The organism is Rahnella sp. ChDrAdgB13 (assembly GCF_017655185.1).
GTDB classification, from domain to species: domain Bacteria; phylum Pseudomonadota; class Gammaproteobacteria; order Enterobacterales; family Enterobacteriaceae; genus Rahnella; species Rahnella contaminans.
This window is the reverse complement of the sequence record NZ_JAEMGT010000031.1, coordinates 171793-229463: the sequence shown is the minus strand read 5'-3', so window position 1 is coordinate 229463 and position 57671 is coordinate 171793. Positions and strand designations below refer to the sequence as shown.

32 protein-coding genes and 1 other RNA gene (2 of these 33 only partly in view) are annotated in these 57671 nt (G+C 54.9%); 20 read left to right on the top strand and 13 right to left on the bottom strand.

The annotated features are described in order from the left end of the window. Positions 1-156 carry the end of a GMC family oxidoreductase gene (locus tag J8X26_RS11255; RefSeq protein ID WP_152324322.1) on the top strand. 1500 nt of this gene lie to the left of the window's left edge, so 156 of the gene's 1656 nt are visible here — the last part of the coding sequence; its start codon lies off the left edge, out of view; the stop codon is at positions 154-156. After that, positions 153-1556 (top strand): cytochrome c, encoded by a 1404-nt coding sequence (locus J8X26_RS11250; RefSeq protein WP_208950920.1) that lies wholly within the window; start codon positions 153-155, stop codon positions 1554-1556. Before J8X26_RS11255 ends, J8X26_RS11250 begins: the two co-directional genes overlap by 4 nt. 62 nt (positions 1557-1618) lie before the next feature. On the opposite strand, the gene J8X26_RS11245 is transcribed toward J8X26_RS11250, so the two are convergent. Then, positions 1619-2368 (bottom strand): SDR family oxidoreductase, encoded by a 750-nt coding sequence (locus tag J8X26_RS11245; RefSeq protein ID WP_208950919.1) that lies wholly within the window; start codon positions 2366-2368, stop codon positions 1619-1621. 12 nt (positions 2369-2380) lie between these two features. Next, a complete protein-coding gene (gene idnO / locus J8X26_RS11240; protein ID WP_152324325.1) occupies positions 2381-3145 on the bottom strand; it encodes a gluconate 5-dehydrogenase in 765 nt (254 codons plus the stop codon). A gap of 206 nt (positions 3146-3351) precedes the next feature. Here idnO and J8X26_RS11235 point away from each other — a divergent pair, with 206 nt between their 5' ends. Together J8X26_RS11235 and J8X26_RS11230 are read left to right on the top strand one after the other, a co-directional pair. Further along, the gene (locus tag J8X26_RS11235) at positions 3352-4335 is read left to right on the top strand and encodes a LacI family DNA-binding transcriptional regulator (protein ID WP_208950918.1); all 984 of its coding nucleotides are present in this window, start codon (positions 3352-3354) and stop codon (positions 4333-4335) included. A 175-nt stretch (positions 4336-4510) separates the two neighbouring features. Then, positions 4511-5866: an MFS transporter gene (locus J8X26_RS11230; protein ID WP_165058233.1), complete on the top strand. Its 1356-nt coding sequence runs from the start codon at positions 4511-4513 to the stop codon at positions 5864-5866. 57 nt (positions 5867-5923) lie between these two features. Here the strand turns inward: J8X26_RS11230 and J8X26_RS11225 are convergent, their stop codons facing one another. Then, a complete protein-coding gene (locus J8X26_RS11225) occupies positions 5924-6577 on the bottom strand; it encodes an L-fuculose-phosphate aldolase (protein ID WP_208950917.1) in 654 nt (217 codons plus the stop codon). Positions 6578-6805: 228 nt separating this feature from the next. Between J8X26_RS11225 and fucR the strand changes: the two genes are divergently transcribed. Continuing rightward, positions 6806-7537, top strand: coding sequence for an L-fucose operon activator (gene fucR, locus J8X26_RS11220; RefSeq protein WP_208950916.1), 732 nt, complete (start codon positions 6806-6808; stop codon positions 7535-7537). On the opposite strand, the gene J8X26_RS11215 is transcribed toward fucR, so the two are convergent. Together J8X26_RS11215 and rsuA are read right to left on the bottom strand one after the other, a co-directional pair. Continuing rightward, positions 7534-8745: a Bcr/CflA family multidrug efflux MFS transporter gene (locus J8X26_RS11215; RefSeq protein WP_208950915.1), complete on the bottom strand. Its 1212-nt coding sequence runs from the start codon at positions 8743-8745 to the stop codon at positions 7534-7536. The two genes, fucR and J8X26_RS11215, sit on opposite strands and share 4 nt — an antisense overlap. A 28-nt stretch (positions 8746-8773) precedes the next feature. Then, positions 8774-9481 carry a 16S rRNA pseudouridine(516) synthase RsuA gene (gene rsuA / locus J8X26_RS11210; protein WP_152324331.1) on the bottom strand — a complete coding sequence of 236 codons (708 nt, stop codon included), beginning with the start codon at positions 9479-9481 and terminating at the stop codon, positions 8774-8776. 374 nt (positions 9482-9855) lie between these two features. Between rsuA and J8X26_RS11205 the strand changes: the two genes are divergently transcribed. Together J8X26_RS11205 and rplY are read left to right on the top strand one after the other, a co-directional pair. Then, positions 9856-11619 (top strand): DEAD/DEAH box helicase, encoded by a 1764-nt coding sequence (locus J8X26_RS11205; RefSeq protein WP_165058247.1) that lies wholly within the window; start codon positions 9856-9858, stop codon positions 11617-11619. 154 nt (positions 11620-11773) lie between these two features. Next, positions 11774-12064: a 50S ribosomal protein L25 gene (gene rplY / locus J8X26_RS11200; RefSeq protein WP_095922802.1), complete on the top strand. Its 291-nt coding sequence runs from the start codon at positions 11774-11776 to the stop codon at positions 12062-12064. A gap of 93 nt (positions 12065-12157) precedes the next feature. Here rplY and yejK read toward each other — a convergent pair whose 3' ends face one another. Beyond that, positions 12158-13159: a nucleoid-associated protein YejK gene (gene yejK, locus J8X26_RS11195; protein WP_208950914.1), complete on the bottom strand. Its 1002-nt coding sequence runs from the start codon at positions 13157-13159 to the stop codon at positions 12158-12160. 222 nt (positions 13160-13381) lie between these two features. Here yejK and J8X26_RS11190 point away from each other — a divergent pair, with 222 nt between their 5' ends. From J8X26_RS11190 to J8X26_RS11165, 6 genes are all read left to right on the top strand, one after another. Next, complete coding sequence (locus J8X26_RS11190) at positions 13382-13609, top strand: YejL family protein (protein WP_104921319.1); 228 nt, start codon at positions 13382-13384, stop codon at positions 13607-13609. A gap of 24 nt (positions 13610-13633) precedes the next feature. Beyond that, entirely contained in the window at positions 13634-15415 is a 1782-nt protein-coding gene (gene yejM / locus J8X26_RS11185) for an LPS biosynthesis-modulating metalloenzyme YejM (RefSeq protein WP_208950913.1), read from the top strand. A gap of 192 nt (positions 15416-15607) precedes the next feature. After that, positions 15608-16573, top strand: coding sequence for a glutathione S-transferase family protein (locus tag J8X26_RS11180; RefSeq protein WP_208950912.1), 966 nt, complete (start codon positions 15608-15610; stop codon positions 16571-16573). A 79-nt stretch (positions 16574-16652) separates the two neighbouring features. Continuing rightward, a complete protein-coding gene (locus J8X26_RS11175; protein ID WP_152324336.1) occupies positions 16653-16895 on the top strand; it encodes a DinI family protein in 243 nt (80 codons plus the stop codon). Between the two features lie 219 nt (positions 16896-17114). Further along, entirely contained in the window at positions 17115-18887 is a 1773-nt protein-coding gene (locus J8X26_RS11170; RefSeq protein ID WP_152324337.1) for a penicillin-binding transpeptidase domain-containing protein, read from the top strand. A 501-nt stretch (positions 18888-19388) separates the two neighbouring features. Then, a complete protein-coding gene (locus J8X26_RS11165) occupies positions 19389-19775 on the top strand; it encodes a helix-turn-helix domain-containing protein (RefSeq protein ID WP_104921314.1) in 387 nt (128 codons plus the stop codon). Positions 19776-19901: 126 nt separating this feature from the next. On the opposite strand, the gene ompC is transcribed toward J8X26_RS11165, so the two are convergent. Further along, on the bottom strand, positions 19902-21029 hold the full coding sequence (ompC, locus tag J8X26_RS11160) for a porin OmpC (RefSeq protein ID WP_152324338.1): 1128 nt from the start codon (positions 21027-21029) through the stop codon (positions 19902-19904). Between the two features lie 769 nt (positions 21030-21798). On the opposite strand from ompC, the gene J8X26_RS11155 reads away from it, so the two are divergent. Together J8X26_RS11155 and J8X26_RS11150 are read left to right on the top strand one after the other, a co-directional pair. Next, the gene (locus tag J8X26_RS11155) at positions 21799-23787 is read left to right on the top strand and encodes a DUF4034 domain-containing protein (protein ID WP_208950911.1); all 1989 of its coding nucleotides are present in this window, start codon (positions 21799-21801) and stop codon (positions 23785-23787) included. Positions 23788-23898: 111 nt separating this feature from the next. Then, positions 23899-23980, top strand: a non-coding RNA gene (locus tag J8X26_RS11150) — RtT sRNA. Between the two features lie 208 nt (positions 23981-24188). Here J8X26_RS11150 and J8X26_RS11145 read toward each other — a convergent pair. From J8X26_RS11145 to J8X26_RS11130, 4 genes are all read right to left on the bottom strand, one after another. After that, a complete protein-coding gene (locus tag J8X26_RS11145; RefSeq protein ID WP_152324340.1) occupies positions 24189-25358 on the bottom strand; it encodes an HlyD family efflux transporter periplasmic adaptor subunit in 1170 nt (389 codons plus the stop codon). A 17-nt stretch (positions 25359-25375) separates the two neighbouring features. After that, the gene (locus tag J8X26_RS11140; protein ID WP_208950910.1) at positions 25376-27553 is read right to left on the bottom strand and encodes a type I secretion system permease/ATPase; all 2178 of its coding nucleotides are present in this window, start codon (positions 27551-27553) and stop codon (positions 25376-25378) included. 48 nt (positions 27554-27601) lie between these two features. Beyond that, complete coding sequence (locus J8X26_RS11135; RefSeq protein ID WP_165058259.1) at positions 27602-28981, bottom strand: TolC family outer membrane protein; 1380 nt, start codon at positions 28979-28981, stop codon at positions 27602-27604. Positions 28982-29056: 75 nt separating this feature from the next. Continuing rightward, entirely contained in the window at positions 29057-42901 is a 13845-nt protein-coding gene (locus J8X26_RS11130) for an Ig-like domain-containing protein (RefSeq protein WP_208950909.1), read from the bottom strand. Positions 42902-43652: 751 nt separating this feature from the next. Here J8X26_RS11130 and J8X26_RS11125 point away from each other — a divergent pair. From J8X26_RS11125 to rcsB, 3 genes are read left to right on the top strand one after another with little or no spacing between them, the layout of a single operon-like run. Then, the gene (locus J8X26_RS11125) at positions 43653-44873 is read left to right on the top strand and encodes an MFS transporter (RefSeq protein WP_244370483.1); all 1221 of its coding nucleotides are present in this window, start codon (positions 43653-43655) and stop codon (positions 44871-44873) included. A gap of 38 nt (positions 44874-44911) precedes the next feature. Next, the gene (rcsD, locus tag J8X26_RS11120) at positions 44912-47602 is read left to right on the top strand and encodes a phosphotransferase RcsD (RefSeq protein WP_208950908.1); all 2691 of its coding nucleotides are present in this window, start codon (positions 44912-44914) and stop codon (positions 47600-47602) included. A gap of 4 nt (positions 47603-47606) precedes the next feature. Further along, entirely contained in the window at positions 47607-48257 is a 651-nt protein-coding gene (gene rcsB, locus J8X26_RS11115; RefSeq protein ID WP_013574620.1) for a response regulator transcription factor RcsB, read from the top strand. A gap of 75 nt (positions 48258-48332) precedes the next feature. Here rcsB and rcsC read toward each other — a convergent pair whose 3' ends face one another. Next, positions 48333-51200, bottom strand: a complete 2868-nt coding sequence (gene rcsC / locus J8X26_RS11110) for a two-component system sensor histidine kinase RcsC (RefSeq protein ID WP_208950907.1) — start codon at positions 51198-51200, stop codon at positions 48333-48335. Between the two features lie 149 nt (positions 51201-51349). Next, a complete protein-coding gene (gyrA, locus tag J8X26_RS11105; RefSeq protein ID WP_208950906.1) occupies positions 51350-54001 on the bottom strand; it encodes a DNA topoisomerase (ATP-hydrolyzing) subunit A in 2652 nt (883 codons plus the stop codon). A gap of 260 nt (positions 54002-54261) precedes the next feature. Between gyrA and ubiG the strand changes: the two genes are divergently transcribed. Both ubiG and nrdA read left to right on the top strand, forming a co-directional pair. Beyond that, positions 54262-54999 carry a bifunctional 2-polyprenyl-6-hydroxyphenol methylase/3-demethylubiquinol 3-O-methyltransferase UbiG gene (gene ubiG / locus J8X26_RS11100; RefSeq protein ID WP_152324347.1) on the top strand — a complete coding sequence of 246 codons (738 nt, stop codon included), beginning with the start codon at positions 54262-54264 and terminating at the stop codon, positions 54997-54999. 503 nt (positions 55000-55502) lie between these two features. After that, on the top strand, positions 55503-57671 hold the 5' portion of the coding sequence (nrdA, locus tag J8X26_RS11095) for a class 1a ribonucleoside-diphosphate reductase subunit alpha (protein ID WP_165058269.1). Its footprint extends 114 nt past the window's final position; only the first 2169 of its 2283 coding nucleotides appear in the window; it begins with the start codon at positions 55503-55505; the stop codon falls past the right edge of the window.

Here is a 57671-nt window from a genome sequence, read left to right as displayed (position 1 = left end):
AACGGCGATTGCCGGACTCACGATCATGCCAACCTGTGGTTACCGGGTGGCGGCGCAATCCCGTCGTCCAGCGTAGTGAACAGTACGCTAACCATGGCTGCGCTGGCGCTGAAAGCCGCAGACGACATGTCGAAAAAACTGGCAGGTGCAGCATGAAAAAACTTCTCACCGCCTGCCTGTTAACTGCATCCCTGAGCGGTTTTGCCGTTGCACAGGACAATGAGGCAGAACTCGTCCGCCAGGGCCAGCAAGTCGCGACGGCCGCAGACTGTCAGGCTTGTCATACGGCACCTGAGGGTGGAAAGCCGTTCGCGGGCGGATATGAAATCCATTCGCCGATGGGCACGATTTACACCACCAACATCACGCCGTCGAAGCAGTTTGGTATCGGGAATTACACCGAAGAACAGTTCACCCGCGCTGTGCGCGAAGGTGTGCGTCCGGACGGTGCAAATCTGTATCCGGCCATGCCGTACACCTCTTACAGCCATATGAGCGATGCCGATATGCACGCGCTGTATGTCTATTTCCAGCAAGGTGTGAAACCGGTCGAACAGCCGAATACTGAAACTGCCCTGCCGTTCCCGTTTAACATGCGTATTGCGATGGCGGGCTGGAATCTGATGTATCTCGACAGCACGCCGTTTAAGCCGGATCCGACCAAAAGTGAGCAATGGAACCGGGGTGCGTATCTGGTGAACGGTGCCGGACACTGCGACACGTGCCATACGCCGCGTAATCTGATGATGGGTTCGGTGACGGATAAACCGCTGGCGGGCGGCATGGTCGGCCCGTGGTACGCGCCGAACATCAGTTCTGATCCGGTCAGCGGCATTGGCAACTGGTCGCAGGCTCAGCTGGTGGAATACCTGAAAACAGGCCGGACCGCCGGGAAAAATCAGGCCGCGGGCGGTATGGCGGAGGCGGTGCAAAACAGTCTGCAATACATGTCTGACACCGATCTGAACGCAATTGCCTACTACCTGAAAAACAGCACGCCGGTTCGCGATCCGCGCGATACACAGGCGGCAGACACCTTCGGTAAGCCGGTGAATGTGGAAGACGGCCTGCGCGGCGCACATCCGTTTAACGCGAATAAAACCATCGACAACGGCGCGGCATTGTTCAGCGGATATTGCGCCAGCTGCCACCAGCCGGACGGTTCAGGCAGCAAAAATCAGGCGTATCCGTCGCTGTTTAACAACACCGCAACCGGCCTCGGAAATGCGTCTAACCTGATTTCCGCCATTCTTTACGGCGTCGATCGCCAGGTGGGCGACCATCATGTTCTGATGCCAAAATTTGGCGTGGGTTCGTACGTCGGTCAGCTCGACGATCAGCAGATTGCGGATATCTCCAACTATGTGTTGAAAAACTACGGCAACGCAGGCGTTCAGGTCAGCGCGCAGGATGTGGCGGTATTACGCGCAGGCGGCCCGGTGACACTTCTGGCAAAACTGCAACCTTTCATGGCGCCGGCGATGATCATCGGCGTGATCATTCTGCTGGTGCTGATTTTCTGGCTCGGCAGAAAGCGTAAAGTCAGAAAAGCATAATCACGAAAGATGAAATGCAAAACGGCCCGATTCGGGCCGTTTTTTTTTGAATGCGAAAAGCGTTACCCCCGTCCGACCAGCGGCATCGCGCTGGCCATCACCGTCATGGTCATGGTCAGAACGTTGGTGCCCGGCGGCAATCCGGCCATAAAAGCCACGGCTTCACCGACGCGCTCCACCGCAATGACCGGCTCTTCGGCAATATGCCCGTCGGCCTGCATCCTGCCTGCCAGCGCTTTATTGCCCATATCCGTTGCGGCGTTGCCGACGTCAATCTGTCCGCACGCAATATTGAATGCGCGGCCATCAAGTGCCGTGGATTTGGTCAGGCCGGTAATGGCGTGTTTGCTGGCGGTATAAGGCGCGGAATTCGGACGCGGCGACAGCGCCGAAACAGAGCCGTTATTGATAATGCGGCCACCCTGCGGAGACTGCTGTTTCATCAGTTTGACCGCCGCCTGCGTACACAAAAATGCGCCGGTCAGATTGGTGTTGATCACCGAAAGCCAGTCTTCCACCGCAAGCTCATCAATGGGCACATCTTTCACGTTATTCCCGGCGTTATTAAACAATAAATCCAGCCGCCCGAAGGTTTCCTGAATATCTGCAAACAGCGCGGCGACCGACTGCGGGCTGGTGACATCCAGCTGACGCGCCACCGCTTGTCCCGGTGCAAACTGTGCCACGGCCTGCGCCAGTTTTTCCGTATTGCGCCCCGCCAGAATGACCGTAAACCCAATACCCGCCAGCGATTTCGCGGCGCTCAGCCCGATACCGCTGCCACCGCCGGTGACCAGTGCGATTTTGCTCATAATTTTCCTATACTAAACGGCGGCCAGCATGCCGCCATCGATAAAGAGTAAATGACCATTCACGAAATCTGACGCCCTGGAGGACAGATAAACCGCACCGCCGACCAGCTCTTCCGGGTTGCCCCAGCGCGCGGCTGGCGTGCGTTTGCACAGCCATTCGGAAAACTCTTTGTTATCGACCAGCGCCTGCGTCATGTCGGTTTTGAAATAGCCCGGCGCAATGCCGTTCACCTGAATATTGTAGCGCGCCAGTTCAACGCACATCCCTCGCGTCAGCATTTTCACCGCACCTTTAGAGGCAGCGTACGGCGTAATGGTGTCGCGGCCCAGCTCACTTTGCATCGAACCGATATTGATGATCTTGCCGCGCTCACGCTGGATCATGTAACGCGCAACTGCCTGCGACACCAGGAAAACAGACTTCTGATTCACCGCAATCACGTCGTCCCAGTCTTTTTCCGGGAAATCGGTAAATTTGTGGCGACGCTGGATCCCCGCGTTATTCACCAGCACATCAATCGGGCCAATGGCCTTTTCGATATGGTCTATCGCCTGATTCACTGCCTGGCTGTTCGTGACATCAAATGACACGGCGTGTGCGATAAACCCTTCCGCACGCAGCGCTTCAGCGGCCTTTTGTGTCGATTCCTGCTGCGTGCCGTTGACGATAATTTCCGCCCCGTGCTGCGCCAGCCCTTTCGCCAGCAGGAAACCCAGACCGCGCGTAGAACCGGTGACCAGAATCTTTTTATTATCCAGGGAGAAGAGATTTGTCATGACGTTGGCCTTATTAAAAAGCTGCTTATGAAAAGTTAGCCCCACTACAACGGTTTACCGGCGGCCAAACTGTGATGCAGATCACCTTGGAGGATGTTAAAAAACCCTGTTACTCCCGATGTGATCATCATCATTTTGATAACAATCTCCGGCGCTTTCTGTTTCAATAATCGGGTATATTTTGGGAAATAATCAGGGAAACCCGCATGAGAAACCAGCGCGTGACATTACAGGACATCGCCCAACTGGCGGATGTTACCAAGATGACGGTCAGCCGTTTTCTGCGCACGCCGGAAAAAGTCTCTCCTGAAACCCGCGAACGCATCACCAAAGTCATGGAAGAAGTCGGTTATCCGCTGGAAGAAGCCCGCGGACCGGCCAAAGCGCCGCGCATCGGCATTCTGGTGCCCTCTTTTAACAATCAGATTTTCTCCGATTTGCTGGCCGGTATTGAGTCCGTGACGTCCGCGCAGGGCTACCAGACGCTGGTGGTGAATTACGATTACAGCAAGGACCGCGAAGAAGAGCACATTATCAATCTGCTCGGTTATCAGCTGGCAGGGCTGATCCTCACGGATTCCGTGCATACGCTCAAAGCCGATAAGTATCTGAATGCGGCTGAAATTCCTGTCGCTCAGGTGATGGATCTCGACGATCAGAATGGCCGTATTGCGGTAGGTTTTGATAATCAGCAAGCCGGATATGACATGGCGAATACGCTGCTCGCCAGCGGCAAGGAGCATGCGGTGTATTTCGGTTCGATGTCAGACGCGCGTGACCAGAAACGCTATCAGGGCTACAGCCGGGCAATGACTGAACGCGGGCTGACGCCGGTGCATATCACCCCGAATAAGGTTTCATCGGTGTCTATCGGCGCCGGAATGTTATCGATGGCGCGCCAGCTGTATCCGCACACCAATGCAATTTTGTGTACCAACGACGATATTGCCGTCGGCGTGTTACAGGAATGTCTGAAACTGGGCATCCGCGTCCCGCAGGACATGGCGATTTCAGGTTTTCACGGGCTGGATATCGGGCTGGCGACCACGCCGTTGCTGGCCAGCGTTATTACACCGCGCTTTGAAATGGGCAAGGTTGTCGCCGAAATATTGCTTAAAAAAATCAAAAACCTGCCGACCATTGAGCGTGTCGATTTGCACTACCGGATTTCCCTCGGCGGCACGATTTAACGTGCCCTTTTCTGCTATTTCCTTCCTGTCATCCTGCATGCCAACTACGGTGCAGGATCACGTTGCAGGTAACACCTTTTCTTAACATAATTCAACGTGACACCTGTCACGAAATACTTTCCTCAAAATGCTTTTATTAGGTCATCGCCGGATACAAGCACACAGAGGAAAGACGATGAATAATAAAATTCCTAAGGCCCGCTGGTTACGTGTAATAGCCCCAATACTTATCGCCTGTATTATTTCCTTCATGGACAGGGTCAATATTAGTTTTGCCATGCCCGGCGGAATGGATGCCGAATTAGGTATCACCGCATCAATGGCCGGTCTGGCTGCCGGTATCTTCTTCATCGGGTATCTGTTTTTACAGGTGCCCGGCGGAAGCCTGGCGGTACACGGTAGCGGCCGTAAATTCATCGCCTGCTCGCTGATTGCGTGGGCGGTGATTTCCATTCTGACCGGCTTTATCACTAACCAGTATCAGCTGCTGTTCCTGCGTTTTGCGCTGGGTGTAGCGGAAGGCGGGATGTTGCCGGTGGTGCTGACGATGGTCAGCAACTGGTTCCCGGATAAAGAACGTGGCCGCGCCAATGCGTATGTGCTGATGTTCGCGCCGCTCGGCGGGATGATTACCGCGCCGCTGTCCGGCCTGATCCTGGATACGCTCGACTGGCGCTGGTTGTTCATCATCGAAGGGGCATTATCTTTCGTGGTGATGCTGTTCTGGTGGTTCACCATCAGCGACCGTCCGGAAGAAGCGAAATGGCTGTCTGAGCGCGAACGCGATTATCTGGTCACCGAATTAAACCGTGAACGCGAAGCACTGCGGGCGCTGGCACCGGTCAATAACGCGCCGCTCAAAGAGGTCTTTCGCAATAAATCTATCGTCAAACTGATTGTCATTAACTTCTTCTATCAGACCGGGATTTACGGCTACACGCTGTGGCTGCCGACTATCCTGAAAAACCTCACCGGCGGCGACATGAGTTCAGTCGGCATGCTGGCGATTATCCCTTATGTGGGCACCATGCTGGGGATCCTGGCGATGTCCGTGCTGTCCGATAAAACCGGCAAACGCCGCATGTTTATCGCCCTGCCGTTGTGCGGTTTCGCCGCCTGTCTGGCCGCATCCGTGGCGTTTGGTCACAATATTATGGCGGCCTACGGTTTTCTGGTCGGTGCAGGGTTCTTCCTGCAAGCCGCGACCAGCGCCTTCTGGACCATTCCGGGCAAAGTCACCACGCCGGAAGTGGCAGGCAGCGCACGCGGTGTGATTAACGGTCTGGGGAATCTGGGCGGTTTCTGCGGTCCGTATCTGGTCGGCGTGTTAGTCAGTCTGTACGGTCAGAGCACTGCGATTTATGCACTGGTCGCATCCCTGCTGATTGCCGCGCTGGTGACTACGCTGTTGCCGAAAGAGTGCGATATGGCGCTGATCCCAGGGGCAAAAGCCAAGGCCATGGCGGATGAATATGCCCGCGCCAAAAAAGCCCGCAAACTCCAGCAAATGGAAGCGCAGGGCGTGAACTGATTACTTTTGGATCCCCTGATGCCCGCCATATTCTGACGGGCATTTTTATTTAAGCCTTCAGGCTTCTTCCCGCGTAATAATTCCGTAGTGATGGAATTTATTCAGTACCGCTTCCATCGCTTCACCGGACAGAACCGGTACTTCCGGCGTCACCGGCAGCAGCATCAGATAAAGCCTCGCCAGCACTTCAACTTCCTGCGCCAGCCAGAGCGCTTTCTGCAAATTACTGCCGCAGGCAATCATTCCGTGGTGTTGCAGAAGAATCGCTTTGGATTGTCTGATCGCCGCTTCTGTATGATCAGACAACGCCTGCGACCCGAAAATCGCGTACGGCGCGCACGGGATCACCGTACTGCCGGTCGCCGCAATCATGTAATGAATGGCCGGAATGGGCCGGTTAAGAATGGAAACCGCCGTGCAATGTACCGCGTGGTTGTGAACAACGGCCTGTGCGTCGGGTCGTGCGCGAAAAATGGCCTGATGGAAACGCCATTCGCTGGACGGTGTTTTGGCCGGATCGTGTCTGCCGTCTTCGCTGACCTCGACAATCTGCCGTGGCGTCAGCTCCTCATACGGGATCCCGGTTGGCGTAATCAGCATTCCGTCGCCATAACGCACGCTGACATTGCCGGACGTTCCCTGATTCAGCCCCATGCGCGTCATTTGCAGGCAGGTTTCTATAATTTGTTCAGCCAGCTGTTCTCTTTTCATGTTTGCCCCGTCGGTTTTGGTCTGCGTATTGTTGGTTTCTGTCACTTTATTTTGTAACGCAGGCGGCGCTGACCGGTGACCGGGCGGTAAAAATGTGACTGGCTTCTGATTATCCCGTATTCAGGGAACGATTCGCGCAAACCGCCACGCATTGGCGTGTCCGTTTCAGCGCAAAATGTTAAAAACGGTCAATCGGGATTGCCGTCATTGCCGGGAGAAAAATAAAAAATGAAAGCTGTGCGTCATCAGGCCATCCTGCAACTGATCCGCGAAACGGGCAGCCAGAGCACGGAAAATCTGGCCAGCCATTTACAGGTCAGCAGGGAAACCATCCGCCGCGACTTGCAGGAATTACAAACGCAGGGCCAGCTGATCCGCCGCCACGGCTGGGCGAAGATCGTTAAACGGGAAACGCAGGACAGCGGGGATTCTTTCCGCGTCCGGCAAAAAAGCCATCAGAGCCGGAAAGCGGACATTGCCCGGCAGGCGCTGTCGTGGATTGATGAAGGAATGGTGATTGCGCTCGATGCCAGCTCGACCTGCTGGTCGCTGGCGCGGCAGTTGCCGGATATCGGCATCACCGTGTTTACCAACAGCGCCCGCGTGTGCCGGGAACTGTCCAAACGCCAGAATATTCAGCTCATCAGCTCCGGCGGCCGGCTTCTGCGCAAATACGACTGTTACGTAAATCCGGCGCTGTTCTCACAGCTGAAAACGCTGGAAATCGATCTGTTTCTGTTTTCCTGCGAGGCGGTGGACGCCGCTGGCGCTATCTGGGATTCCAACGACAGCAATGCGGAATACAAAATCGCCCTGCTCCGGCGCGCGGCGCAAAGCCTTTTATTACTTGATAAAAGTAAACTGAACCGGACCAGTGAAGTTCAGATTGGGCATCTTGACGATGTCACTCAGGTCATTTCCGACCTGAGTGATGCACAGCAGCGAAACGAAAAACCTTAGTCGGCCAGCGCATGCGCCGTGACTTTCGCCGGACGGCTGGCGTAGAGATACAGCAACGTGGCGGCAATGACGCAAAACGCCATCGAACCGACCATCGGCCAGGCGCTTTTAGCGGTAAACAGCGAAAGCACGGAACCCATTGCCGCACCGGTGCCAAAACGAATCGTTCCGGCCAGAGAGGCCGCGGTACCCGCCATGTGCGGGAAATCATCCATGATGACCGCCATCGCGTTGGAGGTCACCATCGCAATCACGCCCACATAGCCCGCCACACCAATCACCATCGCCCAGAACGGCAGCCCGAACGCGCACACCACCAGCAGCCAGATGCCCATCGTCAGCTGAACAAACAGGCCGAAACGGAACATTTTCACCGCGCCCGCACGGCGCACGTTGCGGCTGTTAATCAGCGTCAGGATCACCAGCGCCACGATGTTCAGCGCAAAGTAGAAACCGAAATGCTGCGGCGAAACGTGATTGAGTTCAATGTAAACAAACGGTCCGGCGCTGAGGAAAGAGAACATTCCGGCGAACGAGAAACCACTCGCCAGCATGTAGCTCAATACGCGCTTGTGGCGGAACAGGGAGACGAAATTGCCAACGGTGGTGCGCAGATGGAATTTTTGCCGCCGCTCTTTGGGCAGCGTTTCCTTGATGTAAACGCCCACCAGCGTGGCGGCGATTAACGCTGCAATCGCCATCGCCCAGAAAATCGCGTGCCAGCTGAAAATCGCCATCAGCAGACCGCCGAGCATCGGTGCGAGCAGCGGCGCAACGGTCATCACCAGCACCACAAAAGACATCATTCGCGAGAATTCATCTTTGGTGAACATGTCGCGCATCAGCGCGTTGATGACCACACTGGCCGCTGCCGCCGCTAAACCGTGCAAGAAACGCATCCACACCAGCTGTTCGACAGACTGCGCAAGCGCACAGGCACCGGCCGCCACAGCAAAGATAAGCACGCCCCAGAAGATAACCGGCTTACGCCCGAGGCTGTCGGCCATCGGTCCGTAAAACAGCTGCCCTATCGCAAAACCCAGCACGTACGCGCTGAGCGTCATTTGCACACTGCCCGCCGGAACACCATATTCCTGCGCAATAACGGGCATGCTTGGCAGATACATATCGATAGCCAAAGGCATCAGCATCGATATCAATCCCAGGATGAAAATCAGTCCGATGTGGGATACCGGTTTTTCTTGCACTTTCAGCTGCTCCAGTTAACAGAAAAAACTATCGCGAAGGAACGCCAACGCTGGCAATTTCCTGCTCAGTTAAAGGCCGGTACTGGCCCGGTTCCAAATCTTCATCCATCACGATTTCGCCGATCCGCTCACGGTGCAGCGCGACCACGCGGTTACCGACTGCCGCAAACATACGTTTCACCTGATGGTAACGGCCTTCGCTGATGGTCAGACGCACAAGATTCTCTTCGATTTGCTCGAGTTTGGCCGGTTTGGTCAGGGAATCTTCATTGTGCAGCTGTACGCCCGCTTCAAACTGCGCGGCGGTGTCGTCAGCCAGCGGATTTTCGAGCGTAACCAGATAGGTTTTCTCGCAATGATGGCGCGGCGAAGTGATGCGGTGCGACCACTGGCCGTCATCGGTCATCAACACCAGACCGGTGGTATCGATATCCAGACGCCCTGCGGCATGAAGCTTGTACGCCACCGGCTCTTCGAGGAAGTACAGAACGGTCGGATGATCCGGATCATCAGTGGAACACACGTAACCCTGCGGCTTGTTAAGCATGAAATAACGCGGGCCGGTGATGAGATCCAGCACATTGCCGTCGAACTCGACGCGCTGTTCAGCGCTGATTTTCATCGAGCCGGTTTTGACGATTTCGCCGTCAACGGTGACACGTTTGTTGCGCAGCTCACGTAAAACGAGCGCACGGCTTACACCTAATTGCTGAGATAGAAACTTGTCCAGACGCATTGGATAGTCTTGCCTTCATGGCGATCTGAGTGATCGCGTTACTGATAAAACACAAGACCCCGCCGCTGCAACAGGGCAACTGACAGGGTTCAGGGTTGTTCGATTCGTAATACTTTCAGTTCGTATAGCTGCAACGAGTGATTATTACTTCGAGGGGGCAGATTCACTGCCGCATTGAGCGCAAGAGTATAGCTGTGCTTGGCGGCGCATCCTAGGAGGAAGAGGAAAAATAAGCAGGCTAAACATTCACGGCAGGTGATTTGATTGCAGATCGCCATGAAGAGGATTTCTTGGCATACTTCACCACTGTAGTTATTAACAGTGATCATTAATAACAAACTTTTTTAATAAGTCAGTCTGAGGTGATTCTCCCCGTGACCGCTTTTACCCTTCGTCCCTATCAGCAGGAAGCCGTTGACGCTACGCTGCGTCATTTCCGCCAGCACGATGAACCGGCGGTGATCGTATTGCCTACCGGTGCCGGAAAAAGCCTGGTGATTGCCGAGCTGGCAAGGGTGGCGCGCGGGCGCGTGCTGGTTCTGGCGCACGTCAAAGAACTGGTCGCGCAGAATCACAGCAAATATCTTTCTTACGGGCTGGAAGCGGATATCTTCGCGGCGGGCCTGAATCTCAAACAAAGCAGCGGTAAAGTGGTGTTCGGCAGCGTGCAGTCCGTTGCGCCCAATCTGGCAGAATTCAGCGGTGAGTTTTCCCTGCTGATTGTCGACGAGTGCCACCGAATTTCCGACGACGATAATAGCCAGTACCAGCAAATTATCGGCCATCTTAAAGCGCAAAACCCGCGTCTGCGGCTGCTCGGGCTGACGGCAACGCCCTATCGTCTGGGCAAAGGCTGGATTTATCAGTATCACCATCAGGGCATTGTGCGCGGCGATTCCAACAGCCTGTTCCGCGATTGTATTTACGAACTGCCACTGCGTTACATGATTAAAAACGGCTTTCTGGTGCCGCCGGAACGGCTCGATATGCCGGTCGTCAGCTACGATTTCAGCCGGTTGCAGGCCAACAGCAACGGGCTGTTCAGCGAGGCGGATCTTAACGATGAGTTGCGTCAGCAAAAACGCATCACGCCGCACATCATCAGCCAGATTGTTGAGTTCGCGCACGACCGCAAAGGTGTGATGATTTTTGCCTCAACGGTGGAACACGCCGGTGAAATTTTCGGTTTGCTGCCCAAAGGCGAAGCGGCGCTGATCAGCGCGCAAACCCACGCCGTCGAACGCGACCGGCTGATCACCGCCTTTAAGCAGCAGGAACTGCGCTACCTGGTGAACGTCTCGGTGCTGACCACCGGCTTTGACGCGCCGCATGTGGATCTGATTGCCATTTTACGCCCGACCGAATCCGTCAGCCTTTATCAGCAGATTGTCGGGCGCGGGCTGCGTCTGTCGCCGGGCAAAACGGATTGCCTGATCCTCGATTACGCCGGAAATCCGCATGACCTGTTTACGCCGGAGGTGGGCAGTCACAAACCGGCGGGCGACAACAAACCGGTGCAGGTTTTCTGCCCGGCCTGCGGTTTCGCCAATATCTTCTGGGGCAAAACCACCGAAGACGGCACGGTTATAGAACATTTTGGCCGCCGCTGTCAGGGCGTGCTGGAAGATGACGACGGCAACCGCGAGCAGTGTGATTTCCGTTTCCGCTTCAAAAGCTGCCCGCACTGCGGCGCGGAAAACGATATTGCGGCGCGGCGCTGTCATCAGTGTCAGGAAATTCTGGTCGACCCGGACGATATGCTGAAAGCCGCGCTGCGCCTGAAAGATGCGCTGGTCTTACGCTGCGGCGGCATGAACCTTGAACACGGGCGCGACGACAAAGGCGAATGGCTGAAAATCACCTATTACGATGAGGATGGCGCGGACGTTTCCGAGCGTTTCCGCCTGCAAACGCCCGCCCAGCGGATGGCTTTTTTGCATAATTTCCTGCGTCCGCATCAGCGCGCACCGGGCGTGCCGCTGGAATGGAAGTCCGCCGCCGATATCGTGGCGCAGCAGGTTTTACTGCGTCATCCGGATTTTGTTGTCGCGCGGATGAAAGGCCAGTTCTGGCAGGTGCGCGAGAAAATGTTCGATTATGAAGGGCGTTACCGGCGCGCCAATGAGCTGCGCGGGTGAGTAAATAACCTGAAACCGGCTATTTATATTGCTGCAACTGCCCTGCTCCGGTATCATACCGCCCGCTTTCGCCTTGTGTGGAAGCTTGTAGTACTCAACTCGTCACTCGGTCGCAGGTGGCGGGGCAAACTTTTTTATATATAGAGAAACATACATGTTCACTATCAATGTAGAAGTACGTCCACAGGACGAGCAGGGCAAAGGTGCGAGCCGCCGCCTGCGTACAGAAAACAAATTCCCAGCTATCGTTTACGGTGGCTCAGCTGCTCCGGTTTCTATCAAACTGGACCATGATTCTGTTAAGAACATGGAAGTTAAAGCGGAGTTCTACTCTGAAGCTATTACTCTGGTTATCGACGGTAAAGAAACCAAAGTTAAAGTTCAGGCTGTACAGCGTCACCCGTTCAAGCCAAAACTGGCTCACATCGACTTCGTTCGCGTTTAATCGCTGACTGAGTTGTTGCGCATCGGGACGCCGTGCGAGAACAAATAAAAAACACCGCCCCGGCGGTGTTTTTTATTGGCTGCGATCCAGGTTTTATTTGCCGGACTTTCGCTGCAACTGATCCCGCAGGTTCGGCGGCGTGCCTTTAATGGTCAGCGTATCGGTCGCCGGATCCCAGAAAATACGTTCGCCCATTAACATCGCATCGAAGTTAATACTCAGGCCACCGCCGCTGCCGGCAAATTTGGTCAGCTGGCGAAGCGTGCTGCGATCGGCCGGGAACGTTTCTTCCAGCTGATAACCTTGTTCCTGCGTGAATTCTTTGAATTTCTTGTCATTCCAGGGCGGCAGCTCTTCGGATAAATCATCCAGCGCAATTTCTTCGCCGGCCTGCAACTGCTCGTTGCAGTAGGTGTACACCTGCTGACGATAGTTCTGGCGCTCGTTTTTATCGAGCTGCGCTTCAGTACAGAAATCATCTACCGCCTGCAACAAACCGCGGTTTTGCGCTTTGGTATCCAGGCCTTCAGAAGCGCCCAGGAAATCCATGAAGAAGTCAGAAACTTTGCGCCCGACGCGGCCTTTCAGAAACGTCAGGTAGCGGGAAGATTCAGGATTGGTTTCCCATTCGGTCAGATCAATACGCGCCACGATATCGGCGTGATTGATATCCAGATAATGGATGCTGCTGACGTCGAGCTGTTCGTTGACGCGCATGCTGCTGCGGCTGTTAAGCACCGCAACCAGCAAATACTCCACGGCCAGGAAACGGTAATGACAAAACAGCACCACGCCGCCTTCTGCGAACGGGTATTTTGCCAGCTCATCACGAAGACGTCCGGTCGCGGCACGGCTGAATGACAGGAAATCGTCGTCCCCTTTACGGCAACTGCGCAGCGCCGCTGACAGTTCGCTGGCTTCGTTGAACAGGCCATAGGCTTTGCTTTTCGCGCTGTAAACACGGTGCAGTTCAGCCATCATTTCATCAACGGCGGCATTCGGGGTCAAAAGCGTATCGCGCAGCACAACATCCAGCGTTTGCTCATCACGTTTATTCAACTGGTGCAGAGCGATCTGCTCAATATCCAGACTCATGGGGACTTTCTCCTGTAAGAATTGCAGCCGTGTAAGAAGGGTCTGCCTGCGGGGCGTATTCAAACACCGAAGCGCTAAAGCCGCAACCTGTTCCAGCCCCTGAAATACTGATTCACAGATACGATCACGACCCCGACACGCCCCCCGTTATAAAAATGCGGAAAGTGGTGGCGTGATCGGCTAAGATATTGGACTTTGTCAGATCAAGAAGCACATTACTCTATGGCACAATCATCCCGTTACAGTGACGAACACGTTGAACAGATCCTTTCCGAGCTGGCAACTGTTCTGGAAAAACACCGCGCCCCGACCGACCTTTCTTTGATGGTCCTGGGCAATATGGTGACAAACCTTATTAACACCAGCGTCGCTCCTGCACAACGCAAAGCATTGTCCCAATCTTTTGCTAAAGCTTTGCAAGCGTCGATAAGAGAAGATAAAGCCCATTAATTCACTCATTGCCCAGACCCTCTCATGGTGACAAATAGTCAGCGCTATCGCGAAAAAGTTTCCCAGATGATCAGCTGGGGCCACTGGTTCGCCCTCTTCAATATCCTGTTGATTCTTGGGCTAGGCAGCCGCTACCTGTTTGTTTCTGACTGGCCTTCCTCTCTGGAAGGGCGTATTTACGCGCTGGTCAGCTGGCTTGGGCATTTCAGCTTTATCGGTTTTGCCGCCTACTTACTGATTATCTTCCCGCTGACGTTCGTGGTGATGTCGCAACGGTTGTTGCGATTCTTATCCGCGATACTGGCAACTGCCGGGCTGACGCTGATTCTGGTCGACACCGAAGTGTTTACCCGCTTCCACCTGCATATTAATCCGGTGGTCTGGGAACTGGTCGTTAACCCGGGTCAGGGCGAAATGGCGCGCGACTGGCAGCTGATGTTTATTGCCGTGCCGGTCATTTTCCTGCTCGAAATGTTATTCGGCACCTGGGCGTGGCAAAAGCTGCGCAGCCTGAACCGCCGTAATTTCGCCAAGCCAATCGTTGTGCTGTTTATCGTGAGCTTCTTTGCGTCGCACCTGATGTACATCTGGGCGGATGCAAATTTCTATCGTCCGATTACCATGCAGCGCGCGAATCTTCCGCTGTCGTATCCGATGACGGCGCGTAAATTCCTCGAAAAACACGGTCTGCTGAATGCCGAGGAATACCAGAAGCGACTGATTGAGCAAGGGAATCCGGAAGCGCTGGCGGTGGAATATCCGCTTAACAGCATCAGTTTCGCCAAAACCGGCTCGAAATATAACCTGCTGATGGTCGTGCTCGACGGCGTGCATGAAGCGACGCTCGATCAGGACATGCCTGCGCTGGCCGATTTCGCCAAGCACAATATTCGTTTTGACCAGCATTTCAGCTCCGGCAACCGTAATGACACCGGCCAGTTTAGCCTGTTCTACGGAATTTCGCCGACCTATATGCAGGGCATTCTGGCCGCACGTAAACCTTCTGCGCTGGTGACATCGCTGGAGCAACAAGGTTACGAATTTGGTCTGTTTGCTTCGGACGGCTTTGACAGCCCGCTGTACCGTCAGGCTCTGCTGACCGATTTCACCCTGCCTGCGCCTGTAAAACAGTCGGATGCACAAACCGTTTCTCAGTGGCAGCAATGGCTGAATGTGCGCGGCAACGGTCCGTGGTTCTCGTACGTCAACCTGAATGGCATCAGCACCTCATTGCGTCAGGACGGCGACAGCGTACCGGTCGGAAATACGTTTATTCATCGCTATCAGCACGGCGCGCAAAGCGTTGATCAGCAAATTGCGGTCATGCTGCAATCGCTGAAAGATCGCGGCGATCTCGATAAAACCGTGGTGGTGATTACCGCTTCGCACGGTATCGAGTTTAACGAGAACGGCACCTGGGGTTCGGGTAACGCGATGAACCGCCGCCAGTTGCAGGTTCCGCTGATTATCCACTGGCCGGGCACACCGGCTCAGAGTATCAGCAAGCTTACCGATCACGCGGATGTAATGACCACGCTGATGCAGCGTCTGCTTCACGTCACCACGTCACCGGCAGATTATTCGCAGGGCGAGGATTTGTTTGCCGCGAAACGCCGTCACAACTGGGTCACGACCAGCGACGACGGAACGCTGGTGATCACCACGCCAGACCAGACGCTTGAGCTGGAAAGCGACGGGGATTACCGCGCCTTCGATAATAACGGTAAACGGATTAAAGATCAGAAGCCGGAACTTGGCCTGCTGTTACAGGTTCTGACCGACGAAAAACGCTTCCTGGCCAATTAATCGTTTTGCAGGACACCTGAAAAACCAACCTTAACCGGTTGGTTTTTTTATGGAATCATCCCTTCCGCGTCCCGTCAAAATCCCCTTCAGTTTATTTGACCTTCTTTTTGAAAATTATGTCGTTTATGAACTCATACAAAACCGCTACGGTAAGTTCATCAACAATAATAACGTTATCGGAGTACAGCCATCGTGTCGGGACTGGTCAACGGAAAATGGGTAAGCGGCGACGTCGCTAAAGAAGAAATTAAAAACGGCGCCTTTCATCGCGAGGAAACCGCGTTTCGTGAAACACACATCGAGCCGCAGGCAGGCCGTTATCAGCTTTTCGTTTCTTATCTTTGCCCGTGGGCTTCGCGAACCCTGATATTCCGTCATCTGAAAGGGCTGGAAAAGTTTATTTCCGTTTCCATCGCACAACCGGTCATTGGCGAAAATGGCTGGACGTTCGACGAGCCTCAGGATGCCGGAGATAAAATCCCGGCCATCCGCCACGTTCATGAGCTTTATACCGCCAGCGATGCACATTACACCGGCAAAGTTTCTGTACCCGTTTTGTGGGATCGCCAGGCAGGTCGCATCGTGAACAACGAATCAGCCGACATCATCCGCATCCTTAACCACACTTTCGACGCCCTCAACGGCAATCAGGATGATTTCTACCCTGCCCCGCTGCGCGAGGAAATCGACCGCTGGAACGAAATTATTTATCACGACGTCAATAACGGCGTGTACAAAACCGGCTTTGCGAAAACGCAGGAAAGCTACGACGTGGCCGTCACCCGGCTTTTCAGCACACTTGATATGCTGGAAGCCCATTTAGACAGCCACCGTTATATCGCCGGGGAGTACCTCACCGAAGCCGACTGGCGTTTGTTCGTTACGCTGGTGCGGTTCGACAGCGCATATCACGGCGCTTTCAAATGCAATATCCGCCGTATTGAAGACTATCCTAATCTTTCAAATTATTTGCGTGAACTCTATCAGTGGCCGGGGATCAGTGACACCGTCAATCTGGCGGACATCAAACAAGGCTATTACGGAATTCTGTGGCTGAACCCGACCGGAATTGTCCCGGCGGGCCCGGAACTGGATTTACGACGCGCCCATAACCGTGAACGGCTGGACAGTCTGGGCATCATCCAGAAACTACGCTAAAAATTGCTTGGACCCGCAAAGATAACACTGTATATTTCAACAGTTATTTTTCTCCCCCAGCCAGAAAACGAGGAAAGCTATGCGGGTCGAACTGATTTTTGACAAACGGAATGTCTCAAGGATCCCAAATGCCAGTGAAAAAATTGAGGCAGAACTGGTTAAGCGGGTACACCGCATGTTCCCTGACGCTGAAGTAAAAGTGAAACCGATGCAGGCCAACGGGCTGAATACGCACGGAGCCAGCAAGCAGGAACGTTCGCAATTAAACCAAATGCTGGAAGAAATGTTTGAAGAAGCCGACGAATGGCTTTCGGTCGAGTAAAAAGGTGCGTCTCGGTTGCACTTGGTTACAAAGAGCAATTGAATTAAACAACCCATAGCTATCGCTTAATATAAGATGTGAACGTTATATAAATTCATTATCTTTCAGAGCGATGAGCCGCCGTTTTATCGGGCACAGTCTGGATTAATTTCATCCGGCTAACTGCCTTCGCGTCATCGCTTTTCGCTTCAAACGCGTCAACGACTTTGCGAAACAGCCATGCCACCGAGCCCAAGAAAATCCAGCGCCCAACCTCATTTTTACACCAAGCGCTTTGCGCTGATCTGTCTCGGCATTGTCTGCTGTCTGGCACTTCTGCTGGGCCGCGTAGGCTATTTACAGCTGCTCAATCAGCCCATGCTGGAAAAAGAAGCGGATTCGCGTTCACTGCGTTCCAGCATTATTCCCGCCGGGCGCGGCACGATTGCCGACCGCAACGGGCACCCTCTTGCGCTCAGTGTGGCGTCAAAAGATATTATTGCTGATCCGTTCCGTATTCTGGAACTACACAGCGACCTCAACAGCCCGAAATGGCAATATCTGGCTTCTGCGCTGAATGTCCCGCTTTCGCAATTACAGCAAACCATCAACAGTGATCCGCAGCGCCGTTTCGTTTATCTCGGTCGAAAAATCGAAGAAGGGATTGCCGGTGATATTGGCCAGTTGCACCTTGGCGGTGTCTCCAGCCAAAACGACGACAGCCGCTATTATCCGATGAGTGAAGCCGCAGCAAACCTCGTCGGCGTGGTCGGTACTGATAACGAAGGCCTTAATGGCATCGAAAAAGGTTTTAATGCCTTGTTGCAGGGCAAACCCGGCATGCGCGAATACCGTCAGGATCGCCACGGCAACGTCATCGGGATTTTGAAAGAAGTCGCACCGCAACAGCCGCCGACCATTAACCTGAGTATCGACAGCTTTATGCAGTACGTGTTGTATTCGCGGCTGCGTGAAGGCGTATTGCTCAACCAGGCAGAATCCGGAGCTGCCGTGCTGGTCGACGTGAGCACCGGTGAAATTTTGGGGATGGCCTCCTTCCCGTCTTACAACCCGAATAACTACGCGGGCGTTCAGCCTAAAGACATGCGTAACGTCGCCATCAGCGACAGTTTTGAACCCGGTTCGACGGTCAAACCGCTGGTGGTCATGGCCGGTCTGGCGCGCCGTATGATTCGCCCGGATTCCGTGCTCGATACCCATCCGTACACCGTTAACGGTCACCTGATTAAAGACGTTGGGCACTGGCCAGCGCTGACCATTACCGGCATCTTGCAAAAATCCAGCGACATCGCGGTATCACACATTGCACTTGCGATGCCTGCCAACGTGCTGGTTCAGCTTTATCAGTCGTTCGGGCTGGGTAAAGCCACTGATTTAGGGATCGGCGGCGAAAGCAGCGGTTACTTCCCGGCGCACCGTGACCGCTGGGCTGACATCGAACGCGCCACGTTCTCCTTCGGCTACGGCCTGCGCGTCACGCCGCTGCAAATCGCCCGTGAATATGCCACCATCGGCGCGGAAGGTATTTACCGTCCGCTGTCGATAACCAAGGTTACGCCTCCGGTACTGGGCACCCGCGTGATGTCCGCCGATGTGGTCAGGACGGTCATTCATATGATGGAAAGTGACGCCCTGCCCGGCGGCTCCGGCCTCAGTGCGGCGGTGCCCGGCTACCGTTTAGCGATTAAAACCGGTACTGCCGAAAAAATGGGAGCCAGCGGCAAATACGATGGCGGTTACATCAACTACACCGCCGGTGTTGCACCGGCCAGTAATCCGCGCGTGGCGCTGGTTGTTATGGTCAACAACCCGCAGGCCGGTAAACACTTCGGTGGCTCGGTAGCGGGCCCGATATTCGGACATATCATGGGCGAAATTCTTAACCACATGAACATTGCGCCGGATGCGCTGGTGCCGGAAACACCGCCAACGACCGTTATCAATGGCGGTCAGAAAACGGATCTGGTGCGTAGACCGGCGACTGATGGTTAAACGAAGCGTAGAAAAATAGCGAAAAAACGCTGACACGCTGGATCTCACCGAAAGAAGCGGTTAACGTGCGGATGTTTTGTCAGTTGAAGTCCACGCGGAGGAAGAGCAGCGCGCTCTGTCAGAAAAAAATGAAACGGCTTCTTATCGTTTTTATCGTTTTTGTCGCGGTTTGTCTGGGCGTTATTGCCCTCAATATGCAGGGTAGCGGCCCCTGGTAAACAGCGTTCACGAGGGAGAAATCACTGTGCCAACCGGTAAGAACTTCGTCATTTTGATCGTTCTTATTCTCGTCGGGATTGTTGTGGTTGACGATGGCATAGCGCGGTTAATTCACTGGATCCTGCTACGTTAACATGATGGCCCGCCAGACGACGCGCGTCGTTCTGCCCACCGGGCCATTTCTGCAAGTTGTCTGCTCCGCCATCAACTGAGCAACACCTGCCACGCCATCATGGCGAAGTCGTGTATAATAGCGGTATTCAACCTTAATACAGACTGGTTATGGCTCAAGACATTCATATCGCTATCGTCTGCGCACTCAGCAAATGGATTGAAGGCCATCTTGGTCGCGTCATCCATCTTGAAGAACTGGCTGAGTATTCAGGCTATTCGCTTTGGCACATGCAAAAATTATTTAAAGAATCGACAGGCATTTCTCTGGGGAAGTACATCAGGGAACGCCGTCTGGCGAGCGCTGTTTATCAGCTGAGCAGCAGTGAAACCCCGATTTTCGATATCGCGATGGATTTCGGGTTTGGCTCACAGTCGCATTTTACCTACATGTTCCGTAAGCGTTTTAACATCACGCCTCATGAATTTCGCCAAAACCCGAACATCGAACTCGACGTTTCTCCCCCGCTTCATCTGATCCATCAGAAATCAGCCTGAGAATCGTAGCCTTACAGTGACAAAAAACGCGGCCATCAGAGGCCGCGTTCTTTTACTGCTTTTTTGACTGCTTGTACTCAAGTCTTGCAAAAACAAAGCGCTATTCTGTGTCTGAGAAAGGCACGCTTAGAACTGATACACCAGACCTACCGCGGTAACGTCATCGGTGTTGATACCGGCGTTATCGGTGAAGGTGCTGCTGTCGATCAGGTTGATTTTGTAGTCAACATAGGCCGACATGTTTTTGTTGAAGTAGTAAGTCGCACCCAGGTCGACAAATTTCACCAGATCCTGATCCTGGTAGTTGTTGCCCAGACGGTCGGTTCCTAAATCTTTACCGCGCGTTTGGTTATAGGCGACGAACGGACGCAGGCCGAAATCGAACTGATAGCTTGCGTAAGCTTCGAAGGCCTGTGACTGGTTAGCATAACCATAAGCTTCTGAATCGGTAGAACCGAAACGGGAAGCGTTGTAAGCCTGAGTAAACATCGCTGCAAGGTAAACGTTGTTAGCGTCATATTTCAGACCGCCGGTGTAACCTTCCGCTTTTTTACCGTCGCCCATGATGCCAGGAGCGGTATTTTGCTCATCAGTACGGTCAGAATTGAAGAAGGCACCCGCCACGCTGACGCCCGCGCCAATATCGTAGCTCAGGGACATCCCGTAACCGTCGCCGTTCTGCGTCAGCACATCACGTGTACCAGGCTCGCCGCCACCGCTGTCATTTTTGCCCTGATATTGCAGAGCGAAGTGCAGGCCATCCACCAGCCCGAAGAAGTTGTCATTACGGTAAGTCGCAACGCCGTTGGTACGCTGATAAAGGAACTGGTCAGCTCCGTAGGTGGAACCATCGAACTCTGGCTGCATGTCGGTCCAGGCGGCTACGTCATACATGACGCCATTGTTACGACCGTAGTCGAAGGACCCCATATCGCCAAATTTCAGACCGGCAAAACCGTAACGGGTAAAGGCGCGGTCACCGTCATCTGAGCTTTCGGCCTGGTTGGCCTGAACCTGATATTCCCACTGGCCGTAACCGGTCAGCTGGTCGGTAATCTGCGTTTCGCCTTTGAAGCCCAGACGGATGTAGCTCTGATCGCCGTCATTGCCCGCGTTGTTTGAAAAGTAATGCAAACCATCAACTAAACCGTAAAGGTCCAGTTTATTACCATCTTTATTATAAACTTCTGCCGCACTTGCTGAGCCTGCAACCACTAACGCAGGGATCATGAGTGAAAGAACACGGAGTTTCATTTTTCTGTCCTCGATAGGTGTCGGACCGTGCCACTGAATGTAAAATACACGTTTTTTTACTGCTTTAGATATTGCATAACGCTTGTATGAATTTTGGCCCGACATGGCAAATCCATTCTCTGGATATAATTACTATTAATCCAGAAAGAAAATGATACGAAATTAGTTAAGACATTTCCTATTTATTAGAAGGTGTAACAATTTATTAAAATTGAGCATTTTTAGTGCCACTGATAATTGTTAAAATAAAGCACGCAAAGCTAATTTAATAAGAATTACAATAAAAACAATAGGATATACATGATACTTACCGCACTAAGTGATAAAGCAACTTCCTCCTAATAATATATACTCCCTCTCGCTATCATCATTATTTGTTATTCTATTACCCTCATTCCCCGTCTTGTGGAAACAACAGCCGACCCTTAGTGGTCGGTTTTTTTTTGATTTTTATAAGAAATAATAACTTAATGTGACATTCATCACTTAATTATATCGCGCACAACAAGTACTTTTCTCCATAATTACCTCACAGTTTCTCCATTATTCACACCCCGATTTTATTAATAGTTGATATCTAATCCTAGGAATTATTAAGGAATTTCCGGATTATTATTAATCGATATTGTGGAGAGGGTTTATTGGTCAGCGACGGTTCAGATCCGTTACTATAGATAAAGTCAGACCAATCCCGCTGATCGCCTCAGGGGAGACAGGTACACTGCCGGTGCCACGCAAGATCTTATTTTTCAACTGTTCAGGGAACCCCATGCCACAACAGGACCAGCCAGATAACATCTCCAAAGCCAGAATGCTTCTGGCAACCCGCCGTTTTCTCAAACTCGACGAGTGGCTGTTGTCACATATGCGTAGCTGGCAGAATCAGGGCGAAAGCCACAGCGATTACGGATTATTAATGCATCCGTCCACGCTGTTTGGCGGCACGGAGTTCCAGGCACTGAATCCGCTGGAGATCCTCAGCGACTGGGCGCAGCAATGTCCGCAGAGCTATCACGCGCATGTTTTACTGGGGATGGTCTGGCACGAAAATGCCTGGATGATCCGTCAGGCACCCAATGAAGAAGACATTGAAGATCACCAGTGGCTTGGTGCCCAGCTCTGCTGCGATTACGCCGTGCTGGCTTTCCTGAAAGCCATTGAGCTGCATTCCCGCCCGACCCACGCTTTCCGCCATATGATGAATCTCAGCGGCGGCTTCGGTGAACCGTACTGGCTTAAATCTTTATTCGCCGGTGAAATCCCCAAACCGCTGCATGAGAAGTTCTCGATTCAGGGCAGCGAAATCTGGCAGGCGGGTATCGCGCACATCCATGCGCTGGGTTTTGAACCTGCGACACACTGGCCGCAGTCATTGCCTGCCGCCCTGCAACAAACCCGCAAAGCGGACGACGAAGCGCTCAGTTACTGGCTGCGCATGGCGATGTCGGTACGCCACGCGGACGTCGGCACGATGGAATCCTACCTTTTATTCCATTCCGCATTCTGGGGCGGCAGCGATGAGCAGCAGATGCTGATCATCGACGGCCCGCTCTGTGCGGAATTCAGTGACGATGAGCGCAACCAGTTCCGCGCAAATGCGCTGTGCGATGCTTTATCCGGCGAAATCGCGGACCGCGAATCCCCGCGAGCCGCGCAATTACAGCAACAACTGGCTGGTTTACTTGCACAACCACTGGAGCCCGCCACCCGCGTCCGTTTGCTGGATCTGGCCGGGATCTGCATGGCGTACTGGAAGGATGACGATCAGGCGGGGCTGGCGGTTTATCAGGATCTCTTCGCGGTTTCCCCGCAGGCGATGCCCGGTCATTTTGCCGCGCTCTTTATTTCCCGTGCGGTGCTGGCGAATGGCCATCAGGAAGGATTGCCGGTTCTGACGCACTTGCTGACCCGTGCGCTGAGTCAGGCCACCGATCCGGTGCTGGTCAGCTTTGCCGCTGCCGCGTTGCAATATGGTTTGTACGGATTGCCCGCCAGACCAGAGCTGAGCAGCGGATTAATGGAACACGCCTGGTCTATGATGCAGCATTCCGGTGACGAACAGCCGGTGAAAGATCTGGTCACACTGGCGCACGACATGGCGATCAACGACGATCTGGACGCCGCGCATTTCCTGATGACCGAAATGGCCCGTCACGGCAGCGCCATTCACTGCTACGAACTGTACTTTTTCTACCGCAACGGCTGGCATCAGGATGTGCCGGAGCAATATCACAACGACAGCAACGCGATGGATTGCGTGCTCAGCGCCGCACGCTCCGGGCTGGTGCCCGCCATGTTTACCTGTGCCAACGCCCTGCGGGAAGGCCTTGGCGCAGAGCCGGATTACGAGCAGGCCATGCATTGGTATCAGCGCGCCGCCGACGCCGGACATCTTTCCGCCGCCTACTTCCGCGCCAGCTGTGCGCTGGATAACGGCACAGACGCGGAAAAACGTCTCGCCACCGGCCAGTGGTTACCCGAAATTCTGCATAATCCTGCGCATCCCGATCGCGCCGAAGCCGCCTACACGCTGGGCATGGCGTGGCTGACAGGCACCGGCACAAAGAAAAACCGTTACACCGCCAGCAAGTTTATTGAGTTTGCTCTCGAACTGAATCCCGAATCCGAAGCCACCAGACAGGTGCATCAGGATCTCAACGGCTCACTGCGGGCACGCATGAATTTATGGCAGGATAAACGGAAAGCCGAAGTGGAAGATCCGGTGGCGGAGTTTCGTTTGCAGGAGCCGCTGCAATAGCGGGTGTTATTTTGGGCTCGCCGCCCAATCCGGGCTTAAAATCAAAAACGGAATGGATTTATCTTTTAGATAAGTTTATTGGCGTGCTCAAAAATGGCACCGAATGAATGGTTCGAGACCAGAGGCCCGAGCCGAGCGGAGCGAGACAACGTCACGAAGTGACGGCCCGAAGGGCGAGGCCGTAGGCCGAGTAAACCTGAAATTCGGGAATCGCGCAGCGATGACATTTTGCGCCACCCACAATTGCGTCAGAACATGTCCGTCGCGCCCGCGAAGCGCGCAGTGAAAGAGCCCGGGGGGGCTTGGGGGGCGGCGGCGATAAGCCGTCCCCCAAGCCGGTGTGGGCCGACGCCCGCGACCTTGAAGTTGAAGTTGAAGCCACACAAGCAGCGGCCTCCTGCTTACCTTTCCCTCAATGATTCCTTCACCTTATTCAGCGGCTTAATCAGATAATCCAGCACACTTTTCTGCCCTGTTTTGATATCGACGTTCGCCACCATCCCCGGCACAATCGGGAACTGGCGTCCGGCTTTATTGGTCAGGAACGCCTTATCCGTCCGGACGTAAACACGGTAGTAATACTGGTCGCGCTTCACTTCATCCTGCAAGGTGTCCGGCGATACGCCTTCGACTTTGCCTTCGAGGTCGCCATAAATCGACGAGTCATAGGCCGAGATTTTTACCGTGGCCGGTAATCCTGGCCGGATGTAGGCGATGTCACGCGGGTTGATACGCGTTTCGATCAGCAACTGGTCTTCAATCGGGACAATTTCCATCAGCTTGCCGCCCGGCTGGAGTACGCCACCGACGGTGGAGACCTGAATGTCTTTTACGATGCCGTGAACCGGCGAATACAACTCGGAACGGGTGACCTGATCCTCTTTACCCGCCATGACCTGCAACTCTGCATCCAGATCGGCGTTATTTTTCACCTGCTCTTCGCGCGCACGCACCGCGTACTGGTTGGTCGCATCGTCGATTTTGCCACGCAGTTCGCTGGCCTGACGTTTCAGGCGGATGACTTCCACCTGCCCCGCGGCACCTTTGGCGACCAGCGGCTGGGTCATGTTGATTTCGTCATTCACCAGTTTGAGGGACTGATTCAGGTTGGTCACCGTCTCATCACGGTTCTGTTTACGCGACAAATAAAGCTGACGTTCGCGCGCCACCAGTTCCGGGGATTTCATGGTTTCCGGGCTGAATTTCAGCGGCGCACCGGTCAGTTCCGCGCTCAGACGTTCAGAAGACGCGCGAAGGGTTCTGACGCGTGAGGCCGCTTCGCCGTAGTTTGATTGCGAACGGGTCGGGTCGAGTTGTGCCAGGAGCTGGCCACGGCTGACGACCGAACCTTCCTGCACCATCAGTTTTAAAATCACGCCGCCGTCCAGAGAATCAATCTGCTGCGCTTTGCTCGACGGTGTCACTTTACCGGTACCTACCGTCACTTCATCCAGCACGGCAAAACGCGCCCAGATGAAAAAGACCAGCAGACTGCCGAGCGTCACCCAGATAATCCACGACACTTTCCGGCTTTCGGCTTCCAACTCATCATTCAATGTTACGTGTGCCATGCGGGACCCTTAGCAGCTCAGGCTGCGCCCTGTTTGGTTTCAGCCACCACCGCCGCGGCCGGAGCCGGTGTGTTGGTGGCGGCAGTTGCCAGAATTTGATCCCGTGGCCCGTCGGCAACCACCCGTCCGTTATCCATCACCACAATTCTGTCAACCAGTTTGAGCAGCGCCGGACGGTGGGTGACAACAATCAGCGTGCGTCCGACCAGCCAGGCGTGAAGCTGGCGGATCACGTAATCCTCAAGCTGTTCATCCATCGACGCGGTCGGTTCATCGAGCAATACCACCTGCGGATTTCGTAAAATCATGCGGCTGAGCATCACCATCTGGCGTTGGCCGCCGGACAATCCGCGCCCGCCTTCGTTGATGATTTTGTCGAGGCTGGAGGCATCGGCCTGCACCATCGACAACGCGCCGCTGATGCGCAGTGCCTGCAACATTTCCTGATCGGTCGCATGCGGATACCCGAGCATCAGGTTCTGGCGCAAGGTGCCGAAGAACAGCCGCGAATCTTGCGACAGATAACCAATCTGGCGGCGGATATCTGCCGGTTCGACTTTGGTCATATCAACGCCATCAATCAGGATTTTGCCCTGCGACGGGCTGGCCTGGCCGGACAGCAATTTCAGCAACGTCGATTTCCCTGCCCCGACTTTGCCCAGAATCGCCACGCGTTCGCCGGGTTTGATTTCCAGCTGACCAATGCCGAGCACGTTCGGCGAATTCTCTTTGTCGTAGGTGTATTGCAGATTGCGCACGTTGAAATGACCGCTCAGCGTCGGGCAATGCGACAGCTCCGCATCAGCGGGCCGGTCAACCGGTTTTTTCAGCAGCTCATCCAGCCCGCGCATGGCGCTTTTCGCATGCTGCCAGCGGGAGAAGACCATCGTCAGCTGCATTAATGGCGCGATGGTCCGTGAGGAAAGCATGCTGCTGGCGACCAGCGTACCGGTAGTAATATCACCGCTCAGCACCAGATAGACCCCGAACACCAGCATGCCGCCGTAGGTCAGTTGCTGAACCGTCGATGCCCAGCCGGTCAGGCGCGCGCCCCACAAACGTTGCTTCATACCCACGGCGGCGCTGACTTCATGAGTCTGCTCCCACTGACGCTGGAAATACGCTTCCGCCTGCAAGGCTTTGATGTCTTCAATGCCTTCGATGGTTTCCACCAGCACGGCGTTGCGCAGCGCACTTTCACGCATGCCTTCTTTCGCCAGTTTTGCCATCGGCCACTGGATCAGAATGCCGGGGATAACAATCAGCGGGATAGCCAATAGCGGGATGATCACCAGCGGGCCGCCGATGAAAAACATGATGCCGAGAAACAGCAGGACAAACGGCATATCGGCGGCGGCGCTGACCGTGGTGGATGTCAGCAGTTCGCGCACCTGATCGATTTCACGCAGCTGGGAAATAAAGGAGCCGGTGGATTTTGGCCGGTCGTCATTTTTGATGCTCATCGCCCGCACGAAAAACAGCGATGAAACCTTGAGGTCAATCTTTTTGCCCATGAAATCCGACACCAGCGTACGCATCAGGCGGATGATGTATTCCATCCCCGCCGCCAGCACCACGCCGAAGAACAGTACCCACAGCGTCGGGAAAGATTGCGCCGGGATCACCCGGTCGTAGACCTGCATGGAGAACAAAATCCCCGCCAGTGCCAGCACGTTACCCAAAACAGAGGCTAGCGAGATTTCTGCGATTTTGCGCCCGGAACCGCGGAAGTTTTCCCAGAACCAGTGTTTTTTATGCGGCTGAACAAACTGGTCGATACGCTGATCGCGCCCGCGCGGCGCGACGCCAACCAAAAAGACCGGGCCGGTGCTTTGTTCAAGCAGCGTTACCAGCTCGGCCGAACGCAGTAAATCGCCACCGTCGCTCAGCCAGTAATCAACGTTGCCGTCGTCATGCAGCTGTTCAAGAACCGCAATACCACCCTGCTCCAGCGTAATAACGGCAGGCAAAACTTCCTGCCGCCAGCGTACCTGATTCCAGCTGACCATGCCGATTTGCAATCCCATCAGGCCGCTCAGGCGATCAAGCTGTCGGCGTAACGGCTGATGTTCGAACCAGCGCATTTGCTGGCGAAGAAAAAGAGGATCTGCTGGTTTACCGAATGTTTCGGCCACGCGCCCCATGGCGCTTATCCAGACGTCGATCGACAAAGGTGTTGCTGCTTCATTGCTCATTTCAACCTCGTTATCGAATGCTTCTGGCTTCTCCCGGCGGCTCTGTTTTTACAGCGCCGGGAGGGTGTCACCGGATTGTTTCTGGCGGTCAATGCCCAGCATATCGACCAGATTATCGACCGCTGCGGCGTAACGCACCGTGGCGTCCCAGCCGTCGTACAGCGCGCCAATACGCATGGTGTCGGCCTGAAAAACGTCCTGCTCCACGCTGAGCAAATCGTTCAGGCTGCGCTTGCTGAGTTTGTATTCATCCTGATACACGCTGCGGGTGTGTGTGGCGCTGGAATACTGTTCCTCGCCTGCCACCTGCCGCTGCTGGCCGCCAATCATGTCGGCATAGGCGGTGGAGGCTTTCTGGTTGATATCCAGCTTGGCTTTTTCCACATCCGCCTGCGCCGCCTGACGCTGACCTTCCGCCGCACGGACTTTGGCGCTGACCGCACCGCCCTGATAGACCGGCGCATCCACCGCCAGCTGGAGCTGATCGTCCCAGTACGAACCGCTGCCACCGTTATTGTCATAACGCGTGCGCCCGGCCTGGACTTTCACTGTCGGCCAGTGCTGCGCTTCGGCCTGATTGACCTGCTCAATCGCCGCCTGCTGCTTGGCCTGCGCCGCGCGCACCAGTGTGCTGTTTTCATAAGGGATTTTGTCGAGAGTGACTTTCTGATTGAGCAGACTTTCAGGCAGATCCGGCAGGTCGCTGGACACCACACCGGTCAGTACGGTCAGTTGCGCCTGTGAGGAACGCGCCTGCGCACGGTATTGTTCGACGGTTGCCCGCATCCCGGCGATGCGGGTTTCCGCCTGCAAGACGTCAGACTGAGAACTCAGCCCGGCGTCGGCGCGCAGTTTAGCGGTATCCCTGACGCGGGTCAGCGATTCGATATTGTCCTGAGACGCCAGAACCAGCGCCTGATAGCGTTTGACCGACAGATAGGCCTGCATGGTGCTGAGCGCCACATCGGTCATCGTGCTGTAAAGTGAAAACCGGTAAGAGTCCGAAAGGTACTCCTGCTCGCTGATACTGCCGTTGGTTTTCCCGAAATCCCACAGCAGCTGGCTGAGCTGAATGCCCGCCGACCCGTTGCTGCTCTGATCTCCCGATGCATACGTCTGACGGGATTTCCCGCCCGCCCCTTGCAATGAAACCTGCGGATACCACGCACTTTTCGCCGCATCCAGATTCCCGCCGCCTACGCGGATTTGCGCCGCCGCCTCCGCGATTTGCGGATTTCGCGCAAACGCCCGCAAGATGGCATCCCGTAATGTCAGACTGGCGCGCATCTCTTCCGTCGGTGCCGCCTGCCAGTTAAATTCCGGCTGTTTAACCGCCGCCACAACCACATTGAAATTCCCTGTTAACCCGGTCAGGCACAACGTGCCCAAGATAACGGCCACAGGCCGTATCACTTTCTTATTTTTCATTACCGACACCACTTAATTACGCCGATTGTTTTGGTGTTGCGCCTCCCCCCGCTAAAAGGGAGGCGCAGGTCTGACTTAGCTTTGCTGGACGTGTAAACCGTGTTGCACCAGTACGTCTCCCAACGTGTTGGATGTATCGAGTGAAGCGTTGTGATAAACGTCGAAGGTCAGGCCATCCACCGTACGTTGCCCGGTTTCAGCCCATGCGCCGTCGGTACCCATTTGCAGGTTCACCAGGCTGCCTTCGCCCCCTTTGATGATCACTTCATCCGTCGGGTTGTCCTTCACGTTCAGCGCCTCGTGCAGATTCAGCGAGATGCTGTTGGTGCCGGAAGTGCCCAAATCGAAGATGTCGATATGTTCAACTTTCAGCCCGAGCAAAGTCAGATCCAGATGCTGATTGGTGCCCGCCAGCAACAAGGTATCGACACCGGTCCCGCCGTCGATTTGCGAGAAATCAAGGGTATGAACCGAGATGGTGTCGTTACCGGCGCCGCCGATCGCCACGCCGTCCGTTGCCGTCAGGTCGATGGTGACACCACCAATCGAGAACGCCGTGTCCGCATGAGATGTGGTTTCCGACGTTGCACTGGTCGAGGTGCTGGTGGTGGACGAACTGGTGTCCGCTGTGACCAGCGGATCGGTCAGCGTACTGGTGGTGTGGGTGGTGGTGTCTGTGGTTGAACTGCTGGTATCGGTGGTGTGAACCGCCGCCAGCGTATGGGTGTCCTCTACCGCCAGAGACTGTACGGCGAGCGTCTGGGTGTCAGCCGGCAACGTTGAACCTACGGTCAGACCGACATGTGCATCAAAACCATTACCTGCCACATCGACGGCTTTAAGTTCAACAACCGCGCCAAGTAATGCCGCCAGCAACCCGGTCAGTCCGTAACTGCTCAGCAATGCGCTGCTGAACTTAACCGTCCATGAACCATCGGCCTGTACGGTGCCCGCCAGCGTATTCCCCAGCAGGGTCACGCTGACCAGACCGCCTTGAGCGATGTTGCGGCTGGTCCCGCTCAGCGTCAGCCCCTGTCCGCCCAGAATACCGCCCACCAAGCCAAGGGTCAGGCCGAGCAACGGATTCAGCGCGACCAGTGGCAGTTCATGAGTCAGTACGGTCAGCAGGTTCGAAGACGTTGCAATGTTGCCCACGGAGTCCGTGACCACCACAGAAACCTGTGTCGAACCGTCGGCCAGCCCTTTGAGTTCTGCAGAGGTAAACGGCACGCTCCAGACGCCGTTCGTGATGGTGCCGGTATGCGTCACCGTCCCGACGGTCACGCTCACCGTACCGTTCGTCAGGTTGGACGTCCCGGTAATGTTGGTATTCACCCCCGCTTCCGCCGCATTCAGATAATGGTCGCCACCGAACAGCGTGTTGACCACCAGCGATGGCAGCGTATGAATCCCCACCGTCGCCGTTGCGTTGCCGCTCACCGCATTGCCTGCGGCGTTAGTGACGGATGCAGCCACGTTCAGTGTGCCGTCGAGCAGGCTCGAAAGCGTCAGTTGCGGGATCGCGACACTAAAGGTGCCGTCGGCTTTCACCAGCGCGGTCAGGATATTACCGCCGACGTTGATGCTGACTGTCGAACCCTGCGCGTTAGTGGTAGTCCCGCTGATAGTCTGGGTGAGCAGCGCATCGGCGGCGTTGAGCAGGCCATCGCCAAACAGCGGGTTGAGGGTAATGGTTGGCAGAGACTGTGCGACTACGCTCAGTACACTGGTCACCGACGCCGGGTTGCCGGTGGCATCCGTCAAACTGGCGACCACGTTTGGCGAGCCATTGAGAATGGTCTTCAGATCCACCACCGGAACGGTGACGCTGAATACGCCGCCGGTACCGGTTGTCGCCACGTAGTTTTTACCGTTGAGGCTAATCTGTACCTGAGTTCCCACCGCCACGTTGCTGGCGACACCGCTGATGGTCTGGCCCGTCAGCAGGTCAACCACGTTAAGCACGCCATCGCCAAAGATCGGATTAAGAACAATCGATGGCAGATTGTGGATACCGACGTTGATGCCGACAGTATTCGATGCGGTGTTGCCCACCGGATCGGTCACCGAGGTGACGATCGTCAGGCTGCCGTCAAGCAATCCGGCCAGTTGCAACGGCGAAAGTGACGCGGAGAATTTGCCGTCACTGCCGACGACCGCAGTCAGATTCAGCAAGCCATCACCAATGTTAATGTTGACCGTTTCACCTACGCGTCCGTTGGTCACCGTCCCGCTGATTGTCTGCGTGAGCAGCGCTTCAGCAGCATTAAGAATTCCGTCACCGCCAAAGATCGGATCCAGCACAATTTTCGGTATCGCGTTGACAATGGACGTCAGCGAACCATTGACCGTGGTGGTGTTGCCACCGCTGTCCGTGACAGAAACGCCGACCACAAAGGTACCGTCGCCCAGTGCTTTCAGGTCACCCGGTTGCAGGGTGATGCTGAAGGCACCGGTGTTGTCGGTCACGCCGAGGAAGGTTTTCCCGCCAAGCGTCACCTGAACCTGCGTGCCGGTCGCCACACCCCCGATCGTCCCACCAATCACCTGAGTAGTCAGGGCGTCAGCGGCGCTGAGCAGCCCGTCACCCAGCACGGAAGTGAGGTTGATGACCGGCCTGACGAGGTCGAGTACGGCGTTAACAGCCGCAGTGCCGACGTTACCCGCCGCATCCACAACGCTGACGCTCACAGCCGCTGTCGTACCGGCCAGCGTGCTGAGAATATCCGGTGTAACGGTGACCAGGAAATGCCCCGTCGCATCGACCACGCCATTAATAGTCTGTGTACCGACCTGCACCGCAATCTCCGTTCCTGCTGCCACGTTCGACACGGTTCCGCTGATCGTCTGATTGACCAGCAAATCGGCGATATTGAGCACGCCGTCGCCAAACACCGTGTTAAGCACGACGGTTGGCAGGTTGTGGATCGCAATACCCACCGGAATCGTAGTGCTGGTGGAGTTGCCCGCCGGGTCTGTCAGCGTAATGCCTATGTTCAGATTGCCGTCGAGCAGCGTGGCCAGGTCACCCGGCAGAATGCTGATGTTCCAGGCACCCGCCGTCACCGTTGTATTGTAGGTTTTACCGCCCAGCGTGACGGTCACCTGCGTGCCATCCACTGCCGTTGCCACCCCGCCGATAGTCTGTGCGGTCAGTGCTTCGACCGCATTCAGCAGGCCGTTGCCGCCAAAGATCGGATCAAGCGCACCCAGCACCGGCAGGGTTTTTATGACGTCAATGTTCAGCGGTTCAACTTTGACGTTACCGGCAGCATCAGTGATGGTCAGGTTCAGAACCTGTGTGCCATCACCCAATGCACCCAGCAACGTTGCCGGAATGGTGAAGGCCCATGCCCCGTTGGCGCCGACGATGGCAGACAGTGTCGTGCCGTTAATCACGGTAGACACCACTGAACCCACGCCTGCGCCAATTGCCGTACCGCTGAGGATTTGCGCGACCTGAGATTCCGCCAGACTGAGGTAACCGTCGGTTAGTCCCAGTCCGCTGGCCACGCTCACATCGAGCAGTTTGTTGAAGAAAATATCCAGACCGGCTGAGACGCTGGTGGTGTTACCCGCCGCATCGGAGACCGTCGCCGCCAGGGTCAGGGAACCGTCGTTGAGCAGCAACATCTGCGCTGGCGTCAGGTTCAGAGACCAGGCGCCGCCCGGCTGAATGAGTGCCGTCCCGATGGTTGCACCACCGAGTGTCACCGTCACCGTCTGACCATCCGCACCGGAGGACGTCCCGCCGAGCACGACGTTTACCAGTGATTCAGCCAGATTTATGATGTTGTTTCCGGCAACGGCATTAAGGGCGAGCAGCGGCGCGGAAGTATCGACAGTAATCGGATGTGGTATCGCAGCCCCGAGGTTACCGGCAGCATCCGTGACCGTCGCGGTAATGGTGTTGCCGGTGCCCTGTGGCAGCGCCTGCAAATCGGCGGCCGGTACGCTGACCGACCAGAGACCGCCCGCCAGCACGGTCGTGGTGTAGGTTTTACCGTTGAGCGAAACGGTCACCACACTGCCCACATCGTTATTGTTGTTATCAACCACCGTACCCGAAATGGTTTGCGCCGATTTCGATTCAAGGTTGTTGATAGTGTTGTCCGCAGTAAAGTCGTTGATGGTCACCACCGGCGCGCTGGTATCGACCACGACGGTTTGTGTGGCAATGGTCGGCGGAAGAAGGGTGGTTGCGGTGACCGTTGTATTGGTGCCGTTCACGAATTCAGAAGCCGCCACAGAAACTGACCAGATCCCCCCGGTGACCGTCGCCACATGCGCATTGCCCCCCACCGTCACATTCACCGGCGTGCCGTCCGGCACGTTGATGGATTTACCAGAAACGGTGATGTTGGTCGGATTGTTATCCGCCACGTTGATGACGTTGTCGCCGGTAACCGGATCAATCGTCAGCGTTGGCGTGACTGGCGGCGTCAGATCCACGTTGACCGGCAGGGAAACACCGTTAGCCAGGTTACCGGCCAGATCGGAAACTTGCGCAGTGATAATTTCACCGGTGGTCAGCGTAGCCAGTTCCGCCGGGGTCAGCGTTAATGTCCATGAGCCATCACCGAGTACCGTTGCCTGATGGGTAATGCCGCCGACAGCCACGGTCACCTGTTGCCCGGCCTGCACATTCACGGTGGTACCGGTAATGGTTTGCGGGTTCTGGCTTTCTGCATAGGTCAGGTCAAAACCGGTACCGGCAAACGAGGTGACTGCCACTGATGGAAGCAGGGTGACAGCAATGCCGACATCGGTTGAGGCCGAACCGGTATTACCGCCGCCTTCCGTCGCGGTCACGCTGATCAGCTGCGGTCCCTGCGGCAGATCGGCGATTTCCCCCGCGCTCAGAGAAACCGTCCAGTTACCGTCCGCATCTACCGTCGCGCCCGGAATTGCGATACCGCCGACAAGTACCACCACGCTTTGCCCGGCACCCGTCACGCCCGTCGTCCCGCTGAGGATGACTGGCGTTGTGGCAACCGCGGCTGCTTCGGCGGCACTCAGATAACCATCACCAAATGGCGTGTTGATGGTGACATCTGGTGCGGTGAGATAGCTGGTGAATGGCAGCGTCGCTGGCGCACTGTTGCCCGCCGCATCCGTAACCGTCACGTTGATATCATGCGTACCACTGCCCAGAGAATTCAGTACGCCCGCAGGCAGGCTGACAGTCCAGTTACCTGTGAGCGGATCGACAGTCGCGGTATAGGTGGTGCCACCGACGTCGATAGTCAGTTTAACGTTCTGGTTGTCGCCGGTGATGCCGGTGTTACCCGTGATGATGTTCACACCTGCGGCTTCAGCGATATTCAGGTTGCCGTCCGCGAAAGGTTCATTAATGACCGGCACCGGCCCGGACAGGTGGGAGGTAAAGCTTACCGTTGCATCATTATGGTTACCGACAGCATCGGTCGCGGTGACTGTGATGGCATGCGTTGCCGTCGCCAGCCCCAGCGTTGCCAGCTGGGCAGGCGTCAGGTTAAGACTCCAGACGCCGGTTGCCGCATCCACCGTTGCCGTAAACGGACTGCCCGTGATGCCCGCAATAGCGACGCTGACGGTTTGCCCTGCGCCGATCACTCCGGTTGTACCGGTAATGGTCTGCCCGCCGGTCGCCACAGAGGCTTCCGTAATATTCAGCGTGCCGTCACCGAATGGCAAATCGATGGTTGGCGCAGGCAGGGAATGAATCTGTACCCCGACAGAAACTGGCAGCACCGAGGAGTTTCCGGCGCTGTCGGTCACGGTCACGACAACCGGCCAGGTGCCATCCTGCAAGGACAACAACTGGGCAGAAGTGAGTGAAACGCTCCAGGTTCCGTTCGCTGCATCAACCACCACCGGCACAGCGTTACCGTTGATGACCACGGTAACTGTCTGGCCTGCACTGGTGATCCCGGTGGTGCCGGTGATGACCTGTCCCAGCGGATCAGATGCTTCATCGAAGTTCAGAATGCCGTCGCTAAATGGCGTGTTGATCCCGGCTACCGGCAGTGTGTGCGTGAGGGCGGTGAAATCAAGGGTTCCGGCAGTGCTGACGTTGCCCGCACTGTCGGTGGTGGTCACGCTGATGGTGTGTGTCGCATCCGCCAGCCCCTGTAACAGGCCGGAAGGCACGGTGGCCGTCCAGACGCCGTTATTGCCCACTGTTGCCAGCACCGGTGTGCCGTCAATCGTCACCAGAACGGTCTGGCCCGGACCGGTAATGCCGGTAGTACCGGTAATCAGCTGAGTGGCTGCCGCTTCGGCGGCGTTCAGAATGCCGTCGGTGAACGGCGTATTAATCGTCGGAACCGGCGGTGCGCCCAGCTCGATATCCAGACTTGCGCTGGAAGACGCCGGGTTACCGGCCACGTACTGCGCCGTCACGGTGACCTGCACCACGCCGCTCGTCAGCCCGCTGAGCGCACCCGGCGCAACGGTTGCAGTCCAGCCAAGTCCGTCCGGATTGACCGTCCCGGATACCGGCGTCGCCAGCCCCGGAATGGTCACCAGAACGGTCGACCCCGGTGCCAGCCCGCTGCTGGTGCCGGTGAGCGTGATCCCTGCGGTTGCTTCACTGATATTGAGCACACCATCGCCGGCCACAACGCCCAGCGTCAGCACCGGCAACGCATGGATTGCCAGCGTAAAATCAGCAGAGTTACTGGCGGTGTTTCCGGCTGCATCGCTGACGCTGACGCTGACCGTTTTGTTGCCGTCCGTAGTGATGGCCTGAAGATCCACGCCCGGAATATTCAGCGTCCACACGCCGGATCCGTTGGCCGTACTGAAGTAATCCTTACCGTTAAGCGTGATTTTGACGACCAGATTCGGGTCAGTCTGACCGGTAAGCGGAAGGCCTGCCACGGCCTCAGCCAGATTGATGTAACCGTCACCGCCGGTATTCACCGTGACACTCAGCGTCGGAGCAATCAGGTCTACCGTGACGTTTTGCGTCGCAGTCGCCACATTTTGCGCCACGTCATCCGCCGTCACGGTGAAGGTGTTATTGCCCGCTGGCAATTCCTGCACCTGCGCCGCCGTCAGCGGAATACTCCAGCTACCATTGGCCTGCACGGTCGCGGTATACGTGTGGGTATAACCTTCACCGGTGATGACCAGCGTGATAATTCCGCCCACAGGAACACGGGTTGACGTGCCGGTAATGGTTGTCGCCTGGTTGTGTTCGATGATGTTGAAGTTGCCGTCGCCGGACACCGCGTTAATGGTCACCGTTGGCAAGTCACCCGGCTGGGCAATTACGGTAGCATTGTGCGAAGCCGTGGCCGGATTCTGCGCCGCGTCGGTCACGGACGCCGTAACCGTCAGCGGCCCGTCGGACAATCCGACCAGATCTTCCGCTGGTACACTCGCCGTCCAGCTTCCGTTCGGCTGCACAATGGCCGTGTAGGTCTGGCCGTTAAACACCACTGTAACAACCTGGTTTGCTTCTACATGCGTCGTGGTACCGGTAATCGGTACCGGCTGGCCTTTTTCGATAGCGTTGATGTAATCATCAGTGGAAACCGCGGTAATGGTCAGCGTTGGCAAATTAGCCGCAGCCGCATCGACGCTGAAGGTATGGGTTCCGGTCGTCACGTTCCCGGCCGCATCGGTGATGGTTGCCGTCAGCGTATAGGTAGTATCCGTCAGTGCCTGCACCACACCACTTGGCAGCGTGAAGCTCCAGCTGCCATCCGGCTGAACAACAGCGTTGTAAGTCACGCCGTTGAAACTCAGTACGACAGAAACCGTCTGACCGGCATCCGGCAGATCGGACGTTCCGCTGATCACCACCGGTTGCAGCGCTTCGGCGGCGTTGATGATGTTATCCGTCGCCACCGGGTTAAAGCTCAGCGTTGGCAACGTGTAATCGACTGTGATTGCACTGCTGACGGTACCCACGTTGCCGACGCTGTCGGTTGCCGTGACCAGAACCGTTTGCGGGCCTTCCGATATGGCCTGCAAATCCGTTGCGCTGAGGGTAACCGTCCAGACACCGTTCGCATCTACAGTCGCCGGGTGATCGACACCCTCAATATTCACTACCACCGTCTGGCCTGCGCCCAGAAGGCCGGTCGTCCCGGTCAGGGTTTGGGCAACATCGGCTTCATTGAGGTTGAGGAAGGTATCGCCAAACGGCGTGTTGAGTGATGGCACCGGCGGATGCGCGGCAACTACGGTGTAGGTTTCCGTCGTCGTCGTGGTATTTCCCGCCAGATCTTTCAGCGTGGCGGTCAGCGTATAGCTACCGTCTGCTGTGCCGGTCAGCGTGCCCGCCGGAACATCGAAGCTCCACGCACCGCCAGGTTGCACGACGGCCTGATAAGTCTGGCCGCCAAATTGCAATGTCACTGTCTGCCCGGCATCGGCCGCATCCGCCTGCCCGGAAAGCGTAATGATACCCGCCAGCTCCTGCGCGTTGATGACGTTATCGCCTGCAACGTTGGCAAGCGTCAGCGTCGGCGGTGTGAAGTCGATATTGACTGAACCGGTCGTAGTGCCGGTGTTGCCACCGGCATCGGTCACGTTAACCTGAATTGGCGTCGGGCCTTCGGTTACACCGGTCAGGGTGCCCGCTGGTACGGTGACCGTCCAGGTGCCATTGCTGGCGACAGTGCCGGTCAGGGTATGACCGTCGATGATCACCTCAACCGTCTGGCCGTCACCGGTCAGGCCGGTCGTCCCGGTCAGAGTCTGTACGGCGGCCGCTTCAGCGGTGCCCAACTGGCCGTCACCAAACGGTGCATTGATGGTCGGGACAGGTACCTGCGTGTAAATGCCAATATCGACCGTACTGGTGACGTTACCCAAATCGGTGCTCACCGTGGTGGCGATCACATGGCTGGTGCCATCCGCCAGCCCCGCAAAGGCGGATGATGGAATATTGACTGACCAGTGCCCGGCCGCATCAATAACCGTTGTCGGGTAATTCTGCCCGCCCAACGATACGGTGACGACTGTGCCAATCGGGACATTGCTGGTGGTGCCGCTGACGGTGATCCCCGCAGCCGCCTCCGTCGCGTTGACGTTATTGTCACCGGCAATGGTATCAATCGAAATACCCCCCAGCGTTGTATCTACCGTAATCGGGTGCGAGGCGTTTTGCGGATTCCCCGCCTTGTCACTTACGCTGGCCGTAATGATAAACTGGGTATTACCCAGTTCCTGTAAATCAACCGCCGGAACGGAAACGCTCCACGCACCGCTGGCCTGCACAGTGGCGCTATAAGTGTGTGCACCCAGCGTAATCGTCACTGTCTGACCTGCTTCCACATGCGTCGTGGTTCCGCTGATCAGCTGCGCGGTCTGTTGCTCGGCGCCATTAAGCACATCATCACCGGCGAAGGTGTTAACGGTAATCGTTGGCAGAAGCGCCGGATCCGCCACGATAGTCACCGGCGTGCTGGTGCTGCCGGTATTGCCTGCCGCATCGGTAATGCTCGCCGTCAGGGTGTACTGACCGTTAGCAACGCTGGCCAACGCGTCAGCCGGAATATTCACCGTCCACGCGCCCCCCGCAGCGACCACGCCGGTGTAAGTGTGCCCGCCGATGGAAACCGTCACGGTCTGGCCGACTTCTGTCACGCCTGTCGTGCCGGTTACCGCAATAACAGCGTCCGCTTCCGCAGCATTAATGGTGCCATCACCGGCAACAGGGTTGATTGTGACGGTCGGTGCGAAGGTATCAACAGTGACCGGGACCGTGATGTTGCTGGTATTACCCGCGGCATCGGAAGCCGCGACCTGAACCGTTGTCCCCCCCTGACCCAGTGTGGAAAGCGCCGTTGACGGAACGGTCACGGTGAATGAACCGTCGCCGCCCACCGTTGCGGTATACGTTTCCCCGCCCAGCGTCACAGTGACAGTTTGCCCGTTGCCGGACACGCCGGTGTTACCGGTCAGCGTCTGACTGGTCGCCGTTTCAGCGGCATTCAGAATGCCATCGCCAAATGGCGGGTTGAGGGTCACGGCTGGCAGGTTATGAATGATGACGTTCAGAACGTCGGTGTTGCTGACCGGGTTCCCTGTCGCATCGGTCGCGCTGACACGGATCGTGTTCGGGCCATCGCTGAGCGTCGCCAGATCGCTGGCTGAAACCAGCGCACTCCAGGCACCGCCAACGCCGACAGTGGCGGTGTAGGTTTTACCGTTCAGCGTAATGGTCACGACGCCGTTCACCGGCACGTTGACCGAGGTTCCGCTGATGGTGACACCCGCCGCCGCCTCAAGTGCGTTCAGCTGGTTATCGCCGGTCACCGGATCCACGGACAGGCCGCTTTGCAGGTTGTTAACGGTGATCTCTTCCGAACCGCTGGCCGGATTCCCGGCTTTGTCGAGCACGGTGGCGGTGATTTGCAGCGTTCCGTTAGTCAGTGCGGTCAGCGCCGAAGAAGGGACGCTGGTGCTCCAGCTGCCATTTGCCTGCACGGTCGCCGTGTAAGTAATACCGTTGAGCAGGATGGAAACGACCTGACCGGCTTCCACATGCGTGGTCGTGCCGCTCAGGGTCTGCGCCGCTCTCTGCTCGGCTCCATCGACAATGTTGTCACCGGCAAAGGCATTGAGGGTAATGGTCGGCGCGGAGGCCGGATCGGTGGCCAGCTGAACGTTAGCGCTGACTGTCGTGCTATTGCCCGCCGCATCCGAAAGCTGTGCGGTCAGCGGATATTGTCCGTCGGCCACACCGGCCAGCGCACCGGCTGGCACTGTCACACTCCACTGTCCGTTGACGCCGACAACGCCGGTATAAGTCTGGCCGTTTAGCGTCACCGTGACGGTGCGCCCCGCATCCGCAACAGAGGCGGTGCCGGTGACGGCGATGTCTGCCGCCGCCTCACTGATATTGACGTAACCGTCGCCGGAAACCGGGTTGATGGTCAGCACAGGCGCGGTCAGATCGACCGTTGTGGTGGCGTTCAGCGTGGCGGTGTTGCCTGCGCTGTCCGTTACATTGACCACTATCGCATTACTGCCCGCCGGTAACGCCTGCAAATCGGCGGACGGAAGGCTGACCGACCATGCGCCGGTACCATCCACCGTGGCGTTGTAGGTATGTCCGCCAATCGTCACGGTCACAATCTGTCCGTCACCGACTTTCCCGGTGGTGCCGGTCAGAGTTTCAGCTGTTGCCGCTTCGGCAATATTGAGATAACCGTCGCCAAACGGTGTGTTAAGCGTCGGTACCGGACTGATCGCATCGTAATTGACCGAAACGCTGTTACTTACCGTCGTGCCATCCATTGCCTGAACAATCGCGGTAAATTGCAGGTTGCCCGTCAGGCCCCCTGCCGCAGCAAGCAAATCGTTTGATGTCAGTTGCACCGACCAGGTACCGTCCGGCTGCACCAGCGCCAGACGAACCAGGGATCCGAAAGTAAGTTGTACCAGCTCAAAGGTTGAGACCCCCAGCGTGGTACCGGTCACCAGGAAACCGTTCTGCGTTTCCTGCACGTTGATAACGTTGTCGCCGGTAATCGGCGCAATGGAGATACCTTCCTGCGTAATATCCACATTGAAGGTGTCGGTGCCCGGAGTGGCCGCATTACCGGCCTTATCCGAAACCGTCGCCGTAATGGTTTGCGTACCGTTTGTCAGCACAATCATATCTGCAGCCGGAACGATGACGTTCCAGTTACCGCTGGCCTGAACAGTAGCGGTATAGGTATGTCCGTTCAGGGTGATCGTCACAATCTGACCGGCTTCTACCCGCGTTGTGGTGCCGCTTAATACCTGCGCCGTTTTGACTTCCGCACCGTTGATAAAATCATCTCCGGTAAACGGATTGATGCTGATAACCGGCGGCAGGAGAGGATCGGAAGCCACGTGGATCGTGCTGGTATTGGTGGTCTGGTTGCCTGCAGTGTCAGTCAGGGTCGCGGTGACCGTGACGTCCTGATTGAGATTACTCAGGGAACCGGCCGGAATACTCACGCTCCAGGTGCCGTTCGGCTGAACCACCGCGCCGGGATAATCCACGCCGTTGATGGTGATAACCACCGGACGCCCTGCTTCACTGACCGATGCTGTCCCGGTCAGGATCATGACCCCGGCGGCTTCGGCCACACTGATATAACCGTCGCCTTCCAGCGGATTAACGGTCAGTGTTGGCGCAATGGTGTCAACGCTCACTGGCGTGGTGAGGGTGTTATGGTTGCCCGCGGTGTCCGTCACGGTCACCGTAATATTGTTGGTGCCTTGTGGCAGAGTGCCGAGTACAGACGGCGGTACGCTGACGGTAAAGCTGCCGTCGCTGTCGACCGTGCCGGTGAGTTGCTGCCCGCCAATGGTCACGGTAACTGTCTGGCCGTCGCCTTTCAGGCCGGTGTTACCCGTCAGAATCTGCGTGGCGGTGGATTCAGTGCCATCAAGCGTATTATCGCCGCCAAATACCGGATCCAGCGTTGGCGGGACGCCGTGAATGGCAACATTAAGACCGGTCGACTGACTGATAGTATCGCCCTGAGCATCAACCAGACTGACGGTCAGGGTCATTTCGCCATCGGTCAGCGCCTGTAGCGCCGGGGAAGGCACGCTCAGGCTCCAGCCGCCGTCAGCGTTAGTGGTTGTGTGATACGTCACACCGCCAAGAACCACGGTAATTTGCGTACCCGCCGCGACATTTGACGTCGTTCCGGTGATCACCAGCGCGGACTGTGCTTCGGTTGCATTGAGCTGGCCGTCGCCGGAAATCGGATTGACGGTCAGAATGCCCGCGCTGTCATTGATGACAAAGCTTTCCGGTGTCGTGGTTGAGTTACCGGCGGCATCCGTGAGCGAGGTGGTGAGGGTGTAATTCCCTTCGGCCAGCGCAGAAACGACGTTGGCCGGAATAGTGACGGACCAGGTGCCCTCTGAGGTCACGGTGGCGCTGTAGTGCACGCCGTTAAGCACCACATCGACGGTGCGCCCGGCTTCAGAAACCGAGGCGGTTCCACTCACGACCAGCGGTTGCTGATGTTCAATCGCATCGATGACGTTGTCGCCATCCACCGGATTGACTGTCAGCACCGGCGGTGTGGTATCAACCACCACGGTGACGCTTTTGGTCACGCTATCGCCATTGGTGTTGGTTACAGTAACACTGACCACGTAGGTGCCGTCGGCCAGCGTGTGCAGCTCAGCCGCCGTCAGCGGAACACTCCAGTTGCCATTGCCGTCAACGGTGGTTGTGAAGGTTTTGCCATTGATGGTCAGCACGATGGTGCTGCCTGCGGCGGCGTGAGTGGTGCCACCCGTGAAATTCTGGGTACTTTCTGCGGCCGTTTTATTGACGACGTTGCCGTTGGCAAACGTGGCCAGCGTCAGCGTTGGCGCTTCATTGGTGGTTCCGCCGTTGTTGCCGCCGTTATTCCCACCATTGTTGCCACCGTTATTCCCGCCATTGTTGCCGCCGTTATTCCCGCCGTTGTTGCCGCCATCACTTCCGCCGTTATTACTGCTGCTGCCCCCGCCACCACCACCGCCGCCGGCGGCAATCGCGATACCCGCGCCGAGCGCCACAACGCCCAGCACCGCGGCTAATACGCCCGGGCTAAAACTAGAGGAATCTTCAAGCAGAACACCGATATCCGGGATGGTCTGATAAGCGGGAACAATCGGTACGGCACCGGCTGTGGCACCGGTATCGACAAACGCGGCGTGTTCAATCGGATGAACACCATCATCGAATACCAGAACGCTGTCTTCGGCACCTTCGGTGTTGAAGAAACTGTGGTAGCGGACGGTGCTGCCGTCTTTCATGTGGATGACGAGATCATTGCCCACGCGCTCATAGCTGGACACCGCTTCACGGGTGCCGTGAATGCGAATTATGCTGGCCTGATTGAGGGTAACATCCTGACTGGCACTGGAAACCTGAGAGATTACTGCACCATTTTTACGAGAGAGAACATCAATAACAACGCTACCGTTCTGAGCCATGTTGTACCCCTATAACATCCAGTTGAGACTCACACGCGCATGGCCCACGCTTTCCGTTATCGGAGAAGAGCGGTTCAGCAGGTATGATGACCATTACGAAAATGGGTTAACTTCCAACTGGTGTTGGGGAATGCATAGACTACAAATCGAGCAATTAACACGTCACTTAAGGCTAGAATGTTCTTTTTATGTAATCGTTACGGTAACTTTTTGTCCGAAACTCCATAAGTTATATGCATGATTTAAGTTAAATGCATAAAAAAAGATAATCTATAAGATAAAAGTTATTTATCGTTTGGAGTGGAAATATAAGTTTGACGCGAGGTAATTCCTGTTCTAGCCAAAGCGTTAAAAAACAACATGATGATAAATAACAAGTTTGCAACTTCATCTTAAAGACTAAGCGGGATCATTATTAATAAAATCAAGCATTAGCCGCACTGATAACTCATCAAATTGACTTACCAATTGTGTGATCGCCTCTTAGATTTTCTGGCACTACTGTATTCCGCCAGCAAATATTTAAGACTATGCGCAATCACAGTGACTTATGCTTTCTGATAAGATGCCCGGTTAGTAAGTTTGTGTGATGTTTTTCAGAACCTCTCAGCCGTTAAAAGCCGACGGGTTAAGCGAAAACCGGGTTGTCGTGCAACCCCTTCCGGCCCGTTTCAGAGAGAAAACCGGCAGCAGGATTGATTAATTAATTTTTTTTATAATTTCGCCAATCAGTACAAAGGGATTTTGCACCATGCCTCATGACCCGCTGCTCACACAGCCTGCTACAGAAAGTGTTTCAGACGTTGATTCACAGAATTCTTCAGAAGAACAAATCGCCGGAACGCCACAGCCCGGCGTCGCACAGCAACACGCGACAAGGCTTATTTTTCTGCTTTCCGGCTTCGCCATGGCAGCCTGGGCGCCGCTGGTGCCGTTTGTGAAATTGCGGCTCGATATCAGCGACGGCACGCTCGGATTATTGCTTCTGTGTATCGGCGCAGGCTCGACGTTTTCGATGCCGCTGACCGGTTTTCTCACCGGTAAACTCGGGTGCAAAACCGTGATTTTAATCGCCAGCACATTGCTTTTGCTGGCGCTGCCTTTACTGACGCTAATGAACAGCGTTGAAGGTATGGCACTGATTTTGCTGGTATTCGGCGCAGCAATTGGCATGGTCGATGTGGCGATGAACGTTCACGCCGTGGTGGTCGAAAAAGCCAGCGGACGCGCGATGATGTCCGGGTTCCATGGCTTTTTCAGCATGGGCAGTATTTTTGGCGCACTGGCCATCACCGGCCTGCTCTTTCTGGGCATGACACCGTTTATTTCGGTGATGATCGTGGTGGCCGCGCTGGCTGTTTTAGTGGTGCTGACCAGCCCTCATTTTTGGAAAGACACCCGTCACGACGGCGACGGACCGATGTTTGTTCTGCCGCGCGGCTGGGTGATTTTGCTCGGTTTTTTATGTTTTGTGATGTTCCTGACCGAAGGCTCAATGCTGGACTGGGGCGCGCTGTTCCTGACCACGGAACGCGGTGTTTCCGCCCATCAGGCCGGTCTGGGTTATGCGGTGTTTTCTATTGCGATGACCCTGGGCCGCCTGACCGGCGACCGTATTATTGCGGCAATGGGACGTTATAAAGTGCTGATGTTTGGCAGCCTTTGCGCCAGCCTTGGTATGATTTTACTGACCACGGTAGACAATCTCTGGTTTGCCGGTCTCGGCTTCATCATGACCGGTTTTGGTGCGTCGAATCTGGTGCCTATTATGTTCAGCGCCGCGGGGAATCAGACGGCGATGCCCGCCAGCATGGCTATCGCTTCCGTGACAACCCTGGGTTATGCCGGTATTTTGGCGGGTCCCGCGCTGATTGGCTTTATCGCGCAACTGAGCAGTTTGTCTGTCGCACTGGGCTGCGTGGCAGCAATGATGTTATGTGTCACGGCCTGCGCGAAAGCCGTGCTCCGATAAAAGAGTGATAACAAGAATGAAGGAAAAAATTCATCATCATGGCTGGTAAATATTTATCACTGACATCAACCAACATTACGCGTTTCTTCTGGTTGTTCATTCTGTTGCTGGTCGTGGGGCTGGGCCTTTACGGTTACAACTACACCAACGCGTACATGAATGACAAACTGCACACGACGCAAACTCTTGCCGATCAGTTGCAAAAACGCATCGATAAATATCGCTACATGACTTACCAGATTTACGATGATTTTTCCGGTCAGCCGATGACGCCCGATGCAGTGAATGCGCAGGAAATCCGTCTTCGTCAGGATATGTTCTTCGTTTCCAAGCCGCATAAGAAAACGGATGCGCTGATCTTCGGTACGCACGACAGCTCGACGCTGGATCTCACGTTGAAGGTCTCGGCATTTCTCGACGATCAGTGGGGCTCAACCACCCTGCCTTATTCCCTGTATTATCTGAATGGCCAGGACAACAGCATGATGCTGATTACCACAGTGCCGTTGCAGCAGCAGGATTCCCGGCTGAAAGAAAACTATTTCACCAGCACGCTGCAATCGCGCCGTGCGGAAATGCTCCAGCAAGCCAACACGCTGGACGAGCGGGAAAGTTATTCTCCGCTGCGCAAATCCCGCCAGAGCAATGAATATTCATTCTCCCTGCGCACGACCTTCAATAATCCGGGTCATCTGGCAACGGTAATTGCCTTTGATTTACCGATGAGCGACCTGATCCCGTCGAGCATGGCGCGGGATAATTTCCAGCTCAACGGCAATACCTCGGACGTCAATGAAGGGGATCCGACCGACGACGGCGCCGCGAGCACCATTACGCTGCAAGGCTGGTCGATGGTCTTTAATGTCCCTCTGAACAACTCTCCGCTGTCGCTGACTTACCATGTGCCGCTGTTTAGCCTGGTCGTGGATCTGTCGCGCAACAACTTCTGGCTGATCCTCATCAATCTGTTCCTGATGGGGCTTGCGATGGCGAGCATCTATTTCATCCGCCATCAGTACATCCGCCCGAGCGAAAATATGGCGGCGCAGTTGCAGATGCAGCAGGCGCTCAATCAGGAAATTATCTCCGGTCTGCCGCTCGGATTGCTGGTGTACAATTTCAGTAACCACAGCGTGATCCTGAGCAACAAGATTGCCGATCAGCTGTTGCCGCACCTGAGCCTCAATAAAATTGCCAATATGGCCGAGCAGCATCACGGTACGATACAGGCCACCGTCAATAATGAGGTGTACGAGATACGCATGCTCCGCAGCCAGATTTCACCGGAAACCTACCTGTTCATGCTGCACGATCAGGACAAAGAAGTGATGGTGAACCGGACGCTGCAACAGGCCAAACGCGAGTTCGAAAAGAACCTCCAGGCGCGCAAACTGATGCTGCATAATCTGGGCATTGAGCTAAACCAGCCGCTTCAGGAACTCAACGGACTGGCGCAGGCGCTGACCGAAGAACAGCAACCGGAAGAGCGTCTGGCGCTGGAAGCCAAACTGCTCAATGAATCGCGTAACGCACTGACGCTGGTAGACAATATTACCCTGCTGACGCGGCTGGAAACGCAGGACTGGCAGCCTTCCAGCGACGGTTATGTGTTATCGGCGATGGTTGATGAACTGTTACTCGACGCCCTGCCCCGCCTCAGCCAGAAAGGGCTCGGGCTGCTGAACCATTTCCAGATTGCGCCGGAAGCGTCCTTTGTGGGCGATATGCAGGCGGTGAAGAAAATTCTGTCGCTGCTGATCGATTACGCCATCGTTACCACGTCGCTGGGCAAAATCACGCTGACCAGTGAACAGGACGAAGATCGCCCGGATCAGCTGATTTTCCACATTACCGACACCGGCAGCGGAATTTCGAAGGAAGAATTGAGCAATCTGAATTATCCTTTCCTGAGCCAGACGTTAGTCGATCGCTTTAATCACGGGTCAGGACTGACGTTCTTCCTGTGTAATCAGCTGTGCAAGAAGCTCGGCGGTCAGCTCGAAATCCGCAGTAAGCTGAACATCGGAACCCGCTACACCGTGCGCGTGAAGCAGCGTCCGCAGGCGCAGGAAGTGGAAGCCGAACATGAGCAGTTGCTCAATGATGTCACGGTTTTACTCGACATCACCTCGGAAGAAGTTCGCGGCATTGTCACCCGCACCATGAATGCGTATGGCGCGGTGTGTATTGTGGCAGACGAGCGCCAGGTGACGCGCGAGTACGACGTTGTACTGACGGATAATGCGCAAAACAGCGATAAATATACGCTGCTGCTGACCGACGATGAAGCCGGTTTCCAGCCGCTTGAAAAGCATTATATTCGCGTCAATTACAACATCAGCAGTGCGCTGATCGACGCAACCTTACTGTTAATCGAACAGCAATTTTCTGTTTCCGATGACAGTGTTTCACCCGAAGAACCCGGCGAAGACTCTCTCGATCAGTACGAAAAGCAGTTAAAATCAAGCGATTACTATCAGCTTTTTGTCGAGACAGTACCGGAAGATCTTGAGAAACTGTATAATGAAAACCAACGTCGTGATTTTACGTCACTGTCACAAACAGCACATCGCCTTAAGGGGGTATTCGCCATGCTGAATCTGACTCCCGGCAAGCAAATGTGCGAAGCGTTAGAACAATACATCGCAGACGGCGATGCATTACAGATTACTGAAACCATCAATCACATTGATTCTTTTGTCTCCAGACTGCTCCAGCAAGGTAGCTAATCACATGAATAATATGAACGTAATTATTGCTGATGACCATCCTATCGTCCTGTTTGGTATTCGTAAGTCCCTTGAACAAATTGAATGGGTGAACGTTGTCGGTGAATTCGAAGACTCGACAGCACTGGTTAACAGCTTAAGCAAACTTGACGCCCATGTTCTGATTACTGACCTTTCAATGCCAGGCGACAAATTCGGCGATGGCATTACGCTGATCAAGTACATCAAACGTCACTATCCGCAGCTGTCCATTATTGTTCTGACCATGAACAATAATCCGGCGATCCTGAGCTCTGTCCTGGATCTGGATATTGAAGGGATTGTGCTAAAACAAGGCGCGCCAACCGATTTACCGAAAGCGCTGGCCGCGTTGCAGAAGGGCAAGAAGTTTACCCCTGACAGCGTTGCCAAATTGCTGGAAAAAATCAGCGCCAACGGTTACGGCGACAAGCGTCTGTCTCCGAAAGAAAGCGAAGTTCTGCGTCTGTTTGCGGAAGGCTTCCTGGTGACAGAGATTGCTAAAAAGCTGAACCGCAGCATCAAAACCATCAGCAGCCAGAAGAAATCTGCGATGCTTAAACTGGGCGTGGAAAACGATATCGCCCTGCTTAACTACCTGTCTTCCGTCAGTTCCCAGCCAGTCGATAAAGACTAACGTTTCAGGATGTTACTCTGATTATTGAACGTTAAGACATAAAAAAGGCACCTCCGGGTGCCTTTTGCTTTTCTATTACTGCTCACTTTCCCGTTTCTTGCGAACCAGCGCGCTGTAGTAACTCAGCGTATCGCGCAACGTCTCCAGCGTGACCGGTTTCGACAGGCAGTTATCCATCCCCGCTTCCAGACAACGCTGACGTTGTTCGGCCAGTGCGTTGGCAGTCACGCCAATCACCGGCAGCGTATGGCCCAGCTCACGCAGTTTTTGGGTCAGCCCGTAACCATCCAGCCGTGGCATGTTTACGTCACTGAGAACGATGTCGATTTCATGGGAACGCATGGCGTCCAGCGCGTCCATACCGTCATTCGCCGTCACCACGACGTATCCCATCGTGCCCAGCTGATCTGCCAGCAGACGCCGGTTGATCGGATGGTCATCCACCACCAGCAATGTGATATCGCTGTAATCGTGAACCACAGTGGCTTCCGGTGCCGGTAAACCGCCTTCTTCTGCTGACGTTTCCAGCCGGTAAATACGGTTAAGCAGCGCGGTGATTTCCAGCGGCGTCGAGGTGCTGTGAACCCAGTACCCCGGGCGTGTCTCGACCGGCGGCCCGATGTGCGCGATAGAAAACTCAATCTGTGCCGCCAGTTCACCTTTGAGGATGAGCGGCGTATCGGTGATCAGCACATCTTCGCGCTGGCTTTGCATTCCTGCCTCAAAGCGCTGAATATTCGCGCCGTGGTAACGCAGCAGCTGCATCAGATAGCTTTCCAGATACGCGTTACGCACATCCAGCCAGACCGTTTTGTCCTGCCAGTTATCGAGCGGTTCCTCGGACGGGAACGTGGCGTTGTACAACGGAATACGCACGGTAAACGAACTGCCCAGCCCCGGTTCGGATTCAACGTCAATGTCGCCATCCATCAGGTTGATCAGCTTTTCACAAATCGCCAGCCCGAGCCCGGTGCCCTGGAAGTGGCGCTGCACGCCGGTTCCGACCTGGAAGAACGGGTCAAACAGGCGGGTGATTTCCCGCTCCGGGATGCCCACGCCGGTATCGCGCACCTGGAATTCCAGATAATTACCGCAGGTTCTGACGTTCAAAACGATACAGCCGGTATCGGTAAATTTGATCGCGTTATTCAGGATATTCGAAATGACCTGCTGCAAACGCACCGGATCGCCGTTAAACGACAGCGGCACGTTGTGCTCGATAAAACAGTAAAGGCCGAGGTGCTTTTTCACCACCAGCGGCAGATAGTTGCCGGCAATGTGGGTAATTACTTCACGGCACGAAAATTCCTGCGGCTCGATTTTCAGCTGCTCGGATTCAATTTTCGAGAAGTCGAGAATGTCGCTGATGATTTTCAGTAAAAGCGCCGAGGAGTTGTTCATCGCCGTTACCAGACGGTCAACGCCCTGCGGCAGCCCCTGCGTTTGCAGTAAATCCAGGTTACCGATAATCCCATACAGCGGCGTACGCAATTCATGGCTGACCGTCGCCAGGAACATGGATTTCGACTGGCTGGCCTGTTCCGCCGCATTGGCCATTTCCTGGAGTGATTCCTCCATTTTCACCCGCGAGCTGACGTCTATCAGAACGCAGATCGCCACGTCTTCATTCCGGTAGCGAGAGTGAACGAAACTCAGCTGGATGTTGTTGTTATTCTTGGTAATCACATCAACAAAATTGACCTGCTGGTCGCAGATGATCCGCGTAATACGCTGGCGGTCTTCCTGCGTCAGCATATTGATATAATTATGCGCCAGCTCATTACTCAGGATATTCACGCCATCACTGATGCGCAGAATCGAAATTCCTACCGGCGCCGAGGCAACGATTTTATGGTTAAACTGCTCATGTTCTTCCAGACGGAACGCGTTTTCTTCCGCCGGTAAGAACATCTTACGCTCAAATACCCAGGCCAGAATAAACAGCAGCAGACCGGAGAAGATATTCAGCAATACGGCGTTGAAAATCAGTATCTTGAACCGTTCAAGCAGCGTGTTGAACGGCATTGAATAGACTACGCTCAGCGTGGATGGTGTCAGCGGCTTTTTATAAATGAGATCTTTATAGCCGTTCATGTAGCCGAAATAAGAGCTTTCTTCCGGGTAATTTCCCAGCGTCGCCGTGTTACCGTCATCTTCAGAAATGCTCAGCAACGGCTGATCGTCTTCATCCAGCAGCGTCACGCCGGTGTGCTGGGCATTAGGATTCAGTAAATCTTCAAGACGCAAATTTTGCTGAATACCCATCAGCGCTTCGAGTTTATTACCGACATAAATTGGAGTTAATACATACAGATAGCCGGAATCTTTATTACCGGACTGCGACACCCAGTACAGGCTGTTGGCCTTGTCCTGGTTTTTACCGTTGCGGTATTGCAGGATTTTCTCATGCAACGATTTCAGCTGCTCCTGACTTTCACGCTCCAGCGGTTCGCTGCTGACCCCAAAATCCACCAGACACAAATTCTCGCCGCTGATATAGAACACACGGTTCAGATCGTAAGCATCGGAAAAATTGTCTTTCCAGTAATGGATCATGTTACCAAGCGACGCAAGCGAGTTGCGGTAGCTGCTGTTTATCTGAGAACAATCGGACTCAGGAAACAGCGAAAGATAGGTCGGCGGCGTGCTTTTGGTGCTGATCATGCCATTGATGATATCCAGCCCGTTCATGGAATCGCTGAGACGCTTCTCGGCCATAAACTTTATGCTGTGCATGACGTCATTGGAGTTTTTGACGTAGCTCTGCGCCAGATCGTAGTTGAGGTTATCCTCATCGCGGATCTCAGATTCTTTGTTGTGGAAGATATTCAGCACATAAAAGGTGGTCAGCAGCACACCCAGTGTCCACAACATAAGCGCCAGCACCCGGAACAGATAGCGGGATATTTTTAGCGTTGTTCGAAACGAAGCAAGATATTTCAAGGATTAACCATCGGTGTAACGGCTCAGTGAGCAGGATACGTTTAGGATTCAGAATACACTATTGTCGTGGTTTCTAAAAAATACGATGTTAATAAAAAAGGCATAACACGTTGCCATGTTATGCCCTTCTTTTATCCGACTAAGAAAACTTATGCTTCGTCGTCTTCAGCTGGCTGATCGTCTTCACCTTCTGCGTCGTCCGGCAAATCGGCTGCTTGTGCCGCTTCCAGTTCGCCCGCTTCAGTGGCTACGCCATCCAGTTCTTCGTCTTCTACCGGCTCTGCAACACGTTGCAGACCGACGACGTGTTCTTCTTCTGCGGTACGGATAAGCGTCACACCCTGGGTGTTACGGCCTACTGTACTCACTTCAGAAACACGGGTACGCACCAGCGTACCGGCGTCGGTGATCATCATGATCTGATCCGCTTCATCTACCTGAATCGCGCCAACAACCGGTCCGTTACGCTCGCTCACTTTGATTGAGATAACGCCCTGCGTTGCACGGGATTTGGTTGGATATTCTGTGGACTCAGTCCGTTTACCGAAGCCGTTTTGCGTCACAGTCAGAATACAACCGTCGCCGCGTGGGATAATCAGGGACACAACGCTGTCGCCTTCGCCCAGACGGATACCGCGTACACCGGTCGCCGTACGGCCCATCGAGCGGACGGCTTCTTCGGAGAAGCGCACCACTTTACCGGCGGCAGAGAACAGCATGACTTCGTCTTTACCGTCAGTCAGGTCAACACCAATCAGCTCATCACCCTCGTTCAGGTTAATGGCGATGATGCCGGCGCTGCGCGGACGGCTGAAATCGGTCAGAGCAGTTTTCTTCACGGTACCGCTTGCGGTTGCCATGAACACATGACGGCCTTCTTCGTACTCGCGTACTGGCAGAATGGCGGTAATACGTTCGTTTGGCTCAAGCGGCAGTAAGTTGACGATCGGTCGGCCACGGGCACCGCGGCTGGCTTCCGGCAACTGATAGACTTTCATCCAGTACAGACGTCCGCGACTTGAGAACATCAGAATGGTGTCATGGGTGTTAGCCACCAGCAGACGGTCGATAAAGTCTTCTTCTTTAATGCGTGCGGCTGATTTGCCTTTACCACCGCGACGCTGCGCTTCATAGTCGGTCAGAGGCTGATATTTCACATACCCCTGATGCGACAATGTCACCACAACGTCTTCCTGATTGATCAGGTCTTCGATGTTGATGTCAGAAGAGTTCGCCGTAATTTCTGTGCGACGCGGATCGTTATACTGATCGCGGATCGCTTCCAGTTCTTCACGAATGACTTCCATCAGACGCTCAGGGCTGGACAGGATGAACAGCAGCTCGGCGATTTGCACCAGCAGCTCTTTGTATTCATCCAGCAGTTTTTCGTGCTCAAGGCCGGTCAGTTTCTGCAAGCGCAGATCCAGAATCGCCTGTGCCTGCTGTTCAGTCAGGAAGTATTTACCGTCGTGAATACCAAACTGTGATTCCAGCCATTCAGGACGAGCCGCATCATCACCGGCGCTTGCCAGCATCGCAGCAACGTTACCCAGATCCCATGAACGCGCGATCAGGCCCGCTTTCGCTTCAGCCGGCGTCGGTGCAGCACGGATCAGTTCAATGATTGGGTCGATGTTTGCCAGCGCGATGGCCAGTGCTTCAAGGATATGTGCACGGTCACGGGCTTTACGCAGTTCGAAGATAGTACGACGCGTGACGACTTCACGACGGTGACGGACAAACGCAGACAGGATCTCTTTCAGACCGAGAATTTTCGGCTGACCCTGGTGCAATGCCACCATGTTGATGCCGAAAGACGTTTGCAGCTGCGTCAGTGAATAGAGGTTATTCAGAACCACTTCACCGACAGCGTCGCGTTTGATTTCAATGACGATACGCATACCGTCTTTGTCGGACTCATCACGCAGTGCGCTGATGCCTTCGACACGCTTTTCTTTCACCAGCTCGGCGATCTTTTCGATCAGACGGGCTTTGTTCACCTGATACGGGATCTCGTGAACAATGATGGTTTCGCGACCGGTTTTGGCGTCCGCTTCCACTTCAGCGCGGGCACGGATGGAGATTTTGCCACGGCCTGTACGGTAAGCTTCTTCGATACCACGACGGCCATTGATGATCGCCGCCGTCGGGAAATCTGGCCCCGGGATGTGTTCCATCAGCCCTTCAATGCTGATGTTTTCATCTTCGATGTACGCCAGACAGCCGTTGATCACCTCAGTGAGGTTATGCGGCGGAATGTTCGTCGCCATACCGACCGCGATACCTGACGAGCCGTTAACCAGCAGGTTAGGAATACGCGTTGGCATTACCGCAGGAATTTGTTCGGTGCCGTCATAGTTTGGCACGAAATCGACAGTTTCTTTTTCTAAGTCTGCCAGCAATTCGTGTGCAATTTTTGACATGCGGATTTCGGTATAACGCATGGCGGCGGCGGAGTCGCCATCCACCGAACCGAAGTTACCCTGCCCGTCCACCAGCATGTAGCGAAGTGAAAAAGGCTGAGCCATACGAACGATGGTGTCATAAACAGCAGTATCACCGTGCGGGTGATATTTACCGATAACGTCACCGACCACACGGGCCGATTTTTTGTAGGCTTTATTCCAGTCGTTACCGAGAACATTCATTGCGAAAAGTACGCGCCGGTGCACCGGTTTCAAACCATCGCGCACATCTGGGAGCGCACGTCCGACAATAACGGACATCGCATAATCCAGGTAAGAGTTTTTCAGCTCTTCTTCGATGTTAATCGGTGTGATTTCTCTGGCAAGGTCGCTCATGGAGCTGCTATCCCTCTACTGATTATTCATGGCCGCTGCCCACGTAGGCATATATAGCGCAAAGGTGTAAAACTATACCACAAACCAGCCAAACGTGGAAAACAACCTCCCCCTTTTGCGCAGTATTATCCAACATGATTCAAACCTTTGCGCAAAGCGCGTGAATTCGTACAAAGATTAGTCAGTCGCGACAAAACTGAACCAAACCGGACGGAATATGTATAATCCGCTCATCTGGATATAAGGAGTTCATCACGCTCATGACAACCACACCGGCCTCTAAGCCACAGAATATTGACCATGAAGAAATCGCCAAGTTTGAGGCCGTCGCCTCGCGCTGGTGGGATCTGGAAGGCGAATTCAAACCCCTTCACCGCATTAATCCACTTCGTCTGAACTACATTCTGGAGCGCGCCGACGGCCTGTTCGGGAAGAAGGTTCTCGACGTCGGCTGCGGCGGCGGAATTTTAAGTGAAAGCATGGCGGTGGCTGGCGCAGAAGTGACCGGTCTGGACATGGGCGGCGAGCCGTTGCAGGTCGCGCGTCTGCATGCGCTGGAAAGCGGTGTGAAAGTCACTTACGTGCAGGAAACTGTCGAAGCACATGCCGATGCGCATCCGCAGCAGTACGATGTCGTGACCTGTATGGAAATGCTGGAACACGTACCGGACCCGGCGTCAGTGGTTGCGGCCTGCGCCCGTCTGGTAAAGCCCGGCGGCCACGTTTTCTTCTCCACCATCAACCGTAATAACAAAGCCTGGCTGATGGCGATTTTCGGCGCGGAATACGTGCTGAAGATGGTGCCGAAGGGCACGCATGACATCAAAAAGTTCATCAAGCCGTCAGAGCTGCTGAACATGATTGACCGCACGCCGCTGTTTGAACGCCACATTATGGGGCTGCATTACAACCCGCTGACCGACCATTTCAAACTCGGGCCAAACGTCGATGTGAATTACATGATTCATACGCAGGCTGAAAATAACAGCGTGAGCTGAGTGCCCGAAATCACCCCTGCGTCAAGCCCGGAAGATGCGTTCCGGGCTGAAATCTTCAGACTTTACCCAAACATCCCTGCTCATAATTTCACTTAAACCTTAGTTTTTAGGGCGTTGGTTCATCCGGCAGACGCAACATGTTTTTTTAGAATAGTTATCCAGATCAATATAGCGTTTTTTTCTAACGTTTAATAAACCGGCAGTCGATCACCTTTCGCAAAAATATAAGAAAATCGTATCTCAGATATTGACAGGTTTGTCGCGCCAGCAATGACGGACTCCTCAGGCTTGAGGCAAAAATTTCTCCCCAACTTATCCACAAAACAGGCCATTTTGTTCACTTGCAAAAGGGCCATTCAGTCACTATCTTGTCATCAGAAAATAACAAACCCACAATATATTGTGTTTATATCCTGACCAGCACACAAGGGACTCTTTGTGCTGTCGCGCGTGTTTTCACGGCCAGGTCAGGCACTGTATAAACCTTTGAGGTATCACACCGAATGAACCAAAGTCTGCTTGTTACTAAACGTGATGGCCGCACAGAACGCATCAACCTTGATAAAATCCACCGTGTCATTGACTGGGCAGCGGAAGGTCTTCAAAACGTATCAGTTTCTCAAGTAGAACTTCGTTCACACATCCAGTTCTATGACGGGATTAAAACCGCTGATATTCATGAAACGATTATCAAAGCGGCTGCCGACCTGATCTCCAAAGATGCCCCGGATTACCAATATCTGGCCGCCCGTCTGGCAATCTTCCACCTGCGTAAAAAAGCCTACGGCCAGTTTGAACCGCCAAAACTGATCGACCAGGTCACGCGCATGGTTGAAATGGGTAAATACGACAAACATCTGCTGGAAGACTACACGGCTGAAGAGTTCGAGCAGATGGACAGTTTTATTGACCACTGGCGCGACATGAATTTCTCCTACGCCGCTGTGAAGCAGCTGGAAGGGAAATATCTGGCACAGAACCGCGTGACCGGCGATATCTACGAAAGCGCACAGTTTCTGTACATTCTGGTCGCGGCCTGCCTGTTCTCCGGCTACCCGCGTGAAACCCGTCTGGATTACATCAAACGTTTCTATGACGCGATTTCTACCTTCAAAATTTCTCTGCCTACGCCGATCATGTCTGGCGTGCGCACCCCAACCCGTCAGTTCAGCTCCTGCGTTCTGATTGAATGTGGCGACAGCCTGGATTCCATCAACGCGACGTCCAGCGCTATCGTGAAATACGTTTCCCAACGTGCCGGTATCGGCATCAACGCCGGTCGCATCCGTGCGCTGGGCAGCCCGATCCGTGGCGGCGAAGCGTTCCACACCGGTTGTATCCCGTTCTACAAACACTTCCAGACCGCCGTGAAATCCTGTTCTCAGGGCGGCGTTCGCGGCGGCGCAGCGACGCTGTTCTACCCGATGTGGCATCTGGAAGTCGAAAGCCTGCTGGTGCTGAAAAACAACCGTGGTGTTGAAGGTAACCGCGTCCGTCATATGGACTACGGCGTGCAGATCAACAAACTGATGTATCAGCGTCTGGTGAAAGGCGGCGATATCACGCTGTTCAGCCCGTCCGACGTGCCAGGCCTGTACGATGCCTTCTTTGCCGATCAGGACGAGTTCGAACGTCTCTACGAGAAGTACGAGCAGGACGCCAGCATCCGTAAGCAGAAAGTAAAAGCGGTTGAGCTGTTTTCGCTGATGATGCAGGAACGTGCTTCTACAGGCCGTATCTACATTCAGCACGTTGACCACTGCAACACCCACAGCCCGTTTGATCCGGCAATCGCGCCAGTTCGCCAGTCTAACCTGTGTCTGGAAATCGCGCTGCCAACCAAACCGCTGGACGATGTGAACGACGAAAACGGCGAAATCGCGCTGTGTACGCTGTCTGCTTTCAACCTCGGCGCTATCGAAAGCCTCGACGATCTGGAAGAGCTGGCAGTGCTGGCAGTTCGTGCCCTTGACGCCCTGCTTGATTATCAGGATTACCCGATCAAAGCCGCGAAACGTGGCGCGATGGGCCGTCGTACGCTGGGTATCGGCGTGATCAACTACGCGTATTATCTGGCGAAAAACGGCGTGCGTTATTCCGACGGCAGCGCCAACAACCTGACGCACAAAACGTTTGAAGCCATTCAGTATTACCTGCTGAAAGCCTCCAACGAGCTGGCGAAAGAGCAAGGCGCGTGTCAGTGGTTCAACGAAACTACCTATTCACAAGGCATCATGCCGGTGGATACGTACAAGAAAGATCTGGATGCGATTTGCGACGAGCCGCTGCATCTGGACTGGGATTCCCTGCGAGAAAGTATCAAAACCCACGGCCTGCGTAACTCTACGTTGTCCGCGCTGATGCCTTCCGAGACGTCTTCTCAGATTTCCAATGCCACCAACGGTATCGAGCCACCACGCGGTCATATCAGTATCAAAGCGTCGAAAGACGGGATCCTGCGTCAGGTTGTGCCGGAATATGAGCGTCTGAAAGATCAGTACGAACTGCTGTGGGATATGCCGAACAACGACGGTTATCTGCAACTGGTTGGCGTGATGCAGAAATTCATCGACCAGGCGATTTCGTCTAATACTAACTACGACCCGTCGCGCTTCCCGAACAGCAAAGTGCCGATGAAACAGTTGTTGAAAGACCTGCTCACGGCCTACAAA

Excerpts from the sequence above, each read along its gene's own strand:
- yejK (WP_208950914.1), bottom strand. The coding sequence starts at position 13,159 with ATGAGTCTGGATATTGAGCAGATCGCTCTGCACCAGTTGAATAAACGT.
- J8X26_RS11250 (WP_208950920.1), top strand. The coding sequence starts at position 153 with ATGAAAAAACTTCTCACCGCCTGCCTGTTAACTGCATCCCTGAGCGGT.
- J8X26_RS11125 (WP_244370483.1), top strand. The coding sequence starts at position 43,653 with ATGCCTCATGACCCGCTGCTCACACAGCCTGCTACAGAAAGTGTTTCA.
- rplY (WP_095922802.1), top strand. The coding sequence starts at position 11,774 with ATGTTCACTATCAATGTAGAAGTACGTCCACAGGACGAGCAGGGCAAA.
- J8X26_RS11140 (WP_208950910.1), bottom strand. The coding sequence starts at position 27,553 with ATGAGCAATGAAGCAGCAACACCTTTGTCGATCGACGTCTGGATAAGC.
- yejM (WP_208950913.1), top strand. The coding sequence starts at position 13,634 with ATGGTGACAAATAGTCAGCGCTATCGCGAAAAAGTTTCCCAGATGATC.
- J8X26_RS11145 (WP_152324340.1), bottom strand. The coding sequence starts at position 25,358 with ATGGCACACGTAACATTGAATGATGAGTTGGAAGCCGAAAGCCGGAAA.
- J8X26_RS11170 (WP_152324337.1), top strand. The coding sequence starts at position 17,115 with ATGCCACCGAGCCCAAGAAAATCCAGCGCCCAACCTCATTTTTACACC.
- J8X26_RS11135 (WP_165058259.1), bottom strand. The coding sequence starts at position 28,981 with ATGAAAAATAAGAAAGTGATACGGCCTGTGGCCGTTATCTTGGGCACG.
- J8X26_RS11190 (WP_104921319.1), top strand. The coding sequence starts at position 13,382 with ATGGCACAATCATCCCGTTACAGTGACGAACACGTTGAACAGATCCTT.
- J8X26_RS11230 (WP_165058233.1), top strand. The coding sequence starts at position 4,511 with ATGAATAATAAAATTCCTAAGGCCCGCTGGTTACGTGTAATAGCCCCA.
- J8X26_RS11245 (WP_208950919.1), bottom strand. The coding sequence starts at position 2,368 with ATGAGCAAAATCGCACTGGTCACCGGCGGTGGCAGCGGTATCGGGCTG.
- ompC (WP_152324338.1), bottom strand. The coding sequence starts at position 21,029 with ATGAAACTCCGTGTTCTTTCACTCATGATCCCTGCGTTAGTGGTTGCA.
- J8X26_RS11165 (WP_104921314.1), top strand. The coding sequence starts at position 19,389 with ATGGCTCAAGACATTCATATCGCTATCGTCTGCGCACTCAGCAAATGG.
- J8X26_RS11130 (WP_208950909.1), bottom strand. The coding sequence starts at position 42,901 with ATGGCTCAGAACGGTAGCGTTGTTATTGATGTTCTCTCTCGTAAAAAT.
- fucR (WP_208950916.1), top strand. The coding sequence starts at position 6,806 with ATGAAAGCTGTGCGTCATCAGGCCATCCTGCAACTGATCCGCGAAACG.
- J8X26_RS11225 (WP_208950917.1), bottom strand. The coding sequence starts at position 6,577 with ATGAAAAGAGAACAGCTGGCTGAACAAATTATAGAAACCTGCCTGCAA.
- rcsB (WP_013574620.1), top strand. The coding sequence starts at position 47,607 with ATGAATAATATGAACGTAATTATTGCTGATGACCATCCTATCGTCCTG.
- rcsD (WP_208950908.1), top strand. The coding sequence starts at position 44,912 with ATGGCTGGTAAATATTTATCACTGACATCAACCAACATTACGCGTTTC.
- J8X26_RS11175 (WP_152324336.1), top strand. The coding sequence starts at position 16,653 with ATGCGGGTCGAACTGATTTTTGACAAACGGAATGTCTCAAGGATCCCA.
- idnO (WP_152324325.1), bottom strand. The coding sequence starts at position 3,145 with ATGACAAATCTCTTCTCCCTGGATAATAAAAAGATTCTGGTCACCGGT.
- rsuA (WP_152324331.1), bottom strand. The coding sequence starts at position 9,481 with ATGCGTCTGGACAAGTTTCTATCTCAGCAATTAGGTGTAAGCCGTGCG.
- ubiG (WP_152324347.1), top strand. The coding sequence starts at position 54,262 with ATGACAACCACACCGGCCTCTAAGCCACAGAATATTGACCATGAAGAA.
- J8X26_RS11235 (WP_208950918.1), top strand. The coding sequence starts at position 3,352 with ATGAGAAACCAGCGCGTGACATTACAGGACATCGCCCAACTGGCGGAT.
- J8X26_RS11155 (WP_208950911.1), top strand. The coding sequence starts at position 21,799 with ATGCCACAACAGGACCAGCCAGATAACATCTCCAAAGCCAGAATGCTT.
- gyrA (WP_208950906.1), bottom strand. The coding sequence starts at position 54,001 with ATGAGCGACCTTGCCAGAGAAATCACACCGATTAACATCGAAGAAGAG.